Origin of the sequence: Chitinilyticum aquatile DSM 21506, from assembly GCF_000430805.1 — a bacterium.
GTDB classification, from domain to species: domain Bacteria; phylum Pseudomonadota; class Gammaproteobacteria; order Burkholderiales; family Chitinibacteraceae; genus Chitinilyticum; species Chitinilyticum aquatile.
Window position 1 is genome coordinate 56,967 of the sequence record NZ_AUMS01000012.1, and the last position, 56,090, is coordinate 113,056.

General features: G+C 63.6%; 50 protein-coding genes (2 of these 50 cut by a window edge). 23 read left to right on the forward strand and 27 right to left on the reverse strand.

The annotated features are described in order from the left end of the window. A protein-coding gene (locus tag H559_RS0109065) for a M16 family metallopeptidase (protein ID WP_028452444.1) crosses the window boundary here: on the reverse strand, positions 1 to 260 show its start. It extends 2,548 nt beyond the left edge of the window; 260 of the gene's 2,808 nt are visible here — the first part of the coding sequence; it begins with the start codon at positions 258 to 260; the stop codon falls past the left edge of the window. Positions 261 to 373: 113 nt separating this feature from the next. Between H559_RS0109065 and H559_RS0109070 the strand changes: the two genes are divergently transcribed. The 3 genes from H559_RS0109070 to H559_RS0109080 all read left to right on the forward strand — a co-directional run bounded on the left by H559_RS0109070 (position 374) and on the right by H559_RS0109080 (position 2,360). Then, positions 374 to 1,246, forward strand: a complete 873-nt coding sequence (locus H559_RS0109070) for a LysR family transcriptional regulator (protein ID WP_034640524.1) — start codon at positions 374 to 376, stop codon at positions 1,244 to 1,246. Positions 1,247 to 1,501: 255 nt separating this feature from the next. After that, positions 1,502 to 1,924: a universal stress protein gene (locus H559_RS0109075; RefSeq protein WP_051279182.1), complete on the forward strand. Its 423-nt coding sequence runs from the start codon at positions 1,502 to 1,504 to the stop codon at positions 1,922 to 1,924. A gap of 10 nt (positions 1,925 to 1,934) precedes the next feature. After that, entirely contained in the window at positions 1,935 to 2,360 is a 426-nt protein-coding gene (locus H559_RS0109080) for a universal stress protein (protein ID WP_028452447.1), read from the forward strand. 145 nt (positions 2,361 to 2,505) lie between these two features. Here the strand turns inward: H559_RS0109080 and H559_RS0109090 are convergent, their stop codons facing one another. Beyond that, positions 2,506 to 3,117, reverse strand: coding sequence for a DNA-3-methyladenine glycosylase I (locus tag H559_RS0109090; protein WP_028452448.1), 612 nt, complete (start codon positions 3,115 to 3,117; stop codon positions 2,506 to 2,508). Positions 3,118 to 3,217: 100 nt separating this feature from the next. Here H559_RS0109090 and H559_RS21655 point away from each other — a divergent pair, with 100 nt between their 5' ends. Together H559_RS21655 and H559_RS19670 are read left to right on the forward strand one after the other, a co-directional pair. Beyond that, positions 3,218 to 3,835: a DUF4253 domain-containing protein gene (locus tag H559_RS21655; protein ID WP_051279184.1), complete on the forward strand. Its 618-nt coding sequence runs from the start codon at positions 3,218 to 3,220 to the stop codon at positions 3,833 to 3,835. After that, positions 3,823 to 4,356, forward strand: coding sequence for a GNAT family N-acetyltransferase (locus H559_RS19670; protein ID WP_211230917.1), 534 nt, complete (start codon positions 3,823 to 3,825; stop codon positions 4,354 to 4,356). Before H559_RS21655 ends, H559_RS19670 begins: the two co-directional genes overlap by 13 nt. 303 nt (positions 4,357 to 4,659) lie before the next feature. On the opposite strand, the gene H559_RS0109105 is transcribed toward H559_RS19670, so the two are convergent. The 7 genes from H559_RS0109105 to H559_RS0109135 all read right to left on the reverse strand — a co-directional run bounded on the left by H559_RS0109105 (position 4,660) and on the right by H559_RS0109135 (position 13,862). Further along, a complete protein-coding gene (locus tag H559_RS0109105; RefSeq protein WP_034640527.1) occupies positions 4,660 to 6,063 on the reverse strand; it encodes an FAD-dependent oxidoreductase in 1,404 nt (467 codons plus the stop codon). After that, a complete protein-coding gene (gene phnX, locus H559_RS0109110) occupies positions 6,060 to 6,893 on the reverse strand; it encodes a phosphonoacetaldehyde hydrolase (RefSeq protein WP_051279186.1) in 834 nt (277 codons plus the stop codon). Before phnX ends, H559_RS0109105 begins: the two co-directional genes overlap by 4 nt. 615 nt (positions 6,894 to 7,508) lie before the next feature. Beyond that, positions 7,509 to 8,609: a 2-aminoethylphosphonate--pyruvate transaminase gene (locus H559_RS0109115; protein WP_034640531.1), complete on the reverse strand. Its 1,101-nt coding sequence runs from the start codon at positions 8,607 to 8,609 to the stop codon at positions 7,509 to 7,511. An 84-nt stretch (positions 8,610 to 8,693) separates the two neighbouring features. Beyond that, on the reverse strand, positions 8,694 to 9,272 hold the full coding sequence (locus H559_RS0109120; RefSeq protein ID WP_028452452.1) for a phosphonate degradation HD-domain oxygenase: 579 nt from the start codon (positions 9,270 to 9,272) through the stop codon (positions 8,694 to 8,696). A 62-nt stretch (positions 9,273 to 9,334) separates the two neighbouring features. Next, positions 9,335 to 11,035 (reverse strand): putative 2-aminoethylphosphonate ABC transporter permease subunit, encoded by a 1,701-nt coding sequence (locus H559_RS0109125; RefSeq protein WP_034640534.1) that lies wholly within the window; start codon positions 11,033 to 11,035, stop codon positions 9,335 to 9,337. Further along, positions 11,032 to 12,111 (reverse strand): putative 2-aminoethylphosphonate ABC transporter ATP-binding protein, encoded by a 1,080-nt coding sequence (locus H559_RS0109130; protein ID WP_028452454.1) that lies wholly within the window; start codon positions 12,109 to 12,111, stop codon positions 11,032 to 11,034. The genes H559_RS0109125 and H559_RS0109130 overlap by 4 nt, the downstream gene beginning before the upstream one ends. Positions 12,112 to 12,848: 737 nt before the next feature. Beyond that, positions 12,849 to 13,862 (reverse strand): putative 2-aminoethylphosphonate ABC transporter substrate-binding protein, encoded by a 1,014-nt coding sequence (locus tag H559_RS0109135; protein ID WP_028452455.1) that lies wholly within the window; start codon positions 13,860 to 13,862, stop codon positions 12,849 to 12,851. Between the two features lie 212 nt (positions 13,863 to 14,074). On the opposite strand from H559_RS0109135, the gene H559_RS0109140 reads away from it, so the two are divergent. The 3 genes from H559_RS0109140 to H559_RS19675 all read left to right on the forward strand — a co-directional run bounded on the left by H559_RS0109140 (position 14,075) and on the right by H559_RS19675 (position 16,767). Continuing rightward, positions 14,075 to 14,863 carry an inositol monophosphatase family protein gene (locus tag H559_RS0109140; RefSeq protein ID WP_028452456.1) on the forward strand — a complete coding sequence of 263 codons (789 nt, stop codon included), beginning with the start codon at positions 14,075 to 14,077 and terminating at the stop codon, positions 14,861 to 14,863. A gap of 163 nt (positions 14,864 to 15,026) precedes the next feature. Beyond that, on the forward strand, positions 15,027 to 15,881 hold the full coding sequence (locus H559_RS0109145; RefSeq protein WP_028452457.1) for a sulfurtransferase: 855 nt from the start codon (positions 15,027 to 15,029) through the stop codon (positions 15,879 to 15,881). Between the two features lie 76 nt (positions 15,882 to 15,957). Further along, a complete protein-coding gene (locus tag H559_RS19675; protein WP_211230919.1) occupies positions 15,958 to 16,767 on the forward strand; it encodes a substrate-binding periplasmic protein in 810 nt (269 codons plus the stop codon). Between the two features lie 83 nt (positions 16,768 to 16,850). On the opposite strand, the gene H559_RS0109155 is transcribed toward H559_RS19675, so the two are convergent. The 4 genes from H559_RS0109155 to fnr form a co-directional block, all read right to left on the reverse strand. Beyond that, on the reverse strand, positions 16,851 to 17,999 hold the full coding sequence (locus H559_RS0109155; protein WP_034640539.1) for a glycerate kinase: 1,149 nt from the start codon (positions 17,997 to 17,999) through the stop codon (positions 16,851 to 16,853). Between the two features lie 71 nt (positions 18,000 to 18,070). Further along, entirely contained in the window at positions 18,071 to 18,820 is a 750-nt protein-coding gene (locus H559_RS0109160; RefSeq protein ID WP_028452459.1) for a dienelactone hydrolase family protein, read from the reverse strand. Between the two features lie 37 nt (positions 18,821 to 18,857). Then, the gene (locus tag H559_RS0109165) at positions 18,858 to 19,568 is read right to left on the reverse strand and encodes a hypothetical protein (protein ID WP_028452460.1); all 711 of its coding nucleotides are present in this window, start codon (positions 19,566 to 19,568) and stop codon (positions 18,858 to 18,860) included. Between the two features lie 13 nt (positions 19,569 to 19,581). Then, on the reverse strand, positions 19,582 to 20,331 hold the full coding sequence (gene fnr, locus H559_RS0109170) for a fumarate/nitrate reduction transcriptional regulator Fnr (protein ID WP_034640542.1): 750 nt from the start codon (positions 20,329 to 20,331) through the stop codon (positions 19,582 to 19,584). A gap of 154 nt (positions 20,332 to 20,485) precedes the next feature. On the opposite strand from fnr, the gene hemN reads away from it, so the two are divergent. From hemN to H559_RS0109185, 3 genes are all read left to right on the forward strand, one after another. Continuing rightward, complete coding sequence (hemN, locus tag H559_RS0109175; RefSeq protein ID WP_028452462.1) at positions 20,486 to 21,895, forward strand: oxygen-independent coproporphyrinogen III oxidase; 1,410 nt, start codon at positions 20,486 to 20,488, stop codon at positions 21,893 to 21,895. Between the two features lie 102 nt (positions 21,896 to 21,997). Further along, entirely contained in the window at positions 21,998 to 22,657 is a 660-nt protein-coding gene (locus H559_RS0109180) for a sulfite exporter TauE/SafE family protein (protein ID WP_028452463.1), read from the forward strand. Between the two features lie 182 nt (positions 22,658 to 22,839). Further along, a complete protein-coding gene (locus tag H559_RS0109185) occupies positions 22,840 to 23,694 on the forward strand; it encodes a DUF4184 family protein (RefSeq protein WP_028452464.1) in 855 nt (284 codons plus the stop codon). On the opposite strand, the gene H559_RS0109190 is transcribed toward H559_RS0109185, so the two are convergent. The 4 genes from H559_RS0109190 to lplT form a co-directional block, all read right to left on the reverse strand. Continuing rightward, entirely contained in the window at positions 23,609 to 24,592 is a 984-nt protein-coding gene (locus H559_RS0109190; protein ID WP_028452465.1) for a type II secretion system F family protein, read from the reverse strand. The genes H559_RS0109185 and H559_RS0109190 overlap by 86 nt on opposite strands. A gap of 186 nt (positions 24,593 to 24,778) precedes the next feature. Then, positions 24,779 to 27,838, reverse strand: coding sequence for an efflux RND transporter permease subunit (locus H559_RS0109195; RefSeq protein ID WP_028452466.1), 3,060 nt, complete (start codon positions 27,836 to 27,838; stop codon positions 24,779 to 24,781). Continuing rightward, the gene (locus H559_RS0109200; RefSeq protein WP_028452467.1) at positions 27,835 to 28,992 is read right to left on the reverse strand and encodes an efflux RND transporter periplasmic adaptor subunit; all 1,158 of its coding nucleotides are present in this window, start codon (positions 28,990 to 28,992) and stop codon (positions 27,835 to 27,837) included. The genes H559_RS0109195 and H559_RS0109200 overlap by 4 nt, the downstream gene beginning before the upstream one ends. After that, positions 28,985 to 30,277, reverse strand: coding sequence for a lysophospholipid transporter LplT (gene lplT / locus H559_RS0109205; protein ID WP_028452468.1), 1,293 nt, complete (start codon positions 30,275 to 30,277; stop codon positions 28,985 to 28,987). Before lplT ends, H559_RS0109200 begins: the two co-directional genes overlap by 8 nt. 246 nt (positions 30,278 to 30,523) lie before the next feature. Here lplT and H559_RS0109210 point away from each other — a divergent pair, with 246 nt between their 5' ends. Then, on the forward strand, positions 30,524 to 31,378 hold the full coding sequence (locus H559_RS0109210; RefSeq protein ID WP_034640545.1) for a transporter substrate-binding domain-containing protein: 855 nt from the start codon (positions 30,524 to 30,526) through the stop codon (positions 31,376 to 31,378). 47 nt (positions 31,379 to 31,425) lie between these two features. On the opposite strand, the gene H559_RS0109215 is transcribed toward H559_RS0109210, so the two are convergent. The 3 genes from H559_RS0109215 to H559_RS0109225 are packed head-to-tail and all read right to left on the reverse strand — an operon-like array spanning position 31,426 to position 34,242. After that, positions 31,426 to 32,187 (reverse strand): pseudouridine synthase, encoded by a 762-nt coding sequence (locus H559_RS0109215; protein WP_028452470.1) that lies wholly within the window; start codon positions 32,185 to 32,187, stop codon positions 31,426 to 31,428. A gap of 37 nt (positions 32,188 to 32,224) precedes the next feature. Continuing rightward, positions 32,225 to 33,556, reverse strand: a complete 1,332-nt coding sequence (locus H559_RS0109220) for a HAMP domain-containing sensor histidine kinase (protein ID WP_028452471.1) — start codon at positions 33,554 to 33,556, stop codon at positions 32,225 to 32,227. Next, positions 33,556 to 34,242: a response regulator transcription factor gene (locus H559_RS0109225; protein WP_028452472.1), complete on the reverse strand. Its 687-nt coding sequence runs from the start codon at positions 34,240 to 34,242 to the stop codon at positions 33,556 to 33,558. The genes H559_RS0109220 and H559_RS0109225 overlap by 1 nt, the downstream gene beginning before the upstream one ends. A 273-nt stretch (positions 34,243 to 34,515) precedes the next feature. Between H559_RS0109225 and H559_RS0109230 the strand changes: the two genes are divergently transcribed. Further along, complete coding sequence (locus H559_RS0109230; RefSeq protein ID WP_028452473.1) at positions 34,516 to 35,205, forward strand: EF-hand domain-containing protein; 690 nt, start codon at positions 34,516 to 34,518, stop codon at positions 35,203 to 35,205. Positions 35,206 to 35,302: 97 nt separating this feature from the next. Here the strand turns inward: H559_RS0109230 and H559_RS0109235 are convergent, their stop codons facing one another. Continuing rightward, positions 35,303 to 36,292 carry a serine/threonine protein kinase gene (locus H559_RS0109235; RefSeq protein ID WP_028452474.1) on the reverse strand — a complete coding sequence of 330 codons (990 nt, stop codon included), beginning with the start codon at positions 36,290 to 36,292 and terminating at the stop codon, positions 35,303 to 35,305. Between the two features lie 554 nt (positions 36,293 to 36,846). Here H559_RS0109235 and H559_RS19680 point away from each other — a divergent pair. From H559_RS19680 to cydB, 4 genes are all read left to right on the forward strand, one after another. After that, positions 36,847 to 38,355 (forward strand): aminoacyl-histidine dipeptidase, encoded by a 1,509-nt coding sequence (locus tag H559_RS19680; RefSeq protein WP_051279208.1) that lies wholly within the window; start codon positions 36,847 to 36,849, stop codon positions 38,353 to 38,355. Positions 38,356 to 38,701: 346 nt separating this feature from the next. Further along, positions 38,702 to 39,271, forward strand: a complete 570-nt coding sequence (locus H559_RS0109250; RefSeq protein ID WP_028452475.1) for a GbsR/MarR family transcriptional regulator — start codon at positions 38,702 to 38,704, stop codon at positions 39,269 to 39,271. Positions 39,272 to 39,273: 2 nt separating this feature from the next. After that, positions 39,274 to 40,599: a cytochrome ubiquinol oxidase subunit I gene (locus tag H559_RS0109255; protein ID WP_028452476.1), complete on the forward strand. Its 1,326-nt coding sequence runs from the start codon at positions 39,274 to 39,276 to the stop codon at positions 40,597 to 40,599. Continuing rightward, positions 40,596 to 41,612: a cytochrome d ubiquinol oxidase subunit II gene (cydB, locus tag H559_RS0109260; RefSeq protein ID WP_245579356.1), complete on the forward strand. Its 1,017-nt coding sequence runs from the start codon at positions 40,596 to 40,598 to the stop codon at positions 41,610 to 41,612. Before H559_RS0109255 ends, cydB begins: the two co-directional genes overlap by 4 nt. 169 nt (positions 41,613 to 41,781) lie before the next feature. Here the strand turns inward: cydB and H559_RS0109265 are convergent, their stop codons facing one another. Together H559_RS0109265 and H559_RS0109275 are read right to left on the reverse strand one after the other, a co-directional pair. After that, positions 41,782 to 42,099, reverse strand: a complete 318-nt coding sequence (locus H559_RS0109265; RefSeq protein WP_028452478.1) for a DMT family transporter — start codon at positions 42,097 to 42,099, stop codon at positions 41,782 to 41,784. 844 nt (positions 42,100 to 42,943) lie between these two features. Beyond that, positions 42,944 to 43,273 (reverse strand): hypothetical protein, encoded by a 330-nt coding sequence (locus H559_RS0109275; protein WP_028452480.1) that lies wholly within the window; start codon positions 43,271 to 43,273, stop codon positions 42,944 to 42,946. Positions 43,274 to 43,344: 71 nt separating this feature from the next. On the opposite strand from H559_RS0109275, the gene H559_RS0109280 reads away from it, so the two are divergent. From H559_RS0109280 to H559_RS0109295, 4 genes are all read left to right on the forward strand, one after another. Next, positions 43,345 to 44,148, forward strand: coding sequence for an alpha/beta hydrolase (locus H559_RS0109280; protein ID WP_051279190.1), 804 nt, complete (start codon positions 43,345 to 43,347; stop codon positions 44,146 to 44,148). Positions 44,149 to 44,167: 19 nt separating this feature from the next. Further along, a complete protein-coding gene (gene msrB, locus H559_RS0109285; RefSeq protein ID WP_028452482.1) occupies positions 44,168 to 44,584 on the forward strand; it encodes a peptide-methionine (R)-S-oxide reductase MsrB in 417 nt (138 codons plus the stop codon). A 91-nt stretch (positions 44,585 to 44,675) separates the two neighbouring features. Beyond that, positions 44,676 to 45,071, forward strand: a complete 396-nt coding sequence (locus tag H559_RS0109290; protein ID WP_028452483.1) for a hypothetical protein — start codon at positions 44,676 to 44,678, stop codon at positions 45,069 to 45,071. Between the two features lie 92 nt (positions 45,072 to 45,163). After that, entirely contained in the window at positions 45,164 to 47,227 is a 2,064-nt protein-coding gene (locus H559_RS0109295; protein ID WP_051279194.1) for a TonB-dependent copper receptor, read from the forward strand. Between the two features lie 296 nt (positions 47,228 to 47,523). On the opposite strand, the gene putA is transcribed toward H559_RS0109295, so the two are convergent. The 4 genes from putA to radC form a co-directional block, all read right to left on the reverse strand. Further along, the gene (gene putA / locus H559_RS0109300; RefSeq protein WP_051279195.1) at positions 47,524 to 50,979 is read right to left on the reverse strand and encodes a bifunctional proline dehydrogenase/L-glutamate gamma-semialdehyde dehydrogenase PutA; all 3,456 of its coding nucleotides are present in this window, start codon (positions 50,977 to 50,979) and stop codon (positions 47,524 to 47,526) included. A 129-nt stretch (positions 50,980 to 51,108) separates the two neighbouring features. After that, on the reverse strand, positions 51,109 to 52,320 hold the full coding sequence (locus tag H559_RS0109305; protein ID WP_028452486.1) for a branched-chain amino acid ABC transporter substrate-binding protein: 1,212 nt from the start codon (positions 52,318 to 52,320) through the stop codon (positions 51,109 to 51,111). A 214-nt stretch (positions 52,321 to 52,534) separates the two neighbouring features. Further along, a complete protein-coding gene (locus tag H559_RS0109310) occupies positions 52,535 to 53,530 on the reverse strand; it encodes an SPM autocatalytic domain-containing protein (protein WP_028452487.1) in 996 nt (331 codons plus the stop codon). A 57-nt stretch (positions 53,531 to 53,587) separates the two neighbouring features. Beyond that, a complete protein-coding gene (gene radC, locus H559_RS0109315; RefSeq protein WP_028452488.1) occupies positions 53,588 to 54,262 on the reverse strand; it encodes a RadC family protein in 675 nt (224 codons plus the stop codon). A 158-nt stretch (positions 54,263 to 54,420) separates the two neighbouring features. On the opposite strand from radC, the gene coaBC reads away from it, so the two are divergent. Together coaBC and H559_RS0109325 are read left to right on the forward strand one after the other, a co-directional pair. Next, positions 54,421 to 55,611: a bifunctional phosphopantothenoylcysteine decarboxylase/phosphopantothenate--cysteine ligase CoaBC gene (coaBC, locus tag H559_RS0109320; protein ID WP_034640549.1), complete on the forward strand. Its 1,191-nt coding sequence runs from the start codon at positions 54,421 to 54,423 to the stop codon at positions 55,609 to 55,611. After that, positions 55,608 to 56,090: the 5' portion of a hypothetical protein gene (locus tag H559_RS0109325; protein ID WP_028452490.1), read on the forward strand. 15 nt of this gene lie beyond the right edge of the window; 483 of the gene's 498 nt are visible here — the first part of the coding sequence; the start codon lies at positions 55,608 to 55,610; its stop codon lies beyond the right edge, outside the window. The genes coaBC and H559_RS0109325 overlap by 4 nt, the downstream gene beginning before the upstream one ends.

A 56,090-nucleotide genomic window follows, 5' to 3' on the forward strand; every position in this document is an offset into this window, starting at 1 on the left:
GCCAGCCCGCGCTCGTTCGGTAGTTCGTCGAGCGAGCCGGCTTTGACGAGCAGACGGAATTCGGTAATGCCGGGGTCCGCCTCAACACGCTTGATGACGTAATGCAGACCATTGGCCAGCGTGCCTTCGCGCAGGCTCTGGTCCGCAGACGTGGCGCTGGCATGGCTGCTGGCCAGCAGCAGGCCGAGCGCCAGCAGCGCGCAGTGAAATGCGTTCCCAAGCCGCCATGCGGCAGTGTGTTTGCCTAATAATTCGGCCATGTATGTTTCCTCAATGCAAAGGATGTGTAACAGGAGTCATGCTAGCCGAGCTTTACAGCAGCAAACATAAAGCTTACTGTGATTGACTATCAGATTTTCTGGAATGGTCGGCGATGAATTACCGGCATCTGCATTATTTCTGGATGGTCGCAATGGAAGGGGGCATCAGTGCCGCTGCGCGCAAGCTGGGCATGACACCGCAGGCCATCAGCAGCCAGATCAGTACGCTGGAACAGCAGGTGGGGCAGGTGCTGTTTACACAGGTTGGGCGCAAGCTGGAGCTGACCGAGGCAGGACGCACCGCGCTGCATTATGCCGAGCGGATTTTCCAGCTGGGCGAGGAATTGGAGCATGCGCTGGAGCAGGGTGGTGCCAGCCGCTCGCGTCTGAATGTGGGGGTGTCGGACGCAATCCCGAAAACGATTGCCCAGCAGCTGCTGGCACCGCTGGGCGCCGCCACAACCCGCCTGGTGTGTATCGATGGTGACCGTGACGAGCTGATTGCCCGGCTGGCGCTGCACCAGCTCGATCTGGTGCTGTGCGACCGCGCCGGCAGCACTACCGAAGCCTTGAAACTGCAGAGCAAGCTGCTGGTGTTCGCACCGATCATGCTGCTGGGCACTGCCGAGCTGGTAGCGCAGTATCGAGACGGTTTCCCATTCAATCTGTCCGGCGCGCCCTTGCTGCTGCCCACGCGCAATGCAGCGCTGCGCGCGCAGATTGATGTCTGGCTGGCGGAAAACCGCATCGTCCCCGATATCGTCGGCGAGTTCTCCGATAGCGCGCTGATGGCTGCGTTTGCCCAGCGTGGTGCCGGTTTTTTCCCCAGCCCCGTACTCGCCGAGGGGGCAGCCACGACGGCCGGGCTGCAGACGCTAGGCCATCTGCCCGGCGTGATCGGCCACTATCACGTCATTTTCAGCGCCCGCAAGATCATGCATCCCGCGCTGGCGCAGTTGCTGGAACTGGAATCGCAGGCCGCATGAGTGCTTGCCAGGCAGATTCCCGAGGCACTTGCCTCGCGGCCTCGTGCCGTTGTCCATCTATGCATACATTGCATGGTATGGGTTTGAAGCCATTTGATATCAATGGATTTGGGTGTATACGCTGATATTTAGTGGCGCTGGCTCAGCCTGTCAGGCACTGTACCGGGAATTTGTGGCTACCCTGACGCGATGGCGGGACGCATAATGAGTTCACGGGGCAGAGCCTTGCTGCCCCGCCGGATGTGGAGGTCTCCTGTGCCCACCTTGCTGATTCCCGTGGATGGCTCTGCCCAGTCGCTGCGCGCCGTGCAGGCTGCGCTGCTGCTGCGCGAGCAGGAAGGCTGCGATGCGCTTCTTCTGCTCAATGTGCAGCTGCCGCTGCTTGGCCGCACGCGCGGTTTTTTCACCGATGCCGATCTGGATATTCTCTACAGTGCAGAGGCCGAGCGCATTTTCGCGCCGGCGCGCGCGCTGCTGGCCGGAGCGGGCGTGTCACACGATGAGCGCCGGGCGATCGGCCAGGCTGCCGAGATGATCGTGCGCGTGGGGCGGCAGGAAAACGCCGCCCACATCGTGATGGGAACCCGCGGCCATGGCGCAGCGGCCGCGCTGCTGCTGGGCTCGGTGGCCAGCCGGGTGGTCAGCCTGGCCGACGTGCCCGTGACGCTGGTGAATTGAGGAAAACGCCATGGCAACACTGCTGGTTCCGCTGGATGATTCGCCCAGTTCCCTGCGCGCACTGGCGCACGCCGAAGCGCTGGCCGTGCGCAACACGCTGCATCTGCGCCTGCTTAGCGCGCAGCAGCCCAGCCTCTACGCCTCGCTGCTCGAAGGCGTGACGCATAGCGTGCCGATGGTGCAATCACTGCGCGAGCACGGCGAAGAACTGCTTGCGCCGCATCTGGCCCGCCTGCGTGCGGCCGGGCTGGTCGTGAGCCACGCCGTGGTGCTCGACAAGCCGGCACAGGCAATCTGTGAAGAGGCGCGGCATCACGGCTGCGTGCGCATCATCATGGGTACGCGCGGCAACGACAGCGTCGCGCGCGTCGTGTTCGGTTCGGTGGCCTATCAGGTGGCTGCGCAATCGCCTGTGCCGGTGACGCTGATCAAATAAGCGCAAATCCCGACTTGAGGCGTGACAGATGCTGCGCGATGGCGGGCAGGACTTCAAGCTGGCCGAAGTGCAGCACGAAGCTGGCATGCAGGCTTGCCAATGCAGCAACTCGTCCAGGCTCTGGCGGTTAGCGCATTGCCTGGCGCTAGCCCGCCGCCGGTGACGTGAAGGCCTGCCGCGCCGCCGCCACCCGCACACGGATCACGCAGTCTGCGGCATGATCGTTGACCAGCCCCATCGCCTGCATCAGTGCGTACATCGTCGTGGGACCTACAAATTTCCAGCCGCGTTTTTTCAGGGCCTTGGATAGCGCCAGCGATTCGGGCGTTTGGGCCGCAACTTGCGGGCCGGGATCCATCTGCGGCTCGAAACGCCAGAAAAACGCCGCCAGCGAACCGGCCTCGTCGATCAGCTCCAGCGCGCGCTGGGCATTGTTGATCGTCGCCGCGATCTTGCCGCGATGGCGTACGATGCCGGCATCGGCCAGCAGCCGCGCCACATCGGCGTCCGTGTAGGTCGCCACAATGCGGAAATCGAAACCGTCGAAGGCGCGGCGGAAATTTTCGCGCTTTCTGAGAATGGTGAGCCAGCTCAGGCCCGACTGGAAACCCTCCAGGCACAGCTTCTCGAACAGCCGCACGTCGTCCGCCACCGGATAGCCCCATTCATGGTCGTGGTAGGCGAGGTAATCCGGCGTCGCGCTGCACCAGTGGCAGCGGGGTTGACCATCGGGGGCAAGGTAGAGAGTGTCTTGCATTCGTCATTTCCCTTTGATTGGGGTGAAGCCTGGGGAGCGGGTTTCGGTGTACGCTGCGTTTCATGACTTATCCCCCTTCCAGACTGGAATAAGCAAAACCATGTTCAAGAACATAGCCGCGCTGGCGGGCCTGCTGGTGAGTCTGTGCGTGCACTTCGCACAGGCCGCACCGGTTCCGGCTGAGGCCAGAAAACAGCTCGCCGCCGTCAGTGCTGCGGCAGTGCGCAATTATTCGACGCGGGATTTCGGGCGCGATAAATACCCGGGAGCCATCTCGGCCATCGTGCCTGAAGCCTCCGCCCCTGCCAAGCTGGCCGAGCTGCGCCGCAGGCTGCCGCAAGGGCTGGTTGCCTTCATCGGTACCAGCAACAGCCTGGCCGAGCGGAAAGTAAAGGGGGTGGAGCTGGTTGTCGGGCACGGCTCTTCGGCGGTCGACATTCTGGAAATCGCGCAGACGGATGCCGCAAATTACGGCATGTATCCCAAGGACGTGCAGCGCAAGATCGCGGCATGGGACAAGCTGTATGGCGTGGATGTCTGGCAGGCGGAAACCGATACGATCCAGCTGAAGTTTCGCAAACTGCCGCCCGACCTGAAGCGCTTTGCGAAAGAGCTGTATGAATTCTGTCCGGATGTCGTCGATCAGGGCGTCGGTTCACTGGCGGCGCTTGAGCAGGCGCTTCGCGAGCAGCATGGGGCGTATTTGTGGTGGGACTGACGGTGAAGGATTCGCGAGCCGGGGGGATCGAAATCCGGTCATTGCAGCAGGGCGATGAGCTGTGGCCAGCAGTAGCAGCGTTTGCAGCCGGCTGCAGCTGGCGGGCAGGGCCGTATCTGGCCGGGCTGATGCGTGATGGCGTCTTTACTGACTGGGAGCGCGTCATCGTGGCGCTGGAGCAGGGCGCTATCGTGGCCTTCAGCACGGTGACCCGGCGCGATTTTGTACCCGATGTGGACTACACGCCTTATGCCGGCTTTGTCTTCGTGAGCGAGGCCTGCCGGGGGCGGCGCATCAGCGAACAAATGCTGGCGTTTGCTGCAGAGTATGTGCGCGGCATCGGTTTTGCCCAGCTCTATCTGGTGAGTAGCGAGCAAGGTCTCTACGAGCGTTACGGCTTCCGGAAAATGGCCGATGTGCAGGACATCTGGGGTGGCGAGCAGCAGATTTTCGTGCGGCCCCTCAACCTGGGGACGGACGAGGACGTCCAGCTTTGCAGTGCGGGCCGTGACGCGCGCTGAACGGTTGGCGGGTATAAGCCGCTGGCTGATCACAGTTCCACGAACCGGGCTTCAGCGCGGCTCCTGATTAAGGTAGTCCGTTCTGCATCTCGCATACCGGCGAACGCCGGTATCCAGAGCGCTGCTTGAACAGGCATTTCAGCTAGATTCCCGCTTTCGCGGGAGTGGCAAATTGCACTTGGCTGCGGTAGCTACCTGATCAGGTCGCGGTCTGGCCTGTACCTGATCCAATCAATGCATGGGTATATTGGTATGGCCCTTCTGGATAAAAGGTTGTGGCTTTATATCTGCAAGGGTATGTGCTTAGCCCTTGTCCGCCTTCCCCGCCGCCTGTGCGAATTTCGCCAATTGTCTGTCCAGCCACCACGGCACTTCTTCGCGGTCTTCCATCGCTTCCTTTCGTCTGATCGCGTTGCGCACCAGCTGGCTGCCCAGCCAGCGTACCGGCTCAGGTGGAAAATGGCCGCGCGGGCCGGTGGCCAGCCCGCTGCGTGTCCAGGCGTTGTCCTCGTCGAATACCAGTGACTTGAGAATCTGCCCGCCGATCCAGCTTGGCCCTACGCCGTTGCCCGAATAGCCGAAGCCGTAGACGATGTCGCGATGGCCGTCGAGTTGGCCGAAGAAGGGAAAGCCGGTGACCGATCTGTCCGACGCGCCATTCCATGATGCAGCGAGCGGCACCGTGGCGAGGCTGGGGAAAAAGCGCGCCAGTGACGCCTGCAGCATAGCCACCTGCTGACTGGGCTCGTCGAATTGCCGCAGCATGCGCGCGCCAAACGCGAAGGTGTTGCCGCCCTTGCCGAGCATCAGTCTTCCATCTTCTGTCGTGCGCCAGTAGTGGACGAAAATCCGCGAATCGCACAGCGCCGCGCCGTGATTCAACCCGATGGCGGCCAGTTCGGCAGGGCAGGGCTCGGTGATGACCATGTCGGACGACACCACCGCAATACTGCGCGAGAACTGTCCGAACTGTTCTGGCATCCAGGCATTGAGCGCCAGCACCACCTTGCGCGCGGTGACGCTGCCGGCGGCGCACTGCACGCGCGGCGGCGTGGACGGGACGAGCTTTTGCATCGCCGTGCCTTCATAAATCCGAATGCCCAGCTCGCGGGCGACACGCGCGAGGCCGAGCGCCAGCAGTGCAGGCTGCACGCTGCCGGCGGCGGGCGAGTACACGCCTTCCAGCATCGCCGCCGAGCCGGCCAGCTTTTGCGCCTCCGCCAGCGGCAGCGTGCGCCAGCTGTTCGCTCTGTTGCCATCCAGCGCCGCCATCACGCCGGCCATGCTGCCCAACTGGCTGCGATTGGTGGCGGTGTAGAGTGCGCCGTCAACGCGTACCTCGGCATCAATGGCGTGCGCGCGGCAGAAGTCACGGATGGCGTAGACGGCGTCTTCCGACGCTTTCACCAGCCGCAGCGCCTCCGTTTCGCCAAACAGCCGGCGCAGCGTGAGGAATTTCGCCGACCAGGTGAGGAGACACCCGCCGTTGCGCCCGGACGCGCCGCTGCCGCAGCGGTCGCGTTCGATCAGCACGATGTCGAGCTGCGGATTGGCCTGCTTGAGCATGATCGCCGTCCATAGCCCGGTGTAGCCGCCACCGACGATGCAGACGTCGGCGGTGATGTCGCCCTGCAGCGGCGTCACTGGCGGTGGCGGGGCGCGACGCAGTGCGTCGGCAAACCACCAGGGGCGGAAGTCCGTGGTCATGGCTGTTCTCCGCGAGCGAGGCGGGCGTTGATCTCGGCGATCACGGCTGGCAGGTCGGCGATGCTGTCGATCACGTAATGCGCGCCGGCCTGCGCGAGCTTGTCGGCCGCGCGCTGGCGGCGGGCGGCTTGCTCTGCGGGCGTCAGTGCCAGCCATTCTTCGAGGCTCAGCCCCACTTCGTTGCCCGAAACAGCCAGCCCCACCGTCCACATGCCGGCATTCAGCCCTTCGGCAATGCCGACCGCCGTGTCGTCGACCTTGACGGTCGCTGCGACGTGTTTCACGCCCAGCTCGATCACGTTCGCCAGTGCCATCCACGGCCCGGGGCGTGCGCCGGCCTTCAGGTCGTCTGCTGCGATGGTGCAATCGGGCGCGAAGCCTGCCGCTGCGGCAATCGGCAGCAGCGCGTTCATCACTTCGCGCGGGTAGCCGGTGCAGCTGCCGATTTTCAGGCCTTGTTGCCGCAGCGTTGCGATGGTGTCGAGTGCTCCCGGAATCGGCTGCGAATAGACGCCGACGCGCTCGATTTGCAGCGGCATGAAGATGGCGTAGATGCGGTCGACATCGGCGTCGGTCATCGGCGCGCCGAATTTGTCCTGCCAGCGGCGGGCAACGTCGGGCAACTGGCCGAGTGTCTTGATGTGATCCCTCTTCGCCATGCCCATCGGCACACGGGCTTCGGCCAGTGTGACGGGCAGGCCGATTGTGGCAAAGGCGTCGACGAGGACCTGGGTAGGGGCAAACGAGCCGAAATCGACGACGGTGCCGGCCCAGTCGAAGATGACGGCTTCCAGCGGGCCGGTGTAGTGGCGGGTGTAGCGGTAGGACATGGTGGACAAACTCCAGATTAGTGAATCGGTTAAGCGCCTTGCGGCGCAGGTGTTTTGATGCCGGGTGTGCCCGGCGGCACGTCAGGGGGCTTGTCTTGCCAAGCCCCCCGACACCCCCAAGGCGCGCCCGCTCCGTCGCCCCGCTGCGCGGGGTGCCCTGCGATGCTCGTTGCAGCCAGCGGCGTGCCGCAACTCGGCCTCCGGCCTCAGACACTCGTCACGCCGAAACCCTGTCTGAAACTGTGCTTCTCGGCGACTGCGAGGGCAGGGAGGTACTAATTCGCGCCAGTGGCTAGAGCCACGGCCTTGCTCGTCATGCCCGCGCAGGCGGGCATCCAGGATTTGCATTTCTGGGTTCCCGCTTTCGCGGGAACGACGGTGTTGTTCTTTGCTATGGAAGTACGCACAAATGCTGATTAGGGCGGGATCGCCCTGAAAGCCCCCGGAAAAACGAGCATCGCAGGGTAGCCCGCAGGGCCGGCTGGCCGGGCTCGCCTTTCTTTGGATACTTTCTTTGGCGAAGCAAAGAAAGTATCCCGTGGGCGCGGCGGAAACGCGCACCTAAACACCGCGCCGCGAGGCGCTGAAACCTCAGCGACGCATCAGCGGGCGCGCTTAGCTGATCCACCCGAACCCCCGCATCACCTCGCCGATCGCATGCACGGCCTGGCTCAGCTCCGCCTCGTCGATCGCGCCGATGCAGCCCACGCGGAAGGTCTCGACCTCGGTGAGCTTGCCCGGATACAGAATGAAGCCACGCGCGCGCACCGCTTCGTAGAAACGGCGGAAGTCGTAATCCGGATGCGCCGGGGCGTGGAAGGTGAGGATGATCGATGCCTGCAATTCCGGTGCAAGAAACAGCTGCAAGCCCAGCCGGCCCAGCCCGTCAATCAGTACCTCGGCATTGCGGGTATAGCGCTGCAGCCTTTTCGCTCTGCCGCCTTGGACCAGATACTGGTCAATCGCCGCGCGCAGTGCCGCGACGACGTGGGTGGGCGGGGTGAAGCGCCACTGGCCGGTTTTCTGCAGGTAGGCGTACTGGTCGGCCAGATCGAGCGCCAGCGAGTGGCTGTTGCCCAGGCTGGCGGTGAGCGCCTCCCGGTTCACGATCACGAAGCCCATGCCCGGCACACCTTCCAGGCATTTGCCCGAGGCGGCGATGACGGCGGTGATCGGCGTGGTGGCGACGTCGATCTCCAGTGCACCGAACGACGACATCGCATCGACAATCAGCGCCCGACCTGCAGCGGCAACGGCGGTGGCAATGTCGTCCAGCGGGTTCAGCAAACCGGTGCCGGTTTCGCAGTGGATGACACCAACGTGAGTGATTGCCGGGTCGGCGGCAAGCGCCTCGGCCACGGCGGCGGGGTCGACCGGCGTGCCATCGGGCCATTCCAGCACCGTGTGTGGCAGCCCCATCACCGCCGCGATGCGCGCCATGCGCTGGCCATAGGCGCCGTTGGCCAGCACCAGCAGCTTGCCGTCGCGCGGAACGAGCGTGCCAATCGCCGCCTCGACCGCGAAGGTGCCCGAGCCCTGCAGCGGCACGCAGACGTGGCTGCTCTCGCCATTGGCAATCGCCAGCAGATCACGGCAGACGCTGGCGGTGAGATCATTGAAGGCGCTGTCCCACGAGCCCCAGTCGTGCAGCATGGCGGTGCGGGTAGCGAGGCTGGTGGTCAGCGGGCCGGGAGTAAGAAGGATCGGTTCGCGCATGATGAATCCTGTTGTCTAGATGAATTTTTCAGTCTGAAAACAGGCGGAATATTTCCGCCCGGGGGTACTGGAAAGCGTTTCCTGTCAGGGTGTTACCGACGAGGCCGGGCGGAGTACCCGCTGGGCAATGTCCAGATAATGCGCAAGTGGCGGCGTGGCCAGCTTCGGCACTTTCGCCACTTCGTCCCAGCGCCGCAGCCGCACGGCATCCGCTGCGTGACGGCGGGCGGCGAAACGTGCGGCTTCCAGCGCATCCATCACGCCGCCCTGCAGGTTCAGTGAGGCGAGCGAAGCCGGCGAGAGGCGCTTGATGTAGCCGGGTTCGGTGGCGCACAGGAAACGCTTGGCGGCGACGTGCAGCGCAATGGGCTGGCAGACGTCCTCGCTGAACAGCGCTTCAAGCGCGACCGCGCCGATGGCTTCATGGTGGTCGTTGATACCGCTGGCCACATCGTCGTTGCCCTGGCCTGTGATCAGGTGGCCGACGTCGTGCAGCAGCGCGGCGACGATCAGTTCAGGCGTGGCGCCTTCGCTTTCGGCGGCCAGCGCCGCCTGCAGCGCGTGTTCGAGCTGATTGATTGCTTCACCGCCATAGAGCTGCCCGCCGGCGCCGGCAAACAGGGTCTCAAGCTCGTCGAGGCGGGTGATGACGGGTGGTTTCATGGGTATGTACCTGTAGCCTTTCATGGGTAAGGGCTGTGGATGTATGTACGCATGGGTATGTGTCAGCCCGGGTTGCGCCAGCGCTGCGTGCGGCGCAGCAGCAGCCACTGGAGTGCGGCAAAGAGCAGGCAGGCAGTGGCAGATGCGGCGACGATCAGCGTCGCCATTGCGGCGGCGGCGGCGGTGTCGCCGGCGTCGTCCATGTTCAATACCGAGACGGACGCCAGCGCGGTGTCCGGCGTGTAGAGGAAGATCACCGCCGAGACGGTGGTCATCGTCGCGACAAAGAAATAGCGCGCCACGTCCAGCACCGCCGGCAGGCATACCGGCAGCGTGACGCGCCAGGCGGTGAGCCAGAACGGCACTTGCAGCGAGGCGGAAACGGCCTCGAATTCGCGGTCGAGCTGGCGCAGCGCGGTGACGGCGGTGAGATGCGCCGTGGTGTAGAAATGCGCGATCGAACACAGCACCAGTATCGTCATCGTGCCGTAGAGGCCGTGCAGCGGATTGGCCGGCTCGTTGAAAAAGAACACATAGCCCAGGCCCAGCACCAGCCCCGGCACCGCCATCGGCAGCATGGCGAGCAGGTGCAGCGGGCGCTGCAGCCGGCGCGCGACGCCGACCTTTTCCGTGAGCCAGGCTGCGCCGAACACCAGCAGCGTGCCAAACAGTGCGGTCAGTGCCGACATCTTCAGGCTGTTCACAAAGGCCTGCGCGCCGCCGCCATCGACATTGCTGAAATCGAAGTGATCGAAGGTCAGGCTCAGGTTGTAGGGCCAGAGCTTGATCAGCGCGGCGGCAACGGCGGTGCCGAGGATCACCAGCAGCGCACCGCCGGTGAGCGTGCAAAAGAGAAACGCCAGCGCATCGCGCAGCGGCTGGCGGCGCAGCTGCAGTGGTTGGGCGCGCGCAGTGAGCAAGGCTTGCTGGCGGCGCTGGGCGAAGTGGTCAATGGCAAAGGAAAACAGCGCCGGCAGCAAGAGCAGCACGCCGATTACCGCGCCGCGCGGGAAATTCTGCTGGCCGATCACCTGCTTGTACGCTTCCAGTGCCAGCACGTTGTATTGCCCACCGATCACCTTGGGTACGCCGAAATCGGTGATGACGAGCGTGAACACGACCATTGCGGCCGAAATCAGCCCGAAGCGCACCGAGGGCAGCGTGACGGTAAAAAACTGCCGGACACGGCCGGCGCCCAGCGCGGTGGCGGCCTCGTACAGTCGCCCGTCGGCGACCGACAGCGCGGTGACCAGGATCATCAGCGCGTGTGGGAAAGTGTAAAACGCCTCGCCGATCACGATGCCCCAGAAGCCGTAAATGCCGTCGGGAAACAGGCCCTTGAGCACGCCCTGATTGCCAAACAGATAAACGAGCGCGATGCCGGGCAAGAGCGACGGTGCCAGCAGCGGAATCAGCGCCAGCGCGCGGAACAGGCCCTTGGCCGGCATGGCGCTGCGCGTGAGCGCGGCGGCGAAACCGTAGGCGAGCGGCAGCACGATCAGGCTGGTGGTCAGCGCAACGGCGATGCTGTTTTTCACCTGCTGCACCAGCGCGGGCGAGGCGAGGATGGGCGCCACCTGCGAAAGACCCCAGACGCCGGTGTCCGGGTCGTGCACGGCCTGGCCGAGGATGGCGATGAGCGGCAGTGCGAGCAGGATCACGAGCGCCAGCAGGGCGATGCCGGCGAGCGGCAATGCCAGCCACTCGCTCGAAGCCCGCCGAGCTGTGCTGCGGGGCGGGTTGGACAGCGTCAGCGTGCTCATGCGGCCTCCGCCGTGCCGAAGCAGCGCAGGCTGGCGGCGGGCAATTGCACCGGCAGGCGCTGGCCGTCGCCAATGGCCAGCTGCACGAGCTGACGGTGGCTGATGTCGGCCAGCAGTGGCAGATTGCCCCATTGCGGTACGGAAAGGGTGAGGCGGTAGAGGCTGCCCAGCAGCTCGATCTGCTGTACTTCGGCGAGCGCGCTATTTGGCGAAGGCTCCCAGCGCGGGTTGATCTGCACATCCTCGGGGCGCAGGAAGAGCTCGACCTGCGTGCCGCTGGCAAATTCGCTGGCCGCCGGCGCACTGACGATGCCATCGCCCACGCGCAGCTGCCCCGGGGAAAGCACGGTGCCGGTCAGCCAGTTGCACTGGCCGACGAAGTCCGCGACGAAGCGGCTGGCGGGCTGGCGGTAGATCTGCTCGGGCGTGCCGATCTGCTCGATCACGCCGTGGTTCATCACCACCACGCGGTCGGCCATCGTCAATGCTTCTTCCTGGTCGTGCGTGACCATGATGGTGGTGACGCCGAGCTGGCGCTGCAGCGCCTTGATTTCGCCGCGCAGGTGCTCGCGTACCTGTGCATCGAGTGCCGAGAGCGGCTCGTCGAGCAGCAAGAGCCCCGGCGAGGTGGCGAGTGCGCGGGCCAGTGCCACGCGCTGCTGCTGGCCGCCCGAGAGCTGCGCCGGGTATTTGCCGGCAATGGCCGGCAGGCCGATCAGCGCCAGCAATTCCGTCACGCGCCTGTCCTTGTCCTCGCGCCGGCCGGTAAGGCCATAGGCGATGTTTTGTGCGACGGTCAGGTTGGGAAACAGCGCGTAGGACTGGAACACGATGCCGTAATCGCGCGCCGCCGGCGGCAGCCGGCCGATGTCCCGGCCGTCGCGGGCGATGCGGCCGCTGTCCATGCCTTCCAGCCCGGCAATAATTCTGAGCAGCGTCGTCTTGCCGCAGCCCGACGGCCCCAGCAGGCAGACAAACTCGCCCTGGCGGATGGTCAGATCAATGCCGGAAAGCGCGGTATGTGCGCCGAAGCGTTTCTGTATGCCGCTGAGCGACAGATAGGGGGTGGAGTTCATGGTCAGGGATTCGGGCAGGTCACGGTGCATGGGGGCTTTAGCGTTTTCTACTGTTCGTTTGTTTAGCGCCTGCGGCGCGGTGTTTTGATACCGGTTCCGCCCGGCGGACGGGTTCATTTCTTTTGTCTCGCCAAAAGAAACGAACCAAAGAAAAGGCGAGCCCGGTCCGCCGCCCCGCTGCGCGGGGTGCCCTGCGATGCTCGCAAGCCACAGCGCGGGTTCGAAACTCGCCCTTCGGGCTCAAACATCTCACCCGCGAAACCCTGTGGCCTGCTGCGCTTCTCGGCGGCTTCAGGGCGGGGCCTGCTAATCGGCTGCCGTGGTGATTCGTAGGGCGGGTTAGCCAACGGCGTAACCCGCCATGCAATAGTGGGTATGCAGCTAAAGCCCTTTGGATTATTAGGCTGCGGGCTTATCACTGCATGGGTATGCCGTGCTGCTGCTTAGGACGCGATGCCCTCGCAGTCGCCGAGAAGCGCAATCTGCGGCAGGGTTTCGACGGGGGGAGTGTTTGAGGGCGAAGCCCGAGTTGCCCCCCGTCGCTGCCGCAGACGAGCATCGCAGGGCACCCCGCGCAGCGGGGCGACGGAGCGGGCGCGCCTTGGGGGTGTCGGGGGGCTTGGCAAGGCAAGCCCCCTGACGTGCCGCCGGGCACACCCGGCATCCAAACACCGCGCCGCTGGCGCTAAACCCCCATGGGCCATCGCGAGTAAGCCTGCGCAGTCGGCTCAATCCGCTTACTTCTTCTCCGACTTGCCGTCATAACGCTTGGTCCACTCGGCCAGAATCTTGTCGCGATTGGCGGCCGACCAGCGCAGGTCCTGCTTCACCAGGCGCTGTTCATAGTCCGCCGGGATATGCGCATTCGGCTTGGCGATGCCCGGCATGGCGACAATGGCGAAGTTCTTTTCATACAGTTCGTTGGCGGATTTCGAGGCGGACCAGTCGGCCAGCTTCTTCGCCGCGTCCAGGTTCTTCGTGCCCTTCATGATCGCCGTGGCTTCCACATCCCAGCCCAGGCCTTCCTTCGGGAACACCAGATCAATCGGTGCACCGCCGTCTTTCAGCTTGGCAGCGCGGTATTCAAACGAAATGCCGATCGGGAATTCGCCGGCCGCGGCCTGCTTGCAGGGCTTGGAGCCGGAGTGCGTGTACTGCGCGATGTTGTCGTGCAGCTTGTCCATATAGGCCCAGCCATCCTTCTCGCCGAAGATGGTCAGCCACGCGGTCACGTCGAAATAGCCGGTGCCGGAGGATGCCGGATTCGGCATCACGATCTTGCCCTTGTATTCGGGCTTCAGCAGGTCTTTCCAGCTTTCCGGCTTTTTCAGGCCCAGCTTGGCAGCCTCGACGGTGTTGAAGCAGACGGTGGCGCCCCACACATCCATGCCCACCCAGGCCGGCGGGTTGCTGTCGTCCACGTACTGCTTGCTGAGTTTTTCCACACCCTTGGGGGCGTAGGCCTGCAGCATGCCTTCCTTTTCCAGTACCAGCAGCGAGGAGCCAGCGACGCCCATGACCACATCGGCCTGCGGTGCGGCCTTTTCGGCCAGCAGCTTGGCAGTGATGATGCCGGTGGAGTCGCGTACCCACTTCAGCTTGATGCCGGGGTTTTCCTGCTCGAATTTTTCCTGGTAGGCCTTGAGCTGGTCGGCTTCCAGCGCGGTGTAAACGGTCAGCGTCGTGTCGGCAAAGGCATGGCCAGCGAAGGTGGCCAGCAGGGCCAGAGTGAGGGTGCTCAGGGTTTTCATCGCAAGGGTTCCGTCGGTTGGGATGGGCGCATTGTGCGAGCCGGATGTGACAGGCAAATTACGTCTAGACGAATTTTGTGTTTGTCGGGCATGATCCGGCCTTGCATCCGCCACGGCAGTGTTTTCTGCCACTGGCCATGACGCTGATCCCCGTGCTGTGATAGCGTCCCATCCTGCTCAATGAACAAGAAAGACCCAAGGAATCCCCGACTATGACCATCGCCATTCCCGCCGAGCTGATTGCCCTTGCCGGACAGCTGGCCGACGCCAGCGCAGCTGCCATTCGCCCGCTGTTTCGCAGTGCCTTTGCCATCGATGACAAATCGGATGACAGCCCGGTAACCGTGGCCGACCGCGAGGCCGAACGCGTGATGCGTGCGCTGATCAATGAATTGCGTCCGCAGGATGGCATCATCGGCGAGGAGTTCGGCTCCGAGCGTGCGGATGCCGAATGGGTGTGGGTGCTCGATCCGGTTGATGGCACCAAGTCCTTCACCGTGGGCCGTCCGTTGTTCGTGACGCTGATTGGTCTGCTGCATCGCGGTGTGCCGGTGCTCGGGGTGATCAATCAGCCGATCACCGGCGAGCGCTGGCTGGGCGGCGAGGGCGTGCCGACCACGCTGAATGGCGAGCCGGTGACGCTGAATGAAACGGCTGAGCTCGCCCGTTCGCGTATCGGTAGTACCGGGCCAGAGTATCTGCCCACAGGCATTGCGGCGTTTGAATCACTGGCCGATACCTGCCGCTACAAGCTATGGGGTGGTGATGGCTATCTGTATGCGCAGGTGGCCAGTGGCTGGCTGGAAGTGGTGGTGGAAGAGGGCCTGAAGCTGCATGACTTTGCCGCGCTGGCACCGGTGGTGAATGCCGCCGGTGGCAAAATGAGCGACTGGCAGGGCCGGCCGCTGACGATGGCCAGCGCCGACACCGGCCGCGTGCTGGCAGCGTGCAACCCGGTGCTGCATGCGGCTGCACTGGCGTATATGCAAAGCGTGGCCTGAGCTCCGGCGTTTGCGCGACAAAGCACGATGCGGCGCGCAGACGGTGCGGCGTGCCGCTGCCGTGTGCTTGCCACGCCGCATTGCTGCTTCACCCGACTGACAGGATTGTCTGTCTCTTGTAAGCTGGTGGCTTTACTTCTGACATTTTCAGTGAGGCCTCCGCATGCACCCCCTGATTTCCGTTGCCGAATTGCAGGCCAGTCTGGGTACGCCCGGTCTGGTCGTGGTTGACTGCCGGCATGATCTGGCCGACCCGCAGGCCGGGCGCGCCGCCTATGCGGCCAGCCATATCCCCGGCGCGGTCTTTCTGCATCTGGACGACGATCTCTCCGCCCCGCTTACCGGCACCAATGGCCGGCACCCGCAGCCCGATGCCACCGTACTGGCGCAGAAGCTGGGGGCCGTCGGGATCGGCAATGCCAGCCATGTGGTGGCCTACGATGCTGCTGGTGGCCCGTTTGCCGCGCGGCTGTGGTGGCTCCTGCGCTGGCTGGGGCATGAGGCGGTGCAGGTGCTGGATGGTGGCTGGCCGGCCTGGCAGGCGGCTGGAGCCGAAGTCTCGGCCGCGCAGCCGGTGCCTCTGCCAGTGCGTTTTACCGCGACCCCCGATGATGCCCGCGTGGTGCGCGTGACCGAGGTTGAAGCCAATCTGGCGAACCCGCAATTCACGCTGCTCGATGCGCGCAGTGGCGAGCGTTTTGTCGGCATCGGCGAAACCAAGGACCCGGTTGGCGGTCATATTCCGGGGGCCAGAAACCGCTTTTGCATGCAGAACCTCGGCGCTGATGGCCGCTTCAAGCCGGCCGCACAATTGCGTGACGAATGGTTGGCGGTGCTGGGTGATCTGGCACCGGAAAATATCGTGCACCAGTGCGGCTCGGGTGTGACGGCCTGCCATAACCAGTTGGCGCTCACAGTCGCCGGCCTGCCGGCCGGGCGCCTGTATGTCGGCTCGTGGAGCGAATGGTGCAGTGATCCGGCACGGCCGGTCAGCACCGAGCCGGCATCCGGCGCATGATTGCCGGTTTTCTGCTGGCATTTTGCGCGAGATGCGGTTCACTGAAAGAATCGGGTCGTGCGCAAGGGGATTCAAAATGAATACGCCAAAGAGTGTGTCGCGCAGGATGGGCCGCTTGCTTGCCGCGCTGGCTGGCTGGCTGCTGGCCACCGCCGCGTTCGCCGCGCCGCCGATTACGCTGACGCTGCAGGAATACCCGCCCTTCATGGGGCAGAATCTTCCCTATCAGGGTCTGCTGACGCGCGTGGTGACCGAGTCGTTCGCCAGGCAGGGCGTTGCGGTGACGCTGGTTCCCGTTCCGAACAATCGCGCCATCGAGGCGCCCCGACGCGGTCTTTACGATGGCAGTTTTGGCTGGGCGCGCTCGCCGGAACGCGAGAAAGACCTTTTCTACACCGAGCCGGTGATGGCGCTGCGCATGGTGTTCTGCCAGCGCAAGGGCGAAACCTATGCCTGGCAGACGCTGAGTGATCTGGCGCCTTACCGCATCGGGGCGACCAGCGGCAATTATTACTCGGATGATTTTACCAATCTGCAGAAAAGCGGCGTACTGAACGTCGATTTCGCCGGTTCGGATGTCAGCAATTTCCGCAAGCTGCTCTCGAAGCGCATCGACCTGTTTCCGGTTGACGCCGAAGTCGGCCCCTACCTGATGGCGACCAATCTGACGCCGGCCGAAGTTGCCCAGCTGAGCTGCCAGGACAAGGCCTACTGGACTGCGCCGCTGCACGTGGTGATTTCGCGCCAGCGCAGTGACGGTGCCGAGCTGGTTCGCCAGTTCAATGCGGGCCTGGCCGGGCTGAAGCAGAGCGGCGAATTCAATGCCTTGCTGGACGAGGCTCGCAAGAAGATCAACCAGCTCGCGCAGGGCAAGCGCGACAAATAGCGCACTTGTTATTTTTTTGGTGGGTATGAAGCCCTGGCCATTTCCTGCAAATGGTCAGGGCTTCATACTTTATCGGGTATATGTCATTGCCGGCCCAGCGCCAGCAGTGCGGCCACATTGCGTGCCGTGCGCGCCAGATTGGTCCGCGCCTCCGCCAGCACGTCAGCCAGCGGCATCGCACGCGGCACACAGGCAAAGACGGCATCGATGCCGTGCGGGTGCACCGCATCCACATCATCAGCTACGCTGCCGGCAAGCGCGATAACCGGCAAACCCGCGCGTTTGCCGCGCCGTGCCACACCGATGGGGCTTTTGCCGCGCAGGCTCTGGCCATCGAGCCGGCCTTCGCCGGTAATGAGCAGATCGGCATCGGCGATCCGGGCATCGAATTCAAGCGCATCGAGCACGATGTCGATGCCGGGCCTCAGCCGGCCGCCGAGAAAGGCGAGGGCGGCTGCGCCCATGCCACCGGCCGCCCCAGCGCCGGGCATCTGCGCGACATCGCGGCCCAGTGTCGTCTTGATGATTGCGCCATAGTGCGCGAGCGCGGCATCAAGCGTCGCAACCATGGCCGGACTGGCGCCTTTCTGCGGGCCGAAAACCTGCGAAGCGCCCTGCGGGCCGGTCAGCGGATTGTCGACATCGCAGGCAACGTCGAAACGGCAGTGCGCGAGTCGCGGATCAAGGCCGGCAGGGTCGATGCGCGCCAGCCTGGCCAGTGCCGCACCACCGGCGGGCAGATCGCGGCCGGTGTCGTCCAGAAAGCGCATGCCGAGCGCACGCAGCATGCCGCTGCCGCCGTCATTGGTCGCCGAGCCGCCAATGGCAAGAATGAAATGCCGCGCACCGGTATCCAGCGCCGCAAGAATCAGCTCCCCCGTGCCCTCGGTGGAAGCCAGTAGCGGATTGCGATCAGTTGGTGGCACCAGCATCAGGCCGCTGGCAGTGGCCATTTCGATGATGGCGCTGCGACCGTCGCCGAGCAGTCCCCAGCTGGCCGTCACCGGTGCGCCCAGTGGCCCGCTGACGGTTGCCATGTGGCGCCGGCCAGCGGTGGCGCGAACCAGCACATCCAGCGTGCCTTCGCCGCCGTCAGCGACCGGCATTTCCAGCACGGCAACGCCGGGCAACTGCTCGCGCAGCGCAGCGGCAATGATGGCGGCGACCTCACTGGCGCTGAGGCTTTCCTTGAAGGAATCGGGGGCGACGACAATCTTGCGCAGCGGGTGCATGGTTATGATCTTGATGGGTATAAGCCTGAAGCCATTTGCAATGAATGGCTGCAGGCTTATACCCTTGCTGCTTATGCGGGGATGCTGTGCAGTGTGCGGCCGAACAGGTCGAGCGCGAGCTGGTAGCCCTTCAGTGCCAGCGCGGCGTCATAGCGGTCACCCTCGTCACGCATGAAGGCGTGTACGCCGTTGAATTCGTGCCAGCTGAACACGAGGCCGGCGGCAGTCATGTCCTGGTAGACCTTGGCGCGGCCTGCCGGCGGAATATGCGGATCCTGCTTGCCCCAGACCATCAGCATCTCGCCCTTGATCTCGCCGATGCGTTCCATGCTGTGCTGGCCGGGCTGGTTCGGAATCACGTTGCTGTGCAGGTCGGTGGCGTAGAAGCACGCGGTGGCTTCGATTTCCGGCTGCAGCGCGGCACGGAAGGCCAGGTGGCCGCCGATGCAGAAGCCCATGGCGCCAAAGCGGTTGCTTGACCACGGCTGCAGCTTCGCCCAGTCGAGCATCGCGCGGTTGTCGCTGTCGTAGCCGCAGACATCCTTGGCCTGCTTGTCGGCATTGCCCTTGTCGCGGCCGGCGTCGTCATAGGCCAGTACGGTGCCGATGGGGTTGAGCTCGTGGAATACTTCGGCCACCAGCACCGCGTAGCCGTGCCCGGCGATCAGGCGCGCTGCGCGCTCGATCGGACCAGTCTGCTGGAAGATTTCCGAATACAGCAGGATGACCGGGTATTTGCCTGCGGCTTGCGGGCGATGCACATAGGTACGCATCACGCCGGTGGGGGTGTTCAGGTCGACGATTTCGCTTTGGATCAGCATGCGGATGTTCCGTGTTGAGGTGGGCGGGAAAAAGGGATCAGGCCGGTCCTGCCGGCAGGCTTTGCAGCAGTAACCGTGCCAGCTGGGTGGCCGGTGCCAGCTCGGCATCCAGTGGCAGAAAGCCGAATTGGCGTGTCTGCGGGTGATGCGGGGTGAATGCCGCTTCCGTTTCCGGGCTGCTGGCGAGGTACTGCGCGGCGAGGATGCGCAGCTGGCTGCAGCTGTCGCTTTGTGCCTGCAGATACTGTCCCAGTGCACCCAGAAGGGCGTGCTGATCCGGTGTGCCGGTGGGAGGGCTGGTGATGATCTGGCGGGTGATGCTCATCAGCAAGGGGGCCAGGCCGGCACCGGACAGCAGGGTGACTGCTTCGCTGCAAAAGCTGGCCGCGCCTGTCGGTCCGGCATGCAGCCAGGCATCCGGCATGGGAGCGAGGCTGTCCAGCAGCGGTGCCAGATGCGCGAGAGCCGCGCTGCTGCCGCCAGCCGCCAGCATGAAACCGTATTCAATTCCGGCCGGGCTGGCTTGCAGCGCCAGATCGGCACAGGCAACCGGGCAGGCTGCCGCCATGCCCAGTGCCATTGCCAGCGGCTGCTGCACCAGCAGGATGGCGCCGGCATTGCTTCGGGCTGGCAGGGTATCGGGGGTACAAAGGGTGTAATCGGCAGCGGGCGGGTGCTTGGCCCAGCGCGCTGCCAGCAGCGCCCCGGTGTCAGGCTGGCTCACGACCAGCAAGGCGGGGCGCGTCATGGCGGGAGTCCTGTCAGCCCTGGCAGCTGTTGAGCAGACGTTTGAGACTGTCGACGTCAACCAGCTCGATCAGGCGGTTCTGCACCTTGATGTAACCCTGATCCTGGAACTTGGACAGCGTGCGGCTGACCGTTTCCAGCTTCAGGCCAAGGTAGCTGCCGATTTCCTCGCGCGTCATGCGCAGGTGGAAGCTCATGGCCGAATAGCCGCGCACGGCAAAACGCTGCGACAGGTTCAGCAGGAAGGCGGCGAGACGCTCTTCGGCCTTCATGTTGCCGAGCAGCAGCATGACGCCGTGGTCGCGCACGATTTCGCGGCTCATCACTTTATACAGGTGGTGCTGCAGCGCCGGCACGTCGCGGGCCAGCGTTTCGATGTCGCCGAAGGGCAGTTCGCAGACTTCGCTGTCTTCCAGCGCAATCGCGTCGCAGGTGTGGAAATCGGTGCTGATGGCGTCCATGCCCAGCAATTCGCCGGTCATGTGAAAGCCGGTGACCTGTTCGCGCCCGTCCTCGGAAATGACGCTGGCCTTGAAAAAGCCCAGACGGACTGCATAAAGCGAGCGGAACGGTTCGCCAGCGCGGTACAGCGCTTCGCCACGCTTGATCGGGCGGCCCTGGGAAATGATGGTATCCAGCTGGCGCAGCTCATCCTGGTTGAGACCGACCGGAAGGCACAGTTCGCGCAGGCTGCAGTTCGAGCAGGACTGGCGCAGGCCGCGGAAGGAAACGTCGCGAACCGGGATAGGTGTTTGAATTGACATGGATTAGTCCGAATTGCTTAGTGATCTTAGGGTATCGGGATGACTACCTGATTTTAGTTGATCTAGATCAAGTTGTGGCGGCAAGTATTTAAGGCAAGCTGGCGCGCCAAAATAAAGCGCAAGATTTCACCACAAGAACATGCACGAGAGCTACATGTCGACATCATCGCAAGCCAGAGATTCCCGGCAGCTGGTCTTTGACCGTGAGCTGATTGTTCGCTACGACGGCAATGGCCCTCGCTATACATCCTACCCGACTGCCGATCGTTTTGGTGCCGGCTTTACCTGTGCCGACTATTGCCAGACCGTTAGCCAACGCGCGCCCGGCACGCTGGCAAAACCGCTGTCATTATATTTCCATCTGCCCTTTTGTAATACCGTTTGTTACTACTGTGCCTGCAACAAGGTCATCACCAAGGACACCAGCCGTGCCGACCAGTATCTGGACTACCTGATCCGCGAAATCAACCTGCAGGCCGACCTGTTGCCGCACAAGGGGCTGGTGCGGCAGCTGCACTTCGGCGGCGGCACGCCGACCTTCCTCAATCATGCCCAGCTCGAACGCCTGATGGGCGCAATCAACGAGCGCTTCAAGCTGCAGCAGGGGGGGGAATTTTCGATCGAGATCGATCCGCGCAAGGTTGGCATCGAAACGGTGCAATTGCTGGCGCAACTCGGCTTCAATCGCATGAGTGTCGGCATCCAGGATTTCGACCCGGCGGTACAGAAGGCGGTGAACCGCATCCAGAGCTATGACGAAACGCGCGTGGTCATCGAGGCCGCGCGCATGTACGGTTTCAAGTCGGTGAGTGTCGACCTGATCTACGGTTTGCCGCTGCAGACGCTGGAGAGCATTGCCGGCACGCTGGAGCAGGTGTTGCAGCTGCGTCCGGACCGCATTTCGCTCTACAACTACGCGCATCTGCCCGAGCGCTTCATGCCGCAGCGCCGCATCAATGCCGATGAACTCCCTGCGGCCGATGTGAAGCTCGACATCCTGCAGATGGCCATCGCGCGGCTGGAAGAGGCCGGCTACGTGTTCATCGGCATGGATCATTTCGCCCTGCCGAATGACGAGCTGACCATCGCACAGCGGCGCGGCCGCCTGCACCGCAATTTCCAGGGCTATTCGACGCATGCCGATTGCGACCTGATGGCCTTCGGCGTTTCCGCCATCGGCAAGGTCGGTGCCAGCTACAACCAGAATGCCAAGGATCTCGACGAATACTACAGGCTGCTCGACGCGGGCGGCCTGCCGGTCGTGCGCGGCATGCGGCTGGGGCCGGATGACCTTTTACGCCGCGCGGTCATCCAGGCGCTGATGTGCCAGTTCGAGGTGTATTACCAGCCCTTTGAAGTCGGCTACATGATCGATTTCGCCCAGTATTTCGACGAGGAGCTGCAGGCCTTGCGGCAATTCGTCGACGATGGCCTGGTGGAAATCGACCACGAGGCGGTCCGCGTGCTGCCGCGCGGGCGCTTGCTGGTGCGCTCGATTGCCATGCAGTTTGACCGCTACCTGCGCACGCGGCAAACTCAGGCCCGCTATTCGAAACTGATCTGAGCCCGGGCTGATCCGGGCCTGCCCCGGACCGCCACGCCCGGTGTTCAGTCATCAGCCGTTTGCAGGGGGCGTGCTCCTGCTGACTTTCATCCCTGCCTTGCCATGCCCGAATTCAGCTACCTTGCGCTTTTCATTGCCGGCCTGCTTGGCGGCGGGCACTGTCTTGGCATGTGCGGCGGCGTGGTCGCGGCATTCAGCATGAACCTGCCGGCCGGCCCGCGCTGGCCGCATCATCTGGCTTTCAATATCGGGCGGCTTTCCGGTTATACCCTGATTGGTATCATTCTGGGAGCAATTGCATCCTTTGCTTCTATTGGCATACTCCAGCAGGTCAAGGACGTGCTCTATGTGCTCGCCAACCTGTTGCTGGTGCTGATGGGCTGCTATGTGGCGGGCTGGAATCGCTGGCTATTGCGCCTGGAAAGTCTTGGTGCACCGCTCTGGCGCCGCATCCAGCCACTGCTGAAGACGCTGCTGCCGGTACGCCACCTCGGTCAGAGTCTGGCGGTGGGCCTGCTGTGGGGCTGGATGCCCTGCGGTCTGGTCTATACCGCCAGCCTTTCCGCCTTGGCAACCGCCAGTCCGCTTGAAGGCGGGCAGGTGATGCTGGCCTTTGGCCTCGGTACCCTGCCCAATCTGCTGCTCATCGGGCAGGCCAGCGGCTGGCTGGTCTGTGCCTTGCGCCGCCCCTGGCTGCGCCAGCTGGCTGGCGGGCTGCTGGTGCTGCTGGGCCTGTGGCGCCTGCTGGCCTTGCTGTTCTAGCCTCTGCCAGCACTGGCGCGGCTGCCGGGGCTGGTGCGGGAAGGGCATGATCAGGTTCGCACTAGGCTCAGCTTCATCGTTTTTCCATCAAGTCTCCATCGGTTTTCCACATGATCGCGGCATGCTGCCTGCCTCAGCCATCGCTGCGGTGCTGTCTGCCGTCGCCTGTTCCGGAAACCGCCATGCCCTGGACCTTTGCCCATCCTGCCGCCGTTCTGCCCATTCACGCGCTCTCCGGACGCAGGCTGCCCTTGCCGGCGCTGATCGCTGGCAGTCTGGCACCGGATGCGGGGTATTACATCGGGCAATTTGCCCTGGCCACGCACGCGCATTCGTTGCCGGGGCTCCTGCAGCTGTGTGTGCCGGTCACCCTGCTGTCCTTGCTGCTGCTGCGCCAGGTAGCGGGTGACTGTCTGCTTCTGCTGCCGGCACCAAGCCGACCGGTGCTGGAAGCGGCGCTGGTGCTGCCGGGCGCGGCTGACGTGCTGCTGTCCCCGCGCGTGCTGTTTGCCTGCTGGCTTGGCGCCGCAAGCCACCTGCTGTGGGATATGGCCACGCACCAGTACGGCGGGCTGGTGCTGTGCTGGCCATGGCTGGCCGGTGACGTAACGCTCTGGCCAGGCTTTGCTCTGCCCGTATTCAAGCTGCTGCAGTATGGCAGCAGCGTTTTTGGTATCGGCGTCCTTTGGCTGGCGTACCGATCGAAGCGTTGCCAATACGCGGCCGGCGTGCCGGATGAGTGCGGTTTAGCGGGGTGGCAGAGCCGGCGGTTTTTCCTGCTGTTGCTGGGTGGCGCGGGGCTGCTCGCGATGGTGCTTGCCTACTGGTCCCTGCACGCTGTGCCGGCCGACCGGGTGCTGCGCTTCTGGTTGGTTCGCAGCATCGTGATCACCACCGTGCTGGTGCTGGCTGGCTGGATCGTGTGTGCGCAGGCCTGGCGCCAGCCGTTCTTTACAGGCCTTCCGGCATCTGCGGCAGAAAGGCGCCGCTGCCCAGAATCGACGCGGCCAGCCAGAGTACGACCAGTGCATAGATGAGGCGTGGCAGCCAGGCGGCGAATTGCGTTGCCGTGTGCGCGAGTTCCTCGTCCAGCTGCGCAGCAAGGCGCAGCAGCATTTCCGGCAGGCGGCCGCTGTGTTCGCCGGTCGTGATCAGCGCGATGATGCGCTCTTCCTGCAGCCACGGCACGCGCGTACAGGCCTGCGCCAGTGTCGCCCCCGCTTGCAGTGCCGGCAGCAGGCGCTGTGCCTGCCGGCGCAGTGTGGCGCTGCTGACCGTCTGCAGTGCCAGCGGGATGGCATCGAACAGCGGCAATCCGGCCTCTGCCAGCAGGGCCAGGCTTGCCAGGAAGTTGCGGCGGCAGCAGTCACGATACCAGTGGCCAAAAAGTGGCAATGCCAGTAATTCGTTCGCCAGCGCTCCGCTCGTGTCTTGCTCGCTGCGCTGCCAGAGCCATTTCCCGGCCAGCAGTGTGCCGGCAATCAGCAGCAGGGGCTGCAGGACGCCAAGCAGATAGGCGCCGGCACCGATACGCCCGGCTGCGAGGTCGGGAATGGGGGCCAGCAGCAGGCCGAGCACGATCATCAGTGCGGGCAGGGCGAGCCGCGCCTTGACCTCCCCGGCGAGCCTTGCCTGCAGCGCGTAGTGCTCGCCCAGACGGCGGTAGCTGGCCGCCGGGCTGCCGGCACTGCAGGCGGCGGCAATGAGCGTGGCCTCCAGCGGGGTAAAGAGCCCGCTCTGGCGCCCTGCACCAGCAAGGTCGACGCCGCGTGCCAGCAGCTTTTCCATTGCCACCAGACGTCCGGCATGGTTCTGGGGCAGGCGCAGGCTGGCAAAGGCACGCTGGGCGGGCAGGCCGGCCAGTTCCAGCGTGGCGAGCTGGGCGAACAGGTCGGCGCGCAGGGCCAGCGGCAGCGGGGAGGATCCGGTTCTCATGCCTTGCAGTATGGCTGATGCCGGCGGTGTGCGCGAGGGCCGGAACGGGAGGGTGCGAGAAGTTGCTGGTTGTTCTGTAAGGGTATATCGGCACGAGCATTCTGATTGAATGGCTGCGCCGATATACCCTTTGGTGTATTGAGGTTCCCGCTTGCACGGGCATGAAGGACTGGGGATTTTGGCCGATCAGGTCGTGGCTGGCTGTTTTTTCTTGCCCAGCCGGTCAAACGCCAGATAGATGACCGGGGTGATGTAGAGCGTAATGAGCTGGGAGAAAATCAGACCGCCGACCACGCTCACCCCCAGCGGCTGGCGCAGCTCGGCGCCGGCGCCCAGCCCCAGCGCAATCGGCAGTGCACCCATGATGGCGGCCAGTGTCGTCATCATGATCGGGCGGAAACGCTTGTGGCAGGCATCGCGGATCGCGGTTTCCGGCGTTGCGCCCGCCCGCTGCGCTTCCAGCGCGAAGTCGATCATCATGATCGCATTCTTCTTCACGATCCCCACCAGCAGCAGAATGCCGATCATGGCAATGAAGCTGACTTCGAGTCCGGCAAACCGCAGCGCCAGCAGTGCGCCCACTGCCGCCGACGGAATGCCCAGCAGGATGGTGACCGGATGAATCCAGCTTTCGTACAGCACGCCGAGAATCACGTAGATGACGGCAATCGCAATGGCGATCAGCAGCAGCTGGCTGGTCTGCGAGGACTGGTACAGCGCCGCCTCGCCGGCAAAGGCGCCAAACACGGACGAGGGCAGGGCAATGGCGGCGCTGGCGGCATTGATGTCGCGCGCGGCATCGGACAGCGAGTGGCCTTCGGCCAGATTGAACGACAGCGTGATCGCGGGCAGCTGGCCCTGATGGTTGATGGTGGTGGCGGCCACGACGCGGTCGACGCGCACGAAGCTCGATAGCGGAACCAGATCACCGTTCTTGCTGCGCACTTGCAGGCGCGACAGGTCGCTTTCGTCGCGGCGGTCACGTTCTTCCAGCTCCATGATCACCGAGTAGCTGTCCTGTGGGGCATAGATGGTGCTGACCTTGCGCCCGCCATAGGCGGCGTAGAGCGTGTCGCGCAGCGTCTGCATGTCCACCCCGAGCAGCGCCGCCTTGTCGCGGTCAATGGCCAGGCGGGCCTGCAGGCCGCGCTTCTGCGCGTCCGAACTGATGTCGGTGATCGCACGGCTGTTGCGCAGTTCGCGCTGCAGTTTTTCTACCCACTGGTCGAGTTCCGCCGGGTTGACCGATTGCAGCGTGTACTGGTATTTGCTGTTGCTGCTGCGTCCGCCGATGTTCAGGTTCTGCGTCGGCCGGAAAAAGACATTGAAGCCCGGCTCGCCGGCGGTGTCGCGGCGCAGGCTGGCCAGCACGCCTTCCATGTCGGCACGCTGGCTGCGCGGTTTCAGCGTGATGAACATGCGGCCGCTGTTGCCCGAGCTGCCCAGGCTGGATGCCACGTAGGCCACATTCGGATTCTTCTGCACGCGATCAGCCAGGCGCTGCTGGGTGGCGAGCAGACTCTCATAGGCAATGTCTTCCGGCCCCTGCACGGTGACCTGCAGCTGTCCGATGTCTTCCTGCGGGAAGAAGCCCTTGGGTGAGCTGACATACAGCCAGCCGGTCAGCGCGAAGGTGCCGGCGGCCAGCAGCAGGATCCAGTTGCGGTGGGCCAGCGCGCGATCCAGCGTGCGCGTATAGGCCGCGAGAAGGGCGCTGAAGCCGCGCTCGAACACCAGGCTCCAGCGTGGCTCGGGCCCGGCGTGATCGTGGTCGCGGATGAAGCGGGGCACGAGCAGCGGAATCAGCGTCAGCGACACGACGGCCGACATCAGGATGGCAAGCGACACCACCCAGGCAAACTCGTGAAACAGCCGCCCCACCGTGCCCGGCATGAAAAAGATGGGGATGAAGACCGCCACCAGCGAAATCGAAATCGAGATCACGGTGAAGCCGACTTCGCGCGCGCCCAGCAGTGCCGCTTCACGCGGCGGCATGCCTTCTTCAATGTGGCGCATGATGTTTTCCAGCACCACGATGGCGTCATCGACCACCAGCCCCACGGCAATCGTCAGCCCCATCAGCGAAATGTTGTTCAGGCTGAAGCCCAGCCAGAGCATCAGCGCGAATGTGCCAAGCAGCGAAATCGGCAGGCTCAGCGAGGGTATCAGCGTCGCAGGCAGGCGCCGCAGGAACATCAGGATGACCAGAATCACCAGTGCGATGGTCAGCAGCAGCGTCAGGTTCACATCGTGAATCGCCTCGCGGATCGACGCGGAGCGGTCATTCACTTCGCGGATTTCAACCGAAGCCGGCATCTGTTCCTTCAGGCGCGGCAGCATGGCGCGGATGGCGTCGACGGTGGCCACCGTGTTGGCGCCGGGCTGGCGCTGGATGGCGAGGATGATCGAGCGCTCGCCATTGATCCAGCTACCGCTCTTCACGTTTTCCACGCTGTCTTCCACGCGGGCGATGTCCGACAGGCGTACGGCCTGCTGGTTGCGCGTGGCGACGATCAGCTTGGCAAAATCAGCCGCACGCAGGAGGTCGCTGCCGGTATCGAGCGACAGGGTCTGGCGCGAGCCGTCGAGCTGGCCGATCGGCGTATTGGCATTGGCGGACTTTAGTGCGCTGGACAACTCGGCCAGCGTGATGTCGAGCGCGGCGAGCCGATCCGGGCGCAGCTGGATGCGCACCGCATAGCGTTTCTGGCCATAGATCTGCACCTGTGCCACGCCATTGATGGTGGAAAGTGCCGGCGCAATCAGGTTGTCCGAATAATCGTTCAGCTGCGCGAGACTCAGCGAAGGCGAATTCAGCGCGATCAGCAGGATGGGCGCATCAGCCGGATTCACCTTGCGATACGACGGCGGGCTGGTCATGTCGTCCGGCAGCGAGCGGCTGGCACGGAACAGCGCAGCCTGCACATCGGCGGCTGCCGCGTCGATATCGCGGTCGGCATCGAATTCCAGCGTGATCGACGTCGAGCCCTGCGTGCTGCTTGATGTAATCAGCGCGAGGCCTGGAATGGTGGAAAACTGCTTTTCCAGCGGCGTGGCGACTGAGGTCGCCATGGTTTCCGGGCTGGCCCCGGCCAGATTGGCCGAGACGTTGATCGTTGGCGTGTCGTAAGTGGGCAGGGCGGCAATCGGCAGCTTGAACCAGGCCAGTACACCGGCGATGCTCACCGCCAGCCACAGCAGGGTGGTGGCGACCGGGCGCTGCAGGCAGAGGGCGGAAATGTTCATCGTGCCTGGCTCGCTGTGGATGCCCGCTTTTCATGCCCGTTTTTTTGCGCGGCCGGCGCGCTTGCTTCGCGGACTTCAGCGCCCGGGCGCAGATTCTGCCCGCCATCGCGCACGACGCGCTCGCCGCCCTGCAGGCCATCGATGACGGCCATGCGATCCTGCAGGCGCAGCAGGGTCACCGGTTTTGCGCTGACGGTTTTGTCCGCGCCGATCAGATAGACGAAGCGGCCATCCGGGCCGGTCTGGACGGCCTCGGCAGGCAGCACCACCGCCTGTGGCGTGATGCCGGCGGCAACCGAGACGCGCACGAACTGGCCCGGCCAGAATTGCTGCTTCGGATTGCGGAAGCTGGCCTTCAGGCGGATGGTGCCGGTCGCCGGGTCGACGGTATTGTCGATGAAGCTCAGCTCGCCTTCCTGTGCGGGCAGCTCGCCGGTCGTGGCCGTTACCCGTATTTGCCCCTTGCTGCGGGCATCGAGCAAGGCCGGCAGGTCGCGCTCGGGCAGCGAAAACTCGACGGCGATCGGGTCCAGTTCGGTGATCGTGACCAGTGCTGTGGCCGAATTCTGCTGGGCCAGCGAGCCGGGGTGCACATCGACCCGGCCGGCACGGCCGCTGATGGGCGCGGTGATGCGGGTGTAGCCCAGTTTTACGCCGGCAGCTGCAATATCGGCGCGAGCAGCGGCAAGCTGGGCCTGCAGCGCGTCAACCTTGCTGGCTGCGGTGTCTACGGCGCTGTCCGACAGGAAGCGCGCAGCGGCCAGCTCGCGGGTGCGGGTGAGGTTCTTCTCGGCTTCGCGCAACTGTGCCTCGATCTGGCGCGCCTGCGCGCGGGCGCGGTTGAGCTGGGCTTCATCATCGGCGGATTCCAGCGTGAACAGCAGCTGGCCCTTCGTGATGGCGGCGCCTTCGCGGAAATGGATGGTGCGGATGAGGCTGGTGACTTGCGGGCGGATTTCCACGGTATTGAGCGCTGAAACGTGGCCTTCGGCCTGTAGCAGCACCGGCAGGTCACGCCGCTCGACGGTGACGGCACTGACCGTCGCCGGAGGCCGGTTTTTCTGCTTGTCGCCCGCATTGTCTTTCTGGCAGCCAGTCAGTAAAACGGCCAGCACGAGGCTGGCCGGGATCAGTAGAAGCTTGCGCTCAGTCATGCATGATTCCCGCTGCAACGCCGCGTCGATAACGGCGCTGGATATAGATCATGGTTATGGCCACAAAAAGGCCGAAACCGATAATGATGGTGTACATCGGCGGCATGCCGCCGGCCTTGAACAGGGTCTTGACGATCTCCGGCGCATCGGCCGGTACCGGGCTGCTGAAGAATTTCACCATCAGTGCATGCAGGCCAACCATGACCAGAATGCCGATGTTCTCGTTGAAATTCTGCACCGCAATCGAATGGCCAGCGCCCATCAGCATATGCCCGCGATGTTGCAGCATGGCGTTGAGTGGCACGACAAAAAACCCCGACAGCACGCCGACGACAAACATCAGAAACGCAGCGAGCCAGTATTGGTTGACAAACAGCATCGCGATGACAAGCACGCCCATCAGGATGCCGGCCGGCAGCACGCGGAATGCGCGCTTGAGCGGAATGTAGTGCCCGGCAATCACGGCACCGGCGGCAATGCCGAAGGCGACAACGGCAACCAGTTGCGTGGCTTCCTGCATGGTGAGCGCCAGCCAGATCACCGCCCAGTTCAGCACGACCAGGCGCATGGTGGCGCCGGCGCCCCAGAAGAGTGTCGTCACACCCAGCGAAAGCTGGCCCTGCGGATCCTGCCAGAGGCGCTTCACGCAGTGCCAGAATTCGGCAACCAGCTTGCTCGGGCGCAGTGCCAGTGGCTTGAGTATCACATTGAGCCTGGGAACATACATATTGAGCCAGGCGGCGGCCAGATAGAGTACGACGATGATGGCAATGGCAAATTCGGCCGGCGAGAGGTGGCCGGCCAGCCCTGTCGTCAGCAGCCAGTCGCTGACCTTGTGTCCGGCCAGCATGCCGCCCAGCAGAGTGCCGAAAATGATGGCGCCAACCGTTGCGCCTTCCAGCCAGCCATTGGCGGCGACCAGTTTTTCGTGTGGCAGGTATTCGGTAATGATGCCGTATTTGGCCGGCGAATAGGCGGCGGCGCCGAAGCCGACGAGGGCATACGCCATGATGGGCGGGGCGCCGACGAGCATGCCGATGCAGCCCAGCAGCTTGATGCCGTTGCAGATCATCATTGCCCGGCCCTTGTGCATCGAATCGGCAAATGATCCGGCAAAGGGGGCAAGCACCACGTAGGAGACAGTGAAGCACCAGAGCAGCATCGACAGATGCCATTCGGGGGAATGTTGTTCCTTGAGCAGCGCCAGTGCTGCGAAGAACAGTGCGTTATCGGCAAGCGCAGACAGGAACTGCGCACCCAGGATGATGAAAAAACCGCGATCCATTGTGCTCGGTCGGCGAGTGGCGTTGCGGGGTTATACCACGAAATCCGTGCCGCTCACATGCGCAACACTGCTGAAATCTGAGCTGGTACAGGCTTGCCGCATGGCAAGAGCTGCAAACGTGCTCTGCGGTCACTGTGGCATGTCTGCCTCGTGCCACTCGTGAAAGACGCAGGCCCGCTTTCCAATCCGCCGGCAAAATGCCACAGTAAGGGCCAGACCGGTCTTCAGGCCGGCATGGAGAGTTCCTTGGCAAAGTTTCTGATTCTGGCTGCCGCCGCCTTCTGCTGGGCGGCAGTCAGCACCGCCGCAATTCAGGTGGCGGTTCCGCAGGATGTCCTGACCGATTATCAGCGCCTGCTGGCCGGTCGCAATATTGACGAAATCCGCGATTACAGCGGCCCCGGTTCGCGCCGCGACACCGTCGAAGTCATCCTGTTTCAGCAGGCTCTGCGGCTGGGGGGGGTGAGCGATGCGGTCGAATTCGTGACGGTCGACAGCTACGCGCGCAGCCTGATCGAGGTCGAGCAGGGCCGCCTTGCCGCTACCGCGACCAGTGTCTGGGCCGCGGATGTGAAGGCCAGTGCTGCGCGTGTGTCCGAGCCGCTGATCCGTGAAGGGGAATATGTGGTCGGCTTCTACACGCTGGCGGGGAATGCCGCGGTGGAGAATGCCACGCTGGCCGAACTGCGCCAGATGCGCGCGATTACCAACAAGGCGTGGAAGAACGATGTGGCAACGATGGAAAGCCTCGGCATCCGCCACATCGAGAATGCACCGACCTTTGCGCTGATCGCCCGCATGCTGCAGAGCGGCCGCGCCGATTTCACCATGGTGTCGTTCAAGCCGTCTGCCGACATGGGCTTCGAGGTCGAGGGCGTGCGGCTGGTGCCGGTGCAGGGCATCAAGGTCGCCATGCCCGGCAGCCGGCATTTTCTGGTGGCGCCGGGGGCGGAAGGCGATCGCGTGCTGCATGCGCTCGCCAAAGGGCTGAACCAGATGCGTCGCGAGGGCCGCATCCGCCGCGCGTACTCCGATGGCGGCTTCTTCAACCGCAAGGTTGATGGCTGGCTGCTGCTCAATCCATCGCTTTATCGTCAATAGCGTGTTGGGTATATGTCTGCAGCCATTTTTATTGAATGGCTGTGGTCTTATACCTTGCCAAGTATTCTGTCCACGGCATCCTGCCCGCTCAACCAGCCGATTTGCGCCAGCATGCTGGCAAAGCCGGTTTCCAGCGGGCAATGCAGCGCCAGCATGTCTCCCGTTGCCGGATGCGGGAAGGTCATGGCCGAGCACGCCAGCAGCATGCGGCTGACACCGAATTCGGCGGCAAAGCGGCGGTTGTGCTGGCCCTTGCCATAGGTGGCATCGCCGATGATCGGATGGCTGATGTGCTTGAGGTGGCGGCGCAACTGGTGGCGGCGGCCGGTGAGCGGGTCCAGCTCGACCAGTGCGTAGCGGCTTTGCGGGTAGCGGTCGATCTGCCAGGGCAGCTCGGTAGTGGCCAGCGTGCGGTAGCCTGTCCGCGCTTCCTGCGCTCCGGTCGGCACCGGCCCGCCGTAGAGTTCCGCGTCGTCCAGCCGGCGCTCGAGCGGGTAGTCGATCATGCCGGTGGCAGCCGGCCAGCCGCGCACGACGGCGTGGTAGGTCTTCTGCACCTGCTGCGCCTCGAAAGCCATCGCCAGTGCGCGGCCGGCGTCACGGCTCAGGCCGAAAAGCAGAATGCCCGATGTGCCCTTGTCGAGGCGGTGGCCGGGATACACGCGCAGCCCCAGCTGGTCGCGCAGGATCTGCACAGCAAAGCGGGTTTCCCAGCGGTCGAGGCTGGTGCGGTGCACGAGCAGGCCGGAAGGCTTGTGGATGGCGACGAGGTGTTCGTCCTGGTAGAGGATGGGCAGGGTTTCTTCCATGCCGCATTGTAACAGCGCAAAAGCCAGCCTCTCCTGTTCAGTGTTGCGTTTCCCCGCTGTTCGCGTGGCGTCGCGGCAGGCGGATGCTGACCACGAGCCCGCCGCCCTCGCGGTTGCTGGCGGAGATCGTGCCGCCGTGCGCGGTGATGATGCGCCGCGCGAGCGCCAGCCCCAGCCCGTGCCCGTCCGACGTGGCCGCATTGCTGGCTCGGTAGAAGGGCGCGAACAGCAGGGGCAGTTCGGCTTCGGGCACGCCCGGGCCGTTGTCGCTGATCTGGATGTGGCTGTCGTTTTCTTCTGTAGTGACGTCGATGCTGACCTGGCCATCCGCAGGTGCATGGCGAATGGCATTGCGCACGATGTTTTCCAGCGCCCGGTGTAATAGTGGCGCCTCGGCCTCGATGCCGCATTCTTCCGGCGCAGCAAGGCGCAGTTCCAGGCCGCGCTCGCGTGACTCGAAACGCGCATCCTCGACGATGTCAGCCAGCAGTTCGCCCAGATCCAGTACCTCGCGCATGCCCCGTGCGCCGGCATCGAGGCGTGAAAGCGTCAGCAACTCGCCCACTAGCGCATCTATGCGCTGGCTTTCCAGCTCGATGCGCTGCAAGGTTGCTTCCAGTCGCTCCGGCTGCTGGCGTGCAAGGCCGATGGCGGCCTGCAGGCGCGCCAGCGGCGAGCGCAGCTCATGCGACACATCATGCAGCAGGCGCCGCTGGCCTTCGAGCAGCTGGCGCAGGCGTTCGGCCGTCTGATTGAATTCGGTGGCGAGTTCGGCCAGCTCGTCATGGCGCTGCAGAATTTGCGGCGCAAGCCGCGCGCCTAGGTTGCCGTGGCGCAGCTCGCGAAAGCCGTTGCGCAGCTGCCGTACCGGTCTTGCCACATAGGCCGCCAGCAGCGCCGCGCACAGCAGGCTGGCCAGCAACACGGTCACGAGCGGCAGTAGTGGAAAGGGCCCGCCGGGGCGAGGTGGCGGTGCTACTCCGGGAGTGCCGTCCGGTCGCAGCATGAAGAGGGTGTAGTGCTGGCCCGCGCTTGTCAGATGGCGCACTGCCTGCGAGCCGGCAGTGTCGGCAGTCACTGCGGCACTGCCGGCTGGCACGGGGCGGCCCAGCAGATCGTTTCCGTGCGCATCGAGCACCCAGACGGGGGGATGCGCGGGCGAGGCCAGCCACTCGCGCAGCGCAGTCGGGCCTGCGTGCTGCAGGATGACGGCGGCGGCGTCGAGCATCATCATGGCCGGCGGGCTCCGGTCCAGGCTGCCGGCCTGCCGCTGCGGTTCGGTGAGCCACATGATCGTGCCGATTGCCGCTACCGCCAGAATCTGCGCGAGTGCGATCAGCAGAAAGAATTTCCAGAACAGGCGACCCATCATTCGGTCCTGATCAGCTGGTAACCCTGCCGGTAGACGGTCTGGATGCACGAGCGGCCATCGGGCAGGGTGCCGAGTTTTTGACGAATGCTCGACAGGTGCACATCAATGCTGCGGTCAAAGCGCGCCAGCGGGCGGCCCAGCGCGAACTCCGACAACTCTTGTTTGCTGACCGGCCGGCCGGCGTGGCGTGCCAGTAGTTCGAGCAGGCTGAATTCGGTGCTGGTCAGTGCCAGTGGCCGGCCATCCCATTCGGCCTGGCGCTCTTCCGGGCGGAGAATCAGGGCGCCGATGACCAGCGTCTGCGGCGCTTCGCCGGATTGTGGTCGCGTGCGGCGCAGGATGGCGCGCAGCCGGGCGGCCAGCTCGCGCGGCTGGCAGGGTTTGGGCACATAGTCGTCCGCACCAAGCTCCAGCCCCAGGATGCGGTCCATGTCGTCGCCGCGCGCGGTGAGCATCAGCACCGGCACCGTGCTCTGCGCGCGGATGCGGCGCAGGGTTTCAATGCCGTTGAGCTGCGGCATCATCACATCGAGCACGATGATTTCATACTGCCCGCCGAGTGCTGCCTCTGCACCGCTGAGCCCGTCCGATGCGGTGCCGACGTGGAAGCCGTCACGGGCCAGATAATCCGCCAGCAGTCCGACCAGCGCGCTGTCGTCGTCAATGAGCAGGACCTTGTGCATGCTTTCCCTGTCGCCGTGGCAGAAATCAAAGGATGCATCATAAGCAATCGGCGTCGCGACATGTACGGCAAGCCGCCGGATTTACACAGATTTACCCGGTGAAGACCTTCGGCACATTGCCATCAGCCCCAGCGAAGTGTGACGGGCTGGTCTTAACATGGTTTTACCCTGATTAACACAAATCGCCATCGATTCTCCCGCGATCTGGTCGTTAACTTGATCAGTATTTCCTGCCCGCGCCGGGCGGGCATTTTTCGACGAGGAGAAGCAATCATGAGTTCGCTTTCAATCAGCAGCATGCAGCGGCCCGATGCCAGCCAGATGGCGAGCAGGCTGTTTGGCAAGCTCGACAGCAAGAATCAGGGGTATATCGAGAAAAGCGACCTGGCTTCGGCATTCAGCCAGCTCGACAGCACGTCCGGCACCGACAGCGATAGTGTCGATGCGCTTTTCAGTACGCTGGATGGCGATGGTGACGGCAAGGTCACCGAAAGCGAAATGACGACCAGCATGAAAAAGCTGGCCGAAGAACTGGACAGCCAGTTCAACAGCATGCGCATGCAGGGCGGGATGGCAGGGGCACAGGGTATGCCGCCACCACCACCGCCGCAAAGCGGGCAGGGTGAAGACAGCGGATTCAGCAAGGACGAGCTGATGACCGCGCAGCTGGAAGAAATCGGCAGCACCGACAGCAAGCGCAGCGCGCTGATCAGCAACGTGGTCAGCAATTTCGACGAGGCTGATGCGGACGGGGATGGCAAGGTTACCGCGCAGGAAGCTATGGCTTTCGATCAGAAAAGCAGCCAGAGCGCGACCAGCGGCACGGATGCAAGCAGCCTGAGCGCCAGCAGCGAAAGCAATTCGGCGCAGATGCTGATGAAGATCATGCAGCTCGCACAGGCTTATGGCCTGGGTGGGCAGCAGGACGACAGTACCAGCAGTTTGCTGAATGCCGTTGGCTGAGCGCACTTGGTTTTATGGCGGGTATGGCCACGCAGCCATTCATGTGTAATGGCTGTGGGCTGATACATTTGTATGTATCAGAAGGGCTGCCTACGGCCTAGTACATGCCGCCCGACCACAGTGGCGCTTCGTTCATGCGCTCGATCTGTTCGTGTAGCTGGCCGATGTGCTCCTGCCAGTAGGCGTGCGTGTTGAACCACGGAAAGGCAGTGGGGAAGGCCGGGTCGTCCCAGCGCCGTGCCAGCCAGGCCGCGTGGTGAATCATGCGCAGCGTGCGCAGCGCTTCCAGCAGGTGCAGCTCGCGCAGGTCGAAATCGCGGAAGGATTCGTAGCCGGCGAGCAGGTCGCCGAGTTTCTGGCTCATTTCCACCCGGTCGCCGCCCAGCAGCATCCACAGATCCTGCAGCGCCGGCCCCATGCAGCTGTCATCCAGATCGACAAAATGCGGGCCGGCATCCGTCCACAGCAGATTGCCGGGATGGCAGTCGCCGTGCAGTCGCAGGGTTTGCGGATTGCCGGCGCGCTGCCAGCAGGCATCGATAACTGTAAAGCACTGGCCGGTTACCTGCCGGTAGGGTTGCTCCAGCTCCATTGGCAGCAGCTGGCTGGCAAGCACGGCAGCTTGCGACCGGCACCCGAACTGCTCGCAATCCAGATTCAGGCGTTCGCGGTAGGCTTGCCGCCCGCCGACCAGATGGATGCGCGCCAGAAAGCGCCCCAGCCATTCCAGAATCGCCGGATCGTCGAATTCCGGCGTGCGCCCGCCCTGGCGGCGGAACAGCGCAAAGCGGAAGCCAGCATGGTCGAAAAGGGTTTCGCCATTGATCTGCAGTGGCGGCACGGCGGGGATTTCGTCGCTGGCCAGCTCCAGCGCAAACGCGTGTTCTTCCAGAATGGCTGCGGTAGACCAGCGACCCGGCCGGTAAAACTTGGCAATCAGCGGCGGGCCGTCTTCCTGCCCCACCTGATACACACGGTTTTCAAAGCTGTTGAGCGCCAAGAGGCGCCCGTCGGTGAGCGAGCCGGTGCTGTCGATGGCGGCCAGCACCAGATCGGGGGTGAGTTGTTCGTACGGGTGTGCAGTCATGGCTGCAGTGTACCGTGCAATTCCACAGGTGGCGTGGGCGGATGTGTGGAGGGGCTGTGGATAGGCGCTTTAAGTATCTGAGTTGGCTGGGCTATTTGTCGCTGATTAAAAAATGGGCGACAAACAAGTTTAGTACACAGCCAGCGTGAGCGAAAGTGTGAGTGCCTTGTGGATAAGCATGACTGGTGGCTGATTCATAAGGAAAAACGGATGCTGACTAAAAAAGTGGCAGTTTTCCGGTGAAACGGGCGCAGCCGTTTTCATTCACAACCCGCGTGGAAAGTGGTGTGAGTGGCCTGTGGAAAAGGCCGCTAAGCTGCTGGGCTGTAAGGATATTCTTTTGCTGCCTGTTTTTTGGGCGCGCTGGCGCTGGTGATATTTAACTGAATGATTTGGCAGAAAAAAATAGAATGGACGTGCTGGCGGGGCCACTGTGGAAAAGCCCCGGTCGTTCTGCAGCCCCGGCTCTAGGGGTTAATGGCAAGCGACGGCACTGTGGCTTTGCCGCAGAATCAGCGTGAAATAATGCCCTTACTGTTTGCAAGGCCCTGATGATGAGTCGTGAACTGCTCTCCCAACTGAATCCCGCGCTGCTCTGGCAGCACTTTGCCACCCTGTGTGCATTCCCGCGTCCGTCGCGGCACGAAGCAGCCCTGCGCCGGCACATCGGCGACTGGGCGCGACAGCGGGGGTTGGCGGTTGAGCAGGATGACATCGGCAACCTGCTGATCCGCAAGCCCGCCACGCCGGGCATGGAAGATCGTGCCGGCATCGTGCTGCAGGGCCATCTGGACATGGTCGCCCAGATAAACGAAGGCACCACGCACAATTTCCACACCGACCCGATCGTGCCGCGCATCGAAAATGGCTGGGTTTACGCCACCGGCACGACATTGGGGGCTGATAATGGCATCGGCGTCGCCGCCGCGCTGGCGGTGCTGGAGGACGACACCCTGCGGCACGGCCCGCTGGAAGTGCTGCTGACCGTCGACGAGGAAGCCGGCATGAGCGGCGCGCGCGCGCTGAAAGCCGGCTGGCTCAAGGGCGAATTGCTGCTGAATCTCGATACCGAGGACTGGGGCGAGTTCTACCTGGGCTGCGCCGGCGGCGTCGATGCCGTGCTGCAGCGCAACCTCATCAGCCAGCCGATGCCATCCGGCTACCAGGCGGTCGAATTTGTCGTACAGGGCCTGCGCGGCGGGCATTCCGGCGTGGACATCCACCTGGAGCGCGGCAACGCGATCCAGCTGCTGGCCCGCGTGCTGCAGGCCGCCGACGAGCGTTACGGCGCGCGGCTGATCGAGCTGCGAGGCGGCACGCTCAGGAATGCGCTGCCGCGTGAAGCCTTTGCGCTGCTGGCGGTGCCGGCCTGCGACGTGCCGCTGCTTTCCGCACTGGTGGCTGAATACACGGCGATATTCCGCGCGGAACTGGCGGGCGTGGACGAAGGCATCGAGCTGATCGTGCGGCCGGCGATTGCCACGATTGCGCTGTCGGCCACCGATTCGCGCCTGGTACTCAATCTGCTGCAGGCACTGCCGCACGGCATCCGCCGCTGGAGCCGCGCGGTGCCGGGCGTGGTGGAAACTTCGAACAACCTTGGCGTCGTGAAGGTCGAGGCCAAGAAACTGCACATCGACCTGATGGTGCGTTCGCTGACCGACACCGGCATGCACGAGCTGGCCGGCAGCATTGCCGCCATCGCGCGGCTTACCGGCTGCAGCTGCGAGCTGCAGGGTGAGTATCCGGGCTGGGCGCCGAAACCGGAATCGCGCGCGCTGGCGCTGCTGCAGAACGTCTACCGCGCCCGCTATGGTGCTGACGCCGCCGTGAAGGTGATTCACGCCGGGCTCGAGTGCGGGCTGATCGGCGCTGCCTACCCGCAGCTGGAAATGGTGTCCTTCGGGCCGACCATCCGCGGCGCGCATTCGCCCGACGAAGGCGTCGAAATTGCCAGTGTTGGCAGCTTCTGGGAGCTGCTCGCAGCCGCCTTGGCGGCCGTGCCACCCGCTTCTGCGCCGGGTTCTGACCAGAAAGAGGGGTATGTGTCTGTAGCCATTTAATATAAATGGCTGTATGAATATACATTGCAATGTATAAAGGGCTGCCAGTGGCAGCCCTTTTTGCATCTGCGCTGCGTATTGCTGGTGGCATTTTTTACAATGCTGCCGGGTTGCTGCGGCAAGCCCCCTGCGTTTTTCCGCTGCAAGCGGGAAAACGCATGAGGTTGCTGGCAAATCACTGATTTTTATGTGAGTTTCATGCGCTCGACATGGCCGGAATGCCGCTGCTGGCACTGCAAACCGCCCCTCGAAATGCCCTTATTATAATTGTGGGAAATTGCAAGTTTTAATTTGATAATTTATGATCTTCCTCAAATTTCAATAATTCCTGAAATTAGAGGAAGTCATGAACCTGCCACCACTGGTCCAGTCCTTTGTCCTGCACTTCGGTGAAATGGGCAGCCGCTGGGGTATCAACCGCACTGTCGGCCAGATGTACGCGCTGCTGTATGTCAGCGAAAAGCCGCTCAATGCCGACGAAATGGCCGAGGCGCTGGGTTTCAGCCGTTCCAACATCAGCATGGGCCTGAAGGAGCTGCAGTCCTGGCGGCTGGTGCGGCTGCAGCACATGCCGGGCGACCGCCGCGAATACTATTCGACGCCGGATGACGTCTGGGCGATTTTCAAGACACTGGCCGAAGAGCGCCAGAAGCGCGAAGTCGAGCCGACGCTGACGATGCTGCGCGAGGCGCTGCTGGAGTCGCCCGCCAGCGAGGCCGAGCGCCACGCCCAGGCGCGCATGGGCGAGATGTATACGCTGATCGATCTGGTGACAAGCTGGTTCGGCGACATCCAGCGCCTTGACGTGGAAACGCTGCAAAAGCTGATGAAGCTGGGTGCGCAGGTGCAGAAAATTCTCGAGTTCAAACAGAAGCTCACTGCCTTTACCCGCAGTGAAGAGGAAAAGGGGGCGTGACGATGGATGCCTTTGCCGATCCGGTGATTCTGGCGCGCATCCAGTTTGCCGCCAACATCACCTTCCACATTCTCTTTCCCACCATCAGCATCGCGATGGGCTGGGTGCTGCTGTTCTTCAAATTGCGCTTCAACGCCACCGGCGATGCCAAGTGGCAGCAGGCCTATGCCTTCTGGGTGAAGGTGTTTGCGCTGACCTTTGCGCTGGGCGTGGTCAGCGGCATCACCATGAGCTTCCAGTTCGGCACCAACTGGCCGGGCTTCATGATGACGGTCGGCAATATCGCCGGCCCCTTGCTGGCCTATGAAGTGCTCACCGCGTTCTTTCTCGAGGCGACCTTCCTCGGCATCATGCTGTTCGGCCAGCAGCGCGTGAGCAACCGCGTGCACACGCTGGCCACGCTGCTGGTGGCGGGGGGCACCACCGCATCGGCATTCTGGATCATCGTGCTCAATTCCTGGATGCAGACGCCGGCCGGCTTCGAGATGATCAACGGCCAGGCGCATGTGACCGACTGGCTGGCGGTGATCTTCAACCCGTCGATGCCTTACCGGCTCAGTCACATGCTGCTGGCCTCCGGCCTCACCGTTGCCTTTCTGGTGGCGGGTGTGTCGGCGTATCGCTGGCTGCGCGGTGACCGTCAGCCGGCAGTTGAAGCAGCGCTGCGTACCGGCGTCGTGCTGGCGGCGGTGCTCATTCCGCTGCAGATCTGGCTGGGTGACATGCACGGGCTCAATACGCTCAAGCACCAGCCGGCGAAAATCGCCGCCATCGAAGGCATCTGGGAAACCGGGCGCGGCATTCCGCTGGAGCTGTTTGCGCTGCCGAACGAAACCACCCGCAGCAACGATTACGCGATCAGCGTACCGAAGCTCGCCAGCCTGATTCTCACGCACGATTTGAATGGCGAGCTGCAGGGGCTGAACGAGTTTGTCGGTGAACACCCTCCTGTGGCCAAGGTGTTCTGGAGCTTCCGCGTAATGGTGGGCGTAGGCATGCTGATGCTGCTGACGAGCTGGCTGGCCGCCTGGCAACTGTGGCGGCGCGGCGCGCTGGCACCGCTACTGGCGAAAGGCCTGGTGGCAATGACCTTCAGCGGCTGGGTAGCGACGGTTGCCGGCTGGTACGTGACCGAAATCGGTCGCCAGCCCTGGCTGGTGCACGGCGTGCTGAAAACCGCTGATGCGGCATCGAGCGTACCGGGCGGCATGATTGCCAGCACGCTGGCGATGTATCTGCTGCTCTACGCCTTCCTGCTGGCGGCGTACGTGTCGGTGGTGTTTTATCTGGCGAAGAAGGCCGGCCAGGCTGGCAAGGAGCACGCATGATGGATTATGCATACTGGTTTCCGGTGATTTTCGCCGGCTTGATGGCAGTGGCGATGTTCGCCTACGTGGTGCTCGATGGCTATGACCTTGGTGTCGGGATGCTGCTGGCGCTGACGCCGGAGCGCACTGAAAAAGACATGATGATCGCCTCGATCGGCCCCTTCTGGGACGCGAACGAAACCTGGCTGGTGCTGGGCGTCGGGTTGCTGCTGGTGGCGTTTCCGCAGGCGCACGGCATCATTCTCGGCGCGCTCTATCTGCCGGTGGCGTTGCTGCTGTGCGGGCTGATCCTGCGCGGAGTGGCCTTCGATTTCCGCGTGAAGGCGCAAGCGCACCATCAGCCGCTGTGGAACACGTTGTTCTTTGTCGGCTCGCTGCTGGCAACCTTGGCGCAGGGGCTGATGATCGGGCGCTACCTCACCGGCTTTGCCCCGGGTGCTGCCGCCTGGAGCTTTGCCGTGCTCACGTCGCTCAGTCTCGTCGCCGCCTATGCCTTGCTCGGTGCGGGCTGGCTGATCATGAAAACGGAAGGGCGGCTACAGGAGAAAGCCTACGGCTGGGCGCGGCACAGCGTGGCTGTTGCCGCCCTGGCCGTGCTGCTGGTATCGGTGGCCACGCCGTGGGTCAGCGAGCGGGTATTCGCGCTGTGGTTCTCTCTGCCGAATTTCTTCCTGCTGGCGCCGGTGCCGCTGATGACGCTGGGGCTCTTTGTGCTGATTGCGCTGGCGCTGCCAAGGCTGGCCGCGCGCCGCGCCGCCGGCAACGACAACTTCTGCTGGCTGCCCTTTGCGGCAACCGTAGCGATCGTGCTGCTGGCGTTTTTCGGGCTGGCGTTCAGCGTATTCCCCTACATCGTGATTGACCGCCTCACCATCTGGCAGGCCGCCAGCAGTACCGAGGCGCTGGGCGTGATGCTGGCCGGTGCGGCCATCGTCTTGCCAACGATTTTTGCCTACACCTTCTTTGCCTACCGCGTCTTCCGCGGCAAGGCGACGCAGCTGCGCTACGACTGAGAGCGACTGGCAGGGGCCGGTCAGGCTCCTGCGCTTGGCCGATGCTGCAATCGGATCGGGGTGTCAGGCATGTCGGTTGCCTATCAATGTATAAGCCCGCAGCCTTTTCTTCTGAAAGGCTGCGGGCTTATGGGTGTTGGGGTATTGAGCTTATTCCCGGCTGGCAGGCTCAGCTCGCCAGCTTCAGCCCGGTCACGCCCAGCACGATCAGCGCCAGGCATGCAATGCGCGCGCTGCTCATCGGGTCGCCAAACCAGATGATGCCGCCAATGGTCACGCCAATGGCGCCGAGCCCCGTCCAGATCGCATACGCGGTGCCGGCCGGAATGTCGCGCATCGCCCACGACAAGAGGCCCATATTGAGAAAGGAAAGCAGCACCGAACCCAGCATCAGCCAGCGGTTGGGATAGAGCTGCACCAGCTTGAGCGACAGCGCCCAGATGATTTCGGTAACGACGGCAAGGGAAAGAATGAGCCAGCCCTGCATGGCAATCTCCTGATCATGCGGGCTCGGTACAGAGGCGCTGCCGGAAACCCGAAAGAGGCAGCGGCCGGCATTATCGGCGAAGGCTGCCTTATGCGGCAAGCATGGCGGGGTGGCAATTTTTACGGGGATGACGGCGGGAAGGGCGGCTTTTGACCCTGAGCGGACGCTAAAGGGACGTTATCAGGCAATACGGCTGCAGCCAAGCAGGGATCTTGGTACTCGACAATTTAGACATCCGGGTGATGAAATTTTAGAAGCGTTCCGTGCCAGCACTCTTTAACTCCCTCTTTGGGTCATGAGGCCCGCAGTAGCCGTAATCAGATACCAAATACGTCCTCTTCATGTCATCGATTATTTCTACAGTTAACTTGAATAAATTGCCCCTCGTAGTTATTGGAATTTTCTTGTCGGAAGGATATTCAGGCCTGAAATTAAGCTCAATTACCGCTGAGGATACCCAATGGAATGAAAGGCCTCTCGCAATTAGCTGCCTTTGCATTAACATGCAATAGCCCATCACGAGTTTGGAAAATTCCAGGCTGGCGGGCGTAACTTCTTTTGAAAGCAAGTCAATGCGCACTGCGTCGGTGCCATATTGTTGCGCAAGTAGACATAGCCTCCCGATACCCCAATATCCTCCTACGTCATTATTTCGGCTTATGAAAGAACCCAATAGTCCAGATGCGATGTTCTTAAGTTCTTTCCTGCGCGCCAAGGGAACTCCTAGCCTAACTTGTTTGTTGCGAAAGCCTACGTATCTTAGTGCGCTTGCCCGTGCTAATGACTGCTATGTAGCGAGCCAGTGAGAGACCGCTTCTGGCCGAATGCCGACGTTCCCATTGCCTCAAATCACCCCGTCATCCGGGCCGATGCTGAAGTTGAGCTGGCTGGACAGGCTTTCGCGCAGGCGTTTGCGGGACAGCAGTTTTTCCTGTGCCGGCTGGGGCAGGTCGGTGAGGCGCAGCAGGTTTTTCTGGATCATCACGTCGATCAGGTCTTCCAGTACGCGGATCAGGCCGATGTCGAGGCCCTGGAACAGCTCGGATTCGGGCTGCTGGCCGACAAAGCCGGCGATTTCCGGGCTGTGCTGTGGCAGGAATTCTTCCGCGCCGTCTTCCGGGTCGCGGTAGATGGCCGTGATTTCCCCCTGGCTGTTGCGGCGTACGTAGGGCATGGGCGTGCTCCTTGCATTCGGCATGTGGTTTCACGATAGTAGCAGTCTCTAATGAAAAAGGGGCGCAGGGAATGGCCGAAATGCTGGAGTTGCTGCATGTGCCGGCAGAGGGTGGGGGCGGACGCCCTCCGGTGCTGCTGGTGCACGGCGCGTTCACCGCGGCCTGGTGCTGGGAAGACACGCAGCGCGCGCTGGCTGCGGCCGGCTGGGAGAGCTACGCACTCAGCCTGTCCGGGCACGGTGGCAGCGCGGGCGCCGAGCAGCTGCATGCGCTGACGCTGGCTGATTATCTGCAGGATATCGACTGGGCGCTGGAGCAGATCGGCCGCCCGCCGGTGCTGGTGGGGCATTCGCTGGGTGGCTATCTGCTGCAGCGCGTGGCCGAGCACACGACGGTGCCGGGGCTGGCGCTGCTGGCCAGCGTGCCGCCGTATGGTCTGGCCGGTTCGCTCACTTATATGGGCAGCTGCTATCCGGGGCTGTTGATGGAGCTGCAGCGCTTTGCATCGGGTGCGATGCCCAACCCCGATCTGGGCTTCGTGCGCGAGCTGCTGTTTGCGCCGGACAGTGACGAAGCACATCTGGCCGACTTTGCCCGCCGCGTGCAGCCGGAATCGGTGCAGGCGCTGTCGCAACTGTGGCTGCCGCAGCCCTGGCGCATGTTTCCGCGCCTTTTTCAGTGCCCGACACTGGTGATGGGGGCTGGCAGTGACCGCATCCTGCCGTTTTCCGATGTCTGGATGACGGCGCAGGCCTGGAGTACCCGCCCGCTGATGATTTCCGAAGCCGGCCATGCGCTGATGTGCAATGCCCACTTTCCCGAAATGATGCGTCACCTGCTGGAATGGCTGCACAGCCTGCCGGCTGCGCGCTGACCCCGACGAGACGATTGCCATGACAGACTCCGTGCGTAAAACCGATGCCGAATGGCGCGCCATGCTCAGCCCTGAGGCCTACCGGGTAACCCGCCAGGCTGGCACCGAGCCGCCGTTTTCCGGGGCGCTCTATCGTGAAGCCGCCAGCGGCAATTACCACTGCGTCTGCTGTGGTACGCTGCTGTTTTGCTCGGATACGAAATTCGATGCCGGCTGCGGCTGGCCGAGTTTCTGGGCCGAAGAAGGGGAAGGGCGCATCCGCCGCATCAGCGATTACAGCCACGGCATGGTGCGCGTCGAGGTGCGCTGCGCGGCCTGCGATGCGCATCTCGGCCATGTGTTTCCCGATGGCCCGGAGCCGACCGGCGAGCGCTACTGCATCAATTCGGTGGCGCTGGTTTTTCAGGGTGATGACGGGCAGACCGTGCAGGACTGAAGCGCATACCACACACTGGTTCGGCTCAGGCGACCGGAGCGGCCTCTAGCCGTAGCCTGCGGCCGCTGATTTCGTGCTACATTCGCGCCCCATGAAATCGGGGCGGTATTTTTCACACTTTGTCGGGCTGGCCATGCTGGTGGCCATGCTGCACGCGGCGCTGCCGTACGTGCACATGGCGTCGGCCAAGCGCGACAGCCGCCAGCTCGTGCTGTGTACCGGCACGGGCATGCAGGTGGTGCTGGCTGCGGCAGACTCCGACCCCGGCTCAAACCCTTCCCCAGTCCAGACCGCATTCAAATCGCTGCCCTGTGCGGTCTGCGCCCATGCCGCCAGCCTCGGCATCCAGCTGGCCAATCCGGCCGTGCTTGCCACGTTCACTCCCTTCATTCCGGCTGCGCCGCAACAGCTGCTGCAGCCTCCTGCCAAGCGTTTTGCCTTCGCTTTCCGGCGCGGTGGTGCGCCGCCTGCCTTCAGCCAGACCTGACCTTTCACTTACTCATTGATTCCGGCTTCCCGGCCCTCTTTTGCAGATGACAGATTGCAGAGTGCCGGGCGGCCATCGTCTGGCTGTTGATCATGCAATCCAAATCTCTTGTTTCCATTTTCCGTCCGCGCGTGCTGGTTCTCGCGGTATTCGCCACGCTGGCTACTCCCGCCTGGGCGGCTGACGAGGCTGTTGTGCTGCCCGAAGTGCTGGTGACCTCGACGCGCGACCAGTCGCCGCTGACCATCGTCACCGACCCGAAGCTGCCGCGTCAGCCGGTGCCGGCGAGCGACGGCGCCGATTTTCTCAAGACCATCCCCGGCTTCAGCACGATCCGCAATGGCGGCAGCAACGGCGATCCGGTACTGCGCGGCATGTATGGTTCGCGGCTGAACATCCTGACTGATGATGCTTCTATGCTTGGAGCCTGCCCGGGGCGCATGGACAATCCGCTCTCCTACATCGTGCCGGAAACCTTCGATGAACTGACCGTCATCAAGGGCCCGCAGACCGTGCTCTGGGGGCCGGGGGCTTCCGCCGGCACCATCCGCTTTGACCGCAAGACCGAGCGCTTTGACGCTGCGGGCGCGCGCGCCGATGCCGGCCTCCTGCTGGGCAGCTGGCAGCGCCGCGATGTGACTCTTGATGCCGCCGCCGGCAGCGCGCAGGGCTATGCGCGCTTCACCGGCAGCCATGCCAGCCAGGATGATTATGTCGATGGCAATGGCAATTCCGTGCCGTCCGAGTGGCGCAAATGGGCGACTGACCTGACACTGGGCCTGACGCCGTCGGCAGACACGCTGCTGGAATTCACCGCCGGCACCGGTGACGGCGAGGCGCGCTACGCCGGCCGTGGCATGGATGGTTCGCAATTCCTGCGCGAAAGCGCCGGCGTGAAGCTGGAGCAGCGCAATCTGGGCAATGTGATCGAAAAACTGGTCGTGCAGTACAACTACAACTACGCCGATCACGTGATGGACAACTACACGCTGCGTGATCCGGACCCGATGAGCATGATGCCGATGCCGATGGCGTCCAATGTCGATCGCCGCACGCAGAGCGGCCGCCTCGAAGGCACGCTGGCGCTGGCCGAGACGCTGCAACTGGTCACCGGACTTGATTACAGCGCCAATACTCACCGCTATCGCAGCGGCATGGGGCGTGATACCTATCGGCAGCGGGGCTGGACGACCGATGCGCGTTTCCGTAATACCGGCGTATTCGGCGAGCTGAACTGGGACATGAACCCGCAGCAGCGCGTGATTTCCGGTCTGCGCGTCGATTTTGTCTGGGTGACCGACGAGCGGAAAATGACCAGCGGTATGATGCCGATACCCAATCCGACCGCCGGCCAGAGCCGCAGCGATACGCTGCCTTCTGGTTTCCTGCGCTACGAGCAGGACATCGCCAGCGCTGGCGCAACCTGGTACGCCGGTCTGGGCCATGTGCAGCGCTTCCCGGATTACTGGGAGCTCTTCTCGCCCAAGCAGGGGCCGGCCGGGACTGCCAATGCCTTTTCCGGCATCCAGCCGGAAAAAACCACGCAGCTGGATGTGGGCGTCACGGCAAGGGTTGCAGGAATGGAGGGGTGGATTTCGGCCTACGCCGGCCGCATCGATGACTATATCCTGTTCATGTACCGCCCCGGCATGATGCCGGGCATGACCCACTCGCAGGCACGCAATATTGATGCCCGCATCGCCGGCGCCGAGCTGGGCGGCAAGGTGGCGCTGGGGGCGGGCTGGAAGCTGGATGGCTCGCTGGCCTACGCCTGGGGCGAGGATACGACACTGGATCAGCCGCTGCCGCAGATGCCGCCGCTGGAAGCTCGCATCGGCCTGCGCTATGAAACGGCCGGATGGTCGCTGGGCGGGCTGTGGCGCGGTGTGGCCGCGCAGCACCGCTATGCGCTGAATCAGGGCAATGTGGTCGGCAAGGATTTCGGGCCGTCGGCCGGTTTCGGCATCCTGTCGCTCAACGGCAGTTATCGCATCAACAAGATGCTCAATCTGACGGCGGGTGTGGACAACCTCTTCGACCGGTATTACAGCGAGCACCTGAATCTGGCCGGCAACAGCGGCTTCGGGTTTTCAGCCGGTGAAGTCGTTCCCGAGCCGGGGCGGTCGTTCTGGCTGAAGGTGAGCGGCAGTTTCTGAGTGTGGTCATCCTGCGGCAGTTCATTGCCTGCAGGATGATTGATGCTGATTGGCAAGACTGTCCGGTACGTCATGCCCGCGAAGGCGGGTATCCAGGATTCACGCGACTTTGCCGGGCTCCCGCCTGCGCGGGAACGACGATTCTTGCGTTTGTTGATCCTTCTTGCCGGTCAGGACATTCTTGAGGGGTATATGGGTTTGGCCATTTATTCACAATGGTCGTATCCATATACCCTTTGCTGTGTCTGCTATTCGACTCCGGGACGGCCTGTTTCTGCCGGCGCACATACAGGCCCTCATTCCGGCGCATGCGCCAGCAGCTCGGTATTGCCGCCCAGTGCGGCGCTGTTGATGGTGATGGTGTATTCGCTGCGCAGGCGATACCAGGGGTAGCGGCCCTGCCGGTCCGGGGCAATGACGGGCAGCAGATCGTGTGCAGTGTGCGCCCACTGATGCTCGCGCGCAGTGTGCTCGCTACTGCAGACGAGCACGGCCGCGAGCGGCACGGGGTGCGGGTCGGCCGTGAGCCCGAGCGCGGGCAATACCTGGTGCCAGCGCCGATGCATGTCGTTATCCGCCAGCAGGGGCTGGTTGCCGGTGGCCAGCACGGCTCCGATCTGGTGCAGCCGGTCAGCCACGCTGGCCGCAGTGCACAGCACGCGCCCGACGGGACGGTGGCCGTAGTGGTTGCGCTCGCCGGTAATCGCCGGGGGCGTGCCGATGGCTGCTGCTGCGGGCAGTTGCGGGTAGCGCGCAATCTGCTGCAGCACGGCGGCCGCTTCGCCGGCATCCAGCTCGCTTCTGACCAGCGCTTCGAGCGCGGCCGGAATTGCCGCTGTTTCGCAGCCAGCCGGCGGGCAGCCATCCTGCACCAGACGCCAGAGCAGCCAGCTGCCGCCCGCTTTCGGGCCGGTACCCGATTTGCCGCTGCCGCCGAAGGGCTGGCTTTCGACGATGGCGCCGATCTGGTTGCGGTTCACGTAGTAATTGCCAATGTGCGTGCCGGCGACAATGTCATCGACGTGCTGCGCGATGCGGCTGGCAATGCCCAGCGTCAGCCCGTGGCCGCTCTGTCGCAATCGCGCCAGCAGTGCGCCTTGCTCCGCGCGCGGGTAGCGCAGCATGCACAGCACCGGGCCAAAAATCTCGCTGGCGGGCAGCTCCAGCCCCGGCAGCTCGATCAGCGTGGGCGGGACGAAATAACCGGCGGCACTGTCGATGGGCAGCGGCAGCTGGCTGCTGCGCAGGCTGCTGGCCAGCAAGGTGGAAATCGCACCTTCCAGACGCTGGCGCGCGCCAGCATCGATGACCGGGCCGACATCGGTGGCCAGCTCCCAGGGATCGCCCATCACCAGGGTCTGCATGGCGGCGGCGAGTTTGTCCCACAGCGCATCGGCGATGTCGTCCTGCACGCACAGCACCCGCAGCGCCGAACAGCGCTGGCCGCTGCTGTCGAAGGCTGATTCCAGCGCAATCTGCACGACCTGGTCGAGGTGTGCGCTGCTGTCGACGAGCATGGCGTTCACGCCGCCGGTTTCGGCGATCAAGAGGCGCGGCGTGCTGTGGCTGGCGAGTGAGCGCCGGATGTGCTGTGCGGTGGGCAGCGAACCGGTAAACAGCACGCCGGCGATGCGGGAATCGCGGCACAGCGCTGCGCCGACGTCGGCTCCGCCGGGTAGCAGTTGCAGCTGCCCGCGCGGTACGCCCGCCCTGTGCAGCAGGTGAACGAGTGCGGCGGCAATGAGCGGGGTTTGTGGTGCCGGCTTCGCGATTACGCGGTTGCCGGTGACGAGTGCGGCGGAAATCTGGCCGCACAGGATCGCCAGCGGGAAATTCCACGGACTTATGACGGCCAGCGTGCCGAGCGGAGCAAGCGGCCCTGTCGGCCAGTTCTGCCGGGCCTGAGCGGCGTAATAGCGGCAGAAATCGACCGCTTCGCGGATTTCACCCAGCGCATTGGCCAGTGTCTTGCCGGCTTCGCGCATCAGCAATTGTGCAAACAGCGCACGGGATTCACCGATGAGGGAGGCGGCATTCTCCAGCCACGCGGCGCTTGTGCCGCACTCGAGCGGGACGGCAGGCGCACTGGCGCAGTGCAGCGCGCGCTCGATGTCGCGGCTACTGGCCAGCGTGACGCTGCCAAGGGTGTCGGCATGATTGGCTGGATTGATGCTGGTGGCAGACTGATTGCCTTCGGGCAGGCCTTCTGCGAGCAGCGGTGTTGCCGTCGCGTGGTGGCTGGCAGCCTCCGCGCAGTCTTGTCGCAGTGCTGCGAGCGCCTGCGGCGCATTCAGATCAAGGCCGGCGAGCGTCTGCCGCGGGGCAAACAGCTGGTCGGGCGCGGGCAACGCGGCGTTTGACGGCGTCGTGCCATCCACATGCAGCTGATGCAGGAAGGATGTGTTGGCACCGTTTTCCAGCAGGCGGCGCACCAGATAGGGCAGCAGGCTGGCCTGCACACCGACCGGCGCGTACACGCGGCAGGCCACGGCAATGTCGTGGGCCGGCAGCAGGCGGTAGAGGCTCTCGCCCATGCCGTACAGGCACTGGAATTCGTAATCCTGCGACGGATCGGCATACTGGCGCACCATGGCGATGGTGTGCGGATTGTGCGTGGCGAACTGCGGGTAAATCCAGTTGCGTGCGGCCAGCAGGCGGCTGGCACAGTACTCGAAACACAGGTCGGTGTGCTGCTTGCGGGTAAAGACCGGATAATGCGGCAGGGCGAGCATCTGTGCCCGCTTGATTTCGCTGTCCCAGTAAGCCCCCTTGACGAGCCGCACCATCAGGCTGCTGCCGCGCCGGTGTGCGAGCTGCACCAGCCAGTCGATCACGCCAGGAGCCCGGGTCTGGCTGGCCTGGACCGCCAGCCCCAGCCCGTCCCAGTGCTGCAGCGAGGGCGACAGTGCCAGCCGCTCGAAAAGGTCTAGGGAGAGCAGCAGTCGCTCGCTTTCCTCTGCATCGAGCGTCAGGCCGATATCGGCGTCGCGCGCGGCGCAGGCCAGCTCGAAGAGCCGTGGCATCAGCTCGGCCAGTACCTGTTCCCGCTGCAGCGGGTGGTAGCGCGGGTGCAGCGCCGAGAGCTTGATCGAGACACCCGGCCCCAGTCGCGGGCCTGCACCGTTGCTGGCGTTGCCGGTGGCGCGGATGGCATCGAGGTAGCTGGTGAAATAGCGGTCGGCATCGTCGAAGCTCAGCGCCGCCTCGCCCAGCATGTCGAAGGAATACAGGAAATCGGCATCACGGCGAAACAGCGCGGTGTGGATGTCTTCGGCAATCACGAACTGCTGCCCGAGCTGCTGGATGGCCAGTCGCAGCGCCGGGCGTACGATGCTTTCGCCCGCCGCACTGTCAGACCAGCCGCTGGCCTGCTGCAGGGCCCAGCCGGCAAGGCGCACAAGCCAGGGGCTACTGCTGCCGGCGCGGCCACGCCAGCGGGCCTGATGCAGTTTTTCGCGGATCAGTGCATCCTGCGTGGCAATATCGGGGATGCGGGGCAGGGCTTCGGTCAGCTCCAGCAAGGCACGGCCTTCCGGCTGATCAATCGGAAACTCGGCCAGCAGGCTGTCGATGCCGCCGGCGTGCCGCCGTGCCGCGCCCAGTTTGCCGGCAAGGGTATTGCCAAGAGAATTACGCTTTGAAAGGGCTTCGGCGCTATACCCTGGCAGATTGCTGCGCAGATACGCCAGCAGCTCTGCCTCGTCGCGGTGCAGGTAGTGTTCAAGTGCGAGTAGCGATGAATGCGAAGGCATGGCCAGGAAATCCGGGGCTGCTGGGTGATGATTTCAACTTAGCAGTTGCCACCGCTTTCGGCTGCCTGCGGGCAAAAAAACAGGGTGGCTTACGCCACCCTGTTGTGTTGCTGCAGAACTGCCTGGTGCTTACTTGGCTGCCGGTTGGCCGCCTACCACTTCCAGCACTTCCTGCTTGCCATTCTTCACCTGGTAAACGGTGATTGCGCCATCTTTCAGGTCGCCCTTGTCGTCAAAGCTGATCTTGCCGGTCAGGCCGCTGTAGTCGGTCTTGGCCATTTCCGGCAGGTACTTGGCCGGGTCAGCCGAGCCGGCACGCTTCATGGCTTCAACCAGCACCATCAGAGCGTCGTAGGAGTTCGGTGCATACAGCTGTACGTCGACATTGAACTTGGTCTTGAAGTTGGCAAAGAAATCCTTGGCACCAGCGCCCGAGAGGCTTTCTTTCGGCTGGCCAGGCTGGGTGGTGATGGTGCCTTCGGCATCGGGGCCGGCGAGCTTGATGAATTCGCCGGTCGACAGGCCGTCAGCGCCGAGCAGCTGCGCTTTCACGCCGAGCTTGGTCATCTGTTTCTTCAGCGGGGCACCTTGTGCATCCATGCCGCCGAAGAAGATCAGTTCCGGCTGGGCGGACTTCACATTGGTCAGGATCGAGGAGAAATCATTCTCCTGCGGGCTGGTGAATTCGCGCTTCACGACTTCGGCACCTGCTGCCTTGGCGGCTTTTTCGAACTCGTCGGCCAGGCCCTGGCCGTAGGCGGTGCGGTCGTCGATGATGGCGACTTTCTTCACTTTCAGCTTCTCAACCGCGTAGCTGCCGAGCACCTTGCCCTGCTGTGCGTCGTTGGCAATCATGCGGAAGGTGGTCTTGAAGCCCTGCGCAGTGAACGGAATCGCGGTTGAGGACGGTGTCAGCTGCGGGATGCCGGCCTCGGAATAGATCTTGGATGCCGGGATGGTGGCACCGGACGTCACGTGGCCGACCACGCCGGCCACCTTGGCGTCAACCAGACGCTGGGCAACTGCGGTGGCGGTCTTCGGGTCCGCCTGGTCATCTTCGGCGACCACTTCGATCTTGTATTTCTTGCCGCCCAGCTCGATGCCGCCTGCGGCATTCACATCGTCAGCCGCCATGCGCACGCCGAATTCGGTGTCCTTGCCGATGTGGGCCAGCGGGCCGGTCAGCGGGCCGGCCACGCCGATCTTGATCACTTCGCCGGCAGCGGCAGCGCTGCTGGCAGCGGGTTCGGATGCGGCATTCTGGGCGGCATCCTGTTTCTGGCAGGCGGTCAGGGCGACGGCGGTCGCAACGGCCATCAGGCTATAGCGGGCAATGGTCATGTGTATTCCTTGGTGCAAAACTGGGCAAAAATGGGGGCATGGCTAACGCGGCCATGAGGGCGCGAAAAGCATATTCGGGTGTGAGTGAAGCGGGAGTGAATAGGGAGTTTCCCGCATCGACCGGTACAGTTCGTGCAAAAAGAAGTTGGCACAGTGTGCTGTGATGCCGTCTGTACGTGGTGCTGTGGGGGTGAACTGTACCGGCTTGCTGCACTCAGACGGCCATGTCGATCTGCTGCAGGGTGCCTGCTGTGCCGCTTTCCTTCAGGTAAATACCGCTGGCGCGCATTGTCCCGAGACTGGTGTTCTGGGCCGTATTGAGGCTGAAATCGGCCTTGCTGTTGCCAAGGTAGAGCGCACCGATGCCAAGGCTGGCGAGTGTAACCAGCTTGTCCTGCCCGCTGTCGTCTTTCAGCCACAGTTTGAGTTTGGCAAACACGTCGTCGCCAGCATCAATCCAGCCGTTGGCATCAAGGTCGAGCGTGGCGAGGTCGGCAAAGCCGTCACCGCTCAGGGTGCCGAACAGTTCGTTGCCATCATTCACCTTGCCGTCGCCGTTGCGGTCCAGCGCCAGGAATGCGCTGCCGCGCGTGAGGAGCGAGATGTTGTCTTTCCGGCCATCACTGTCGATGTCGAAGCTGAAGGTGCGCTCGGACAGCGTGGCGGCCGGCGCATCATAGTTGAGTACCAGCGGGTCTTTCTGCGGCCTTGCCGCGCTGCCGGTGGTGATATTGATGTTCACTTCCTCGTGGTAGCTGCGCGCAAGCGTCAGCTCGCTCTGGAAACTGATTTCGCGGCCATCCGCAGTGCGTACCACCCCAGCTGCGGCGTAGTGTGTGGTCTCCGCTTCGCTGAATTCGCGGTGGTAATCAATGCGCGCGCCATTTTGCGGGGAAGATGGCGTGGTGCTTGCCGGCGCACTGTTGCTACCACCATCCAGATTCACGGCGGGAGCCAGTTCGATTTCGATGCCCAGCATTGCTTCCAGCAGGCTGCGGATCAGGCGGATGCGCGGGTCGAGGTTTTCTTCTGCGGCCTTTTCATCGACCGGATCAAGCGCTCGCTGGCGGCCCGCGCCAGACAGCTCGACCTCCTGGCGTGGCGCCGGCGGCGGTGCTGCGCGCTCGATACGGATGCTCAGGGTTTCCTGCGTGCTCTGGCGGTATTGCCGCTGGGCCGCCATGGCGACGGTGCTGTCTGTGATGCGCATGACGGCATCTCCGGTAAACGGGTGTATGCACGTTTATCGGCGCGGACCCGGCGATGCTTAGAGCTGCCCGGCCTCGGCCAGCGATTCGACCCGATGGGCGGCAACGATGAAGTGATCAAGCAGGCGGATTTCGACCAGTTCGAGTGCTGCCTGCAGCTGACGCGTGAGCGCGAGATCGGCCGCCGAGGCGGTGGCCTGCCCGGACGGGTGGTTGTGCGCGACAATGACGGCCGCCGCGTTGACGGCCAGTGCGCGCTTGACCACCTCGCGCGGGTAGACACGCGTTTCCGACAGGCTGCCCCTGAACAGCATCTCGGCGCTGAGCAGCCGGTGCTGCTGGTCGAGAAACAGCGCGTGAAATTCCTCATGGGGCAGACCGCGCAGGCGCAAACCCAGAAAGGCGCGCACGCTGTGCGGGCTGGTGAAGGCATCGCGTTCGGCCAGTTCTTCTTTGAGTGCGCGGCGCGCCATTTCCAGCACGGCCTGCAGCTGCGCAAATTTGGCCGATCCCATGCCGGGAATGGCGGATAGCTGCGGCAGGCTGGCGGCGAAAAGGGCCTGCAGGCTGCCAAAATGAGTGAGCAACTCGTGCGCCAGATCGACCGCGCTTTTGCCTGGCAGGCCGACGCGCAGGAAAATGGCCAGCAGTTCGGCATCATTCAGGATGCCGGCGCCGTGCTGCAGCAGTTTTTCGCGCGGGCGTTCTGCGGCGGGCCAGTCGGTAATGGACATGCGTGATTCCTTGCCGGATGGCGGAAGTGCTCCCGGTTTGCTGGCATCGCCCGGTCATGCCGGGAAAGTCGCGCGCAGGCGGTTTTTCAACAGACTGCGCGCCGGGTTGCGTTAAACTACTTCATCGCTATAGCAGTGCTTACAGGTAGAGTCAAAACATGCAGAAACGCATTGTGCTGGGGATTACCGGCGGGGTTGCCGCCTACAAGAGCGCCGAGCTGACCCGGCTGCTGGTTAAGGCTGGGCATTCTGTCCACGTCGTCATGACCGAAGCCGCGACCGAATTCGTCACGCCCGCCACCTTCCAGGCGCTGTCGGGCAATCCGGTGCACACGGCGCTGTGGAACAGCAGCGTCAGCAACTCGATGGCGCACATCAACCTCACGCGCGAAGCCGATCTGCTGCTGGTAGCGCCGGCTTCCGCCAATTTCATCGCCAAGGTTGCCAACGGCATTGCCGATGATCTGCTGACGACGCTGGTGGCGGCGCGAACCAGCCCGCTGGCGGTCGCCCCGGCGATGAACAGGCAGATGTGGGAAAACCCGCCCAATCAGCGCAATGTCGAGCAACTGAAAGAAGATGGCGCGCTCATTCTTGGCCCCGCATCGGGCAGCCAGGCCTGCGGCGAGGTCGGCATGGGGCGCATGCTTGAACCCGGGCAGCTGTTCGAAGAAGTCGAAGCCTGGTTCCAGCCCAAACTGCTGGCGGGAAAACGCGTGCTGATTACCGCCGGGCCAACGTTCGAGCGCATCGACGCCGTGCGCGGCATTACCAATACCAGTTCGGGCAAAATGGGCTTTGCGATTGCCCGTGCCGTTGCCGAGGCTGGCGCCACGGTAACGCTGGTGGCCGGCGAAACCGCACTGGCGACACCGCTGGCTTGCCAGCGCATTGACGTGAAATCGGCGCAGGAGATGCTCAGCGCCGTGCAGACGCATGTTGCAGCCAGCGATCTGTTCATCAGTGTGGCGGCAGTGGCCGACTACTATGTGCTCAACCAGAGCGAACACAAGATCAAGAAAGACGCGCACATCCTCACGCTGGAGCTCGCGCCGAATCCCGACATTCTGGCCAGCGTCGCCTGCGCGGAAAATCCGCCGTTCTGTGTCGGCTTTGCCGCCGAATCGGAAAACCTGCTCGAATATGGCGAAGCGAAAAGGAAGCGCAAGCAGTTGCCGCTGCTGGTCGCCAATCTGGTGCAGACCGCCATGGGCGCGGATGACAATGAAGTGATCCTGCTCGACGACGACGGCCAGCACCGCCTGCCGCGCGCACCCAAGCAGGAAATCGCCCGTCGCCTGGTCGCGCACATTGCCCGCCTGTATCCGCGCTGGAAAGAGGGACGATGACACGGGCAGGCCTGCTTTTCCCCTTGCTGGCAGTGCTGCTGGTGGCGTGCAGCCGGCAGGAGCAGCTGAAAATCGACAGCATTGGCGCGGAGGACGAATTCATTGTGAATTTCAGCTCTCCCGCTGCGGCGCTCGACTCCGAGCGTTTCTACCTGACGTGTGATCTGGGGGCCGGTTTCTGGCCGGACGGGGAAACGTCGGGCCCCCGTTTCTATCTGATCGGCCGGCAGATCGAAAAAGCCGGCGCAGCAAGCGCAGGCTGGCAAAATTACCGGGCGCGGATGTCGTTTGACAGTACGGATCGTGACCAGCTGCGGGCAGCAAGCAAAGCCGAAGTCGCCAGCGTGCTGGCTGCCCGGCAAAACATCGACTGCCGGCTGGCCGCAAAAAGCTGGCATATGGGGCAACCCGAGCCGATCAGCAGTGTGGCTGCGCTACCGCTCGCGGCGGCCAGGCAGTGGCTTGCCGCGAATGAAAAG

What these genes read in the sequence shown, in the direction of transcription:
- H559_RS0109070 (WP_034640524.1), top strand. Translation starts at nt 374, where the DNA reads ATGAATTACCGGCATCTGCATTATTTCTGGATGGTCGCAATGGAAGGG.
- H559_RS0109080 (WP_028452447.1), top strand. Translation starts at nt 1,935, where the DNA reads ATGGCAACACTGCTGGTTCCGCTGGATGATTCGCCCAGTTCCCTGCGC.
- H559_RS0109090 (WP_028452448.1), bottom strand. Translation starts at nt 3,117, where the DNA reads ATGCAAGACACTCTCTACCTTGCCCCCGATGGTCAACCCCGCTGCCAC.
- H559_RS21655 (WP_051279184.1), top strand. Translation starts at nt 3,218, where the DNA reads ATGTTCAAGAACATAGCCGCGCTGGCGGGCCTGCTGGTGAGTCTGTGC.
- H559_RS0109105 (WP_034640527.1), bottom strand. Translation starts at nt 6,063, where the DNA reads ATGACCACGGACTTCCGCCCCTGGTGGTTTGCCGACGCACTGCGTCGC.
- phnX (WP_051279186.1), bottom strand. Translation starts at nt 6,893, where the DNA reads ATGTCCTACCGCTACACCCGCCACTACACCGGCCCGCTGGAAGCCGTC.
- H559_RS0109115 (WP_034640531.1), bottom strand. Translation starts at nt 8,609, where the DNA reads ATGCGCGAACCGATCCTTCTTACTCCCGGCCCGCTGACCACCAGCCTC.
- H559_RS0109120 (WP_028452452.1), bottom strand. Translation starts at nt 9,272, where the DNA reads ATGAAACCACCCGTCATCACCCGCCTCGACGAGCTTGAGACCCTGTTT.
- H559_RS0109125 (WP_034640534.1), bottom strand. Translation starts at nt 11,035, where the DNA reads ATGAGCACGCTGACGCTGTCCAACCCGCCCCGCAGCACAGCTCGGCGG.
- H559_RS0109130 (WP_028452454.1), bottom strand. Translation starts at nt 12,111, where the DNA reads ATGAACTCCACCCCCTATCTGTCGCTCAGCGGCATACAGAAACGCTTC.
- H559_RS0109135 (WP_028452455.1), bottom strand. Translation starts at nt 13,862, where the DNA reads ATGAAAACCCTGAGCACCCTCACTCTGGCCCTGCTGGCCACCTTCGCT.
- H559_RS0109140 (WP_028452456.1), top strand. Translation starts at nt 14,075, where the DNA reads ATGACCATCGCCATTCCCGCCGAGCTGATTGCCCTTGCCGGACAGCTG.
- H559_RS0109145 (WP_028452457.1), top strand. Translation starts at nt 15,027, where the DNA reads ATGCACCCCCTGATTTCCGTTGCCGAATTGCAGGCCAGTCTGGGTACG.
- H559_RS19675 (WP_211230919.1), top strand. Translation starts at nt 15,958, where the DNA reads ATGAATACGCCAAAGAGTGTGTCGCGCAGGATGGGCCGCTTGCTTGCC.
- H559_RS0109155 (WP_034640539.1), bottom strand. Translation starts at nt 17,999, where the DNA reads ATGCACCCGCTGCGCAAGATTGTCGTCGCCCCCGATTCCTTCAAGGAA.
- H559_RS0109160 (WP_028452459.1), bottom strand. Translation starts at nt 18,820, where the DNA reads ATGCTGATCCAAAGCGAAATCGTCGACCTGAACACCCCCACCGGCGTG.
- H559_RS0109165 (WP_028452460.1), bottom strand. Translation starts at nt 19,568, where the DNA reads ATGACGCGCCCCGCCTTGCTGGTCGTGAGCCAGCCTGACACCGGGGCG.
- fnr (WP_034640542.1), bottom strand. Translation starts at nt 20,331, where the DNA reads ATGTCAATTCAAACACCTATCCCGGTTCGCGACGTTTCCTTCCGCGGC.
- hemN (WP_028452462.1), top strand. Translation starts at nt 20,486, where the DNA reads ATGTCGACATCATCGCAAGCCAGAGATTCCCGGCAGCTGGTCTTTGAC.
- H559_RS0109180 (WP_028452463.1), top strand. Translation starts at nt 21,998, where the DNA reads ATGCCCGAATTCAGCTACCTTGCGCTTTTCATTGCCGGCCTGCTTGGC.
- H559_RS0109185 (WP_028452464.1), top strand. Translation starts at nt 22,840, where the DNA reads ATGCCCTGGACCTTTGCCCATCCTGCCGCCGTTCTGCCCATTCACGCG.
- H559_RS0109190 (WP_028452465.1), bottom strand. Translation starts at nt 24,592, where the DNA reads ATGAGAACCGGATCCTCCCCGCTGCCGCTGGCCCTGCGCGCCGACCTG.
- H559_RS0109195 (WP_028452466.1), bottom strand. Translation starts at nt 27,838, where the DNA reads ATGAACATTTCCGCCCTCTGCCTGCAGCGCCCGGTCGCCACCACCCTG.
- H559_RS0109200 (WP_028452467.1), bottom strand. Translation starts at nt 28,992, where the DNA reads ATGACTGAGCGCAAGCTTCTACTGATCCCGGCCAGCCTCGTGCTGGCC.
- lplT (WP_028452468.1), bottom strand. Translation starts at nt 30,277, where the DNA reads ATGGATCGCGGTTTTTTCATCATCCTGGGTGCGCAGTTCCTGTCTGCG.
- H559_RS0109215 (WP_028452470.1), bottom strand. Translation starts at nt 32,187, where the DNA reads ATGGAAGAAACCCTGCCCATCCTCTACCAGGACGAACACCTCGTCGCC.
- H559_RS0109220 (WP_028452471.1), bottom strand. Translation starts at nt 33,556, where the DNA reads ATGGGTCGCCTGTTCTGGAAATTCTTTCTGCTGATCGCACTCGCGCAG.
- H559_RS0109225 (WP_028452472.1), bottom strand. Translation starts at nt 34,242, where the DNA reads ATGCACAAGGTCCTGCTCATTGACGACGACAGCGCGCTGGTCGGACTG.
- H559_RS0109230 (WP_028452473.1), top strand. Translation starts at nt 34,516, where the DNA reads ATGAGTTCGCTTTCAATCAGCAGCATGCAGCGGCCCGATGCCAGCCAG.
- H559_RS0109235 (WP_028452474.1), bottom strand. Translation starts at nt 36,292, where the DNA reads ATGACTGCACACCCGTACGAACAACTCACCCCCGATCTGGTGCTGGCC.
- H559_RS19680 (WP_051279208.1), top strand. Translation starts at nt 36,847, where the DNA reads ATGAGTCGTGAACTGCTCTCCCAACTGAATCCCGCGCTGCTCTGGCAG.
- H559_RS0109250 (WP_028452475.1), top strand. Translation starts at nt 38,702, where the DNA reads ATGAACCTGCCACCACTGGTCCAGTCCTTTGTCCTGCACTTCGGTGAA.
- H559_RS0109255 (WP_028452476.1), top strand. Translation starts at nt 39,274, where the DNA reads ATGGATGCCTTTGCCGATCCGGTGATTCTGGCGCGCATCCAGTTTGCC.
- cydB (WP_245579356.1), top strand. Translation starts at nt 40,596, where the DNA reads ATGATGGATTATGCATACTGGTTTCCGGTGATTTTCGCCGGCTTGATG.
- H559_RS0109265 (WP_028452478.1), bottom strand. Translation starts at nt 42,099, where the DNA reads ATGCAGGGCTGGCTCATTCTTTCCCTTGCCGTCGTTACCGAAATCATC.
- H559_RS0109275 (WP_028452480.1), bottom strand. Translation starts at nt 43,273, where the DNA reads ATGCCCTACGTACGCCGCAACAGCCAGGGGGAAATCACGGCCATCTAC.
- H559_RS0109280 (WP_051279190.1), top strand. Translation starts at nt 43,345, where the DNA reads ATGGCCGAAATGCTGGAGTTGCTGCATGTGCCGGCAGAGGGTGGGGGC.
- msrB (WP_028452482.1), top strand. Translation starts at nt 44,168, where the DNA reads ATGACAGACTCCGTGCGTAAAACCGATGCCGAATGGCGCGCCATGCTC.
- H559_RS0109290 (WP_028452483.1), top strand. Translation starts at nt 44,676, where the DNA reads ATGAAATCGGGGCGGTATTTTTCACACTTTGTCGGGCTGGCCATGCTG.
- H559_RS0109295 (WP_051279194.1), top strand. Translation starts at nt 45,164, where the DNA reads ATGCAATCCAAATCTCTTGTTTCCATTTTCCGTCCGCGCGTGCTGGTT.
- putA (WP_051279195.1), bottom strand. Translation starts at nt 50,979, where the DNA reads ATGCCTTCGCATTCATCGCTACTCGCACTTGAACACTACCTGCACCGC.
- H559_RS0109305 (WP_028452486.1), bottom strand. Translation starts at nt 52,320, where the DNA reads ATGACCATTGCCCGCTATAGCCTGATGGCCGTTGCGACCGCCGTCGCC.
- H559_RS0109310 (WP_028452487.1), bottom strand. Translation starts at nt 53,530, where the DNA reads ATGCGCATCACAGACAGCACCGTCGCCATGGCGGCCCAGCGGCAATAC.
- radC (WP_028452488.1), bottom strand. Translation starts at nt 54,262, where the DNA reads ATGTCCATTACCGACTGGCCCGCCGCAGAACGCCCGCGCGAAAAACTG.
- coaBC (WP_034640549.1), top strand. Translation starts at nt 54,421, where the DNA reads ATGCAGAAACGCATTGTGCTGGGGATTACCGGCGGGGTTGCCGCCTAC.